This window comes from Niallia sp. (assembly GCF_031978665.1).
Classification (GTDB): Bacteria; Bacillota; Bacilli; order Bacillales; family Cytobacillaceae; genus Niallia.
The window spans coordinates 26,228-74,619 of the sequence record NZ_DALZDK010000014.1 but is presented as its reverse complement, the minus strand read 5'-3'; the positions used below and the strand labels follow the sequence as shown (position 1 = coordinate 74,619).

Here is a 48,392-nt window from a genome sequence, read left to right as displayed (position 1 = left end):
AAATCTAAAGGAAATGTCGTCAATCCAGATGAAATTGTAGCTAGCCATGGTGCAGATACGCTTCGTTTATATGAAATGTTCATGGGGCCATTAGATGCTGCGATTGCATGGTCAACAAATGGCCTTGACGGTTCAAGAAGATTCCTTGATCGTATTTGGAGATTGTTAGTAGATGATAATGGAGAGCTTTCTTCTAAAGTTCAAAATATAGAGGAAATGAAGAGCCTTGATAAAATTTATCATCAAACAGTTAAAAAAGTAACAGAGGATTTTGAAGCACTTCGCTTCAATACGGCTATTTCGCAAATGATGGTATTTATCAATGAATGCTATAAAGCGGATCGCATTCCAAAGAAATATGTAGAAGGATTTGTGAAATTACTTTCACCGATTTGTCCCCATATGACAGAAGAGCTATGGCAAATCATTACTGGTTCTAATAAATCTATTGCTTATGAAGCATGGCCAGCATATGATGAAGCAAAATTAGTCGATGATGAAGTAGAAATAGTTATCCAGATTAATGGAAAAGTAAAAACAAAACTAATGGTTCCAGCAGATGCAAATAAAGATGCATTGGAGCAAATTGCAATGGAAGACAGTCAAGTAAAAGAACAAATTGACGGGAAGCAAGTGCGTAAAGTAATTGCAGTTCCAGGTAAATTAGTTAATATAGTTGCGAATTAAAGAGAAGAGGCTGGTCTGTTTGACCAGCCTCCTTTTTACATCAATATGGGCAAACGAATTGCATATTCTAGCAAATTACTCTATATTACAATGAGATAATATTATACACACAGTAAAAAAGGTATTAATGGAGGGATTAGAATGGATTTAATAAAAACCATTTCGACGGAAGAATTAGAAGAAAAGCTTAATAAAAATGAAAACCTAGAATTAGTGGATGTACGTGAAGACGAAGAAGTTGCTGAAGGAATAATTCCTGGCGCTAAGCATATTCCGATGAATAGCATCCCTGAAAACCTAGATTATTTCTCAAAAGATAAAGAGTACATCGTTATTTGCCGTTCCGGCAGACGAAGCGAAAACGTATGTTACTACTTACAAGACCAAGGATTTAAAGTAGTAAATATGGAAGGCGGCATGCTAGATTGGCATGGTAAAACAGTTTAAAGAAGTATGAAATGGAAGCACGAGGATGAGGTGATTTACCCTTTCTTATGCTTCTTTTTTTGTAAGTTTAAGCTTTTTAAATGGAAAATCCTGAATTGTTTGGAGCAGAGGGCAATTGTCTGTAGTGGAAATCAATGGGATGAAATGCAAAACAACAGTCTTTCGGAAAGAACCTTACAAATATTAATAGAGGAATTTTCAAATAGAAGACATATATAAAAGTAGAAAAAAACTCAATTAATTGATTGAATAGTAAGAATTTTGTCTATCCTTTAAATATACCTACTAAATAATAGGGAGAGAAAGAATATGATAAAAGTAAAACTATTTGATCAAGAGCACGAGAAAGATCTTGAATTGCAAATGAATAAATTCTTACAGAAAATAGATGAGAAAAAATTGATAGATATAAAATATAATGTGGCAGCTATGCAAGAGGATGAAGAGGAGCAAATCTATTGCTTTTCCTCGATGATCATTTATAGAACATAAAAAGAAAACAAAAGCAGAAGTGACTTAAAACAAGCACATCTGCTTTTGTTTTCTTAAATGCTTTTTGCAACAAGAGCTGCATTCACGCCTGCTAGCCTACCAGTTACAAACGCAGAAGTAATATTATAGCCTCCAGTATATCCGTGAATATCTAATATTTCACCACAGAAGAACAAGCCTTCCATCATTTTCGATTCCATCGTTTTAGGTGCAATCTCCTTAATGGAAACACCGCCGCCTGTGACAAAAGCCTTTTCTAACGGTAATGTTCCATTTATATGAAAGGTAAAGGCTTTACACAAACTCACAAACTGTCTTATTTTATCTTGGGAAACAGTTGCACATGTAGCTGCTGGATCAATATTTGCTAATTCTAATAAAAAGAGTAAATATCGTTCGATCAACAGACCCTTTAACGTATTTTTAATTGCTTTTTTCGGTTCATTTTTAAGTAAAGACATTATATCTTGAAAAAGCTTTTCTTCCTTCGTATCAGGGAAAGAGTCAATGGAAACCTTCACTTCATCTAAATTCCACTTTTTCATCGCTTTTACAACAAATTGACTGCAACGTAACACAGCTGGTCCGCTAATTCCAAAGTGGGTAAAAATCATGTCCATTTGATGCGTAATAATTGGTTTTCCTTTTGGATTAAGAACACTTAATGCCACATCTCTTAATGAGACCCCTTGTAAGGTTTTATTCTGAATGAAAGCTTCCTTGGAGGTAATTGGTACTTCTGTTGGAAAAAGATCAGTAATCGTATGTCCAGCTTTTTTTGCCCATGCATAGCCATCACCGGTAGAACCAGTATGAGGAACAGACTTTCCGCCTACTGCGATAATAAGTGCTTTACAGGTTTTTGTTTCTCCATTTTGTAAAATAACTGTCTTTGTATGATTTACATGGTAATTTACCGTTTTAACAGGAGAATTTGTTTGAATGGTAACTCCTAATCTATTTAATTCACTTAATAGGGCATCAACGACCGATTGCGCCTTGTTAGACACCGGGAACATTCTTCCATGATCCTCTTCCTTTAAGGCGATTCCAAGCTTTTCGAAAAAAGAGATAATATCTTCATTGTTAAATTCGGAAAATCCACTATAAAGAAAACGTCCGTTTCCTGGAATATGCTTAATGATTTCCTCTATTGGCAAACGATTCGTAACGTTGCACCGTCCACCACCCGAAATGGCTAACTTTCGGCCGAGTTTATTTCCTTTATCAATCAGTAATACACTTGCGTTTTGTTCAGCTGCACCTATCGCAGCCATTAATCCTGATGGCCCTCCGCCAATCACGATTACATCATATTGCATATTTCATCCTACTTTCTAATATGAAGTTTCCTTTTTTCTTTCTATCCCAATTGGGTTCTCTTTTTCATAAATAAAGCTACTAGGTATTTACTCCCGGTTTTTTAAAAGTAGCGTTTCTTTTTAAGAAAGGGTAAACTACTAATAGTGTGTAAAAAATTGTTCATATTTACTTTTAATCGTATATATTTTATTGCCTATTTTCGTGGTAAAATACATATTTATGTAACGTTTTAAGAGAGCTTCGTTTAAGGAAGGGATTATATGTCATCAAAATTGCTTAAAGGCACATTTATTTTAACACTTGGGACGATTATATCCAAAGCGTTAGGGTTATTTTATGTAATACCATTTAATATGATTGTTGGAAAACAAGGAACCGTATTATATCAATATTCTTATGTAGCTTATACTATTGTAATCAGTATTGCAACAGCTGGTATACCTCTGGCTGTAAGCAAATTTATCTCGAAATATAATGCAATGGGAGAATATAAGGTAGGGAGAAGGCTGTTTAAGTCAGGCTTAATGATTATGCTAGCCAGTGGAATCCTCTCCTTTATAGCTTTATATGCAGTTGCGCCCTTTCTAGCGGGAATTATTATATCAGACGATGATTTAACTTCAACCGTAGGTCAAGTTACTACTGTTATTCGGGCAGTTAGCTTTGCATTGATTGTCGTTCCATTTATGAGCTTAATCAGAGGGTTTTTTCAGGGGCATGATGCAATGACTCCCTCTGCGGTCTCTCAAGTAATAGAGCAAATTGTTCGAATTGTGTTCTTGCTTGGAGGATCAGCAATTGTTCTATTTGTATTAAAAGGAAAGTTGATTACTGCTGTCAGTATTTCCGTTTTTGCGGCATTTGTTGGAGCAATTGGTGGATTAGCGGTGCTTTTATTGTATTGGAGAAGAAGTAAAGATGAGTACGACAACCTTTTATTATATGATAGAGGCACGCAAACAGATATTCGTTTACGTTCTATGTATAAAGAAATTCTTTTGTCTGCTGCTCCATTTGTTTTTGTAGGAGTTGCTAATCCTTTATTTCAATTAGTTGATACTGTAACCTTTAACCGTGCTATGAGTAGCATTGGACTGACCTCTATTTCTGAGACAGCTTTAAATATATTTAATTACCAAACACATAAAATTATCATTATCCCAGTCTCACTTGCAACAGGCTTTTCAATGGCTTTAATACCAATGATTACAAGAGCTTTTATAAAAGAAGACCGTTCAGATTTAACGACAAATCTAAATCAAACTTTCCAAGTATTATTATTTATTACGTTACCTGCATGTATTGGACTGTCTGTACTGGCTGAACCTGTTTATCGATTATTCTATGGGACAGAAGATCTTATAATGGGCGCAGAAGTATTGAAATTGTATGCACCAGTTGCTATTCTATTTTCCCTATATCCAGTAACAGCTTCCATCTTACAAGGGTTAAATGAGCAACGCTTTACCATTTTAAGTTTATTGGTTGGTATTCTAATTAAACTAAGTTTAAATACGCCCTTTATTGAAAGATGGGAAACAAACGGTGCAATACTTGCCACTACATTAGGATATACTGTATCTATCTTGATTAATTTAGGAGTAATAAAAGCATACGCGCAATATTCATTTAAGGTCGTTATTCGTAGAGGCATTCTCATTATTGGATTTTCGATTATCATGTATATCGTCGCAACGATTGTATATCAATTACTCCAATTATTCTTATCAACAGAATCCGTTATAGCTTCCCTTTTAATGGTAGTGATTGTAGCAGCTTTCGGAATTTTAATATACGTTTATCTAGCATTCCGATCCAAATTAATCTATCGCATATTCGGAAATCAAGCAGTTAGAATAAAACAAAAGCTAAAACTTCCTTTTTAATTTAGTGTAGGTTATGAAATGTACTAGAAACAATCCTATATAAAATAATAAGCAAAGCGCCTTTAAAAACAAGAAATTATAGATAGAGGTTGAGTTTACATGCGAATTGACAAAATGCTCGCTAATTTGGGCTACGGGAGCAGAAAAGAAGTGAAAATGCTCCTGAAAAATAAAGCAGTAAAAGTAAATGATGAGATAATAAAAGATGCAAAATATCAAGTGGATCCAGAAAAGGATGAAGTATCCTTATATGATGAAATAATCGAGTACAAGGAGTTTATCTATTTAATGATGAATAAACCGCCGGGGCTTATTTCAGCAACAGAGGATACGAGGGAAGAAACAGTAATTGATATTCTGCAAATAGAGGACTCTGTATATAATCCATTTCCGGTAGGAAGGTTGGATAAGGATACGGAAGGATTACTGATTCTAACAAATGATGGGAAATTGGCACATCGATTACTGTCACCGAAAAAGCATGTTCCTAAAACCTATTTTGCCGTTATAAAAGGAGAGGTAGGAGAAGCAGATGTGGCGGCATTTAAAAAAGGTGTTGTTCTAGATGATGGATATCTTACAAAGCCAGGACATCTCGTTGTTTTAAAATCTGGAGAAACCTCCGATATCGAGCTGACCATTTCCGAGGGGAAATTTCACCAAGTAAAAAGAATGTTTGAGAGTGTTGGTAAAAAGGTCATTTACCTAAAAAGGATTTCAATGGGACCATTAGAGCTTGACGAAACATTAGAGTTAGGGGAATATCGGGAGTTAACGGAAGAAGAAACAGAACGATTGCAAAATTATCAAGTAAATGATTAATAGATAATTTGTAAATAGCATGAAGCTTTCTTCTTGATTGGTCGCGCCTAGAGATTATATAAATACTTTAAATAGTGGATAGCTGTGTAAAAAAAAGATGCAGCAAAAACCTCACTTTGACTGTCAGGAATAGCGATAGCTTTTTCTGGCAGATCATCGTGAGGTTTGCTTTATTATCCAAATTAAAATCTTGGTTGTTTCATTCTTTTTTAGGATGTCATTTTCACTTTTTTTCTAGTTGTTGTCCATTTTCCACGACTTGGGCTTTGCACCAAGTCATTATAAGCTAACACATTCAAATCTCTTTGAATCGTTCGCGGAGTAATACCAAATTCCTCCACTAGCTCTTGTGTTGTGACAGTTCCACGCTTACTAATAAACATGTAGACGGATTTGATACGGTTTAACATCCGGTTAGTTGAAGGTTTCAATAAACCACTCCCTATCCTTTTTTCAAACCTTTGGCAAATTCCAGCGACCGACAGCTTATTTGAAGAACAGTTTCTTCAAGCGTATGTAATTTTCTTTTCCACAGACAACCCCTTTTCAAATGGCTAAATAGTGACAAATTCAATAGAATGAAATTCTATATAAATATTGTACCCCTATTTACTAATATATTCTACATTATTTGCGTTAATTTACAAAATATTTGCTTTTTTATGTCTGTATTTACCACCTCCTGTAGGGTTTCCTTACATTCATCATATGGGATTTACAATTATGATATGAATAAAAATGCAAAAAGTTTGTAATTAATTTTTATTTCCCGAATTCTTTGTTTGGTAAACATGATTTTTATAAAAAATGATTGTTCCCTTTTAACTCTCCTTTTACATTTTTTTAAAATCCTCAATCATCCTGCGATGGCTGCCGACCATGTTTTTTGGTAGTTCGTCTAATGGGAAAAAGCGAAGACTGAATGCTTCTTCTTGGTCATTCTCGAGCTTTCCTTCATATTTAGATGTATAATAAGCGGTTGTTACTGTGTAAAAAGGGTCTCCATTTGCAGCGATTGCAAAATATTCTTTTCCGGAATAAACGGAAAGCAATTGAAGGGTGCTTACTTGTAGTCCTGTTTCTTCGAATACTTCGCGCTTTGCTGTTTCTTCGGTGCTTTCTCCTAATTCCATTAGTCCACCTGGTAATCCCCACACATTTTTTGGATGTTTTCTTTCTTGTAAGAGAATGTTATGTTCCTTGTCTAAGAGAATTACTACTGCACCAACAAGAATGATAGGCATTTTGCCAACTAGCTTTCTTAAATCTTCTATATATCCCAAATAACTACATTCCTTCCATTTATTAATGAATAATATGATATAGCTTTGTTTTCTATAAAATTTATACTATACTTAATGATAATTTAGTGAAATATGGATTTAAAGGTTTTATTTTTCATATAAAGCGTTTTATGATATGTTTTTCCTATAATATATTTAAATGCTTTCAAGGAGGAAACCATGAGTTCAATTGATTGGTTAAATGAAGTACATAATCGTAAAGATAGCTTACTTGAGGATTTGCAAGGATTATTGCAAATTAAAAGTGTATTAGATGAAGAAAATGCAACAGACGATGCACCTTTTGGGCAAGGAGTTAAAGAGGCGTTAACTTATATGCTTTCCTTGGGAGAAAAAGATGGATTCGTTAGCAAGAATGTGCAAAATGTTGCTGGCCATTTACTTTATGGGGAAGGCGCAGAAAGTGTTGGTATTCTATGTCATGTGGATGTCGTTCCAGAGGGTGATGGATGGACAAGCAATCCTTACAAGGCAGAGATTCGTGATGGGAAAATATATGCAAGAGGGGCATTGGATGATAAAGGTCCTACAATGGCCGCCTATTATGCAATGAAAATTGTGAAAGAATTACATCTCCCTTTAACAAAGGAAATTCGAATGATTATTGGAACAGATGAAGAGAGTGATTGGAGATGTGTGGATACTTATTTTCAAGAAGAAAGTATGCCTACGATTGGATTTGCTCCAGACGCAGATTTTCCCATTATTTATGCAGAAAAAGGGATTTCTGATTTTGACATCGTTCAGAAATTTTCAAAAACAGTAAGTGATACGGGAGAAGTAAAAATTCTTAGCTTTGCATCAGGTAGAAGATATAACATGGTTCCAGATTTCGCGCGAGCCGTATTAGAAGTAAAAGAAGGCGAACAAACTGAGATCATTCAGCGTTATCAGAATTATTTAAAACTAGAGAATGTACCTGGCCGCTATTTAATAGATAATGGCGATTTAGTATTGGAATTAGAGGGAGTATCAGCACATGGATTGGAGCCAAATAATGGGGTAAATGCTGGTTTAAAACTTGCTAACTTTCTCGTTGAGTTAAAATTAGATGAAAAGGCTGCCCATTATTTTCAATTTGTGCGGAACTTTTTTGTGAATGATTCCAGAGGGAAAAAACTCGGTATTGATTATGAAGATGATATTACAGGGGAACTTACCTTAAATGCTGGTATTTTGGAATATCATTTTGACAGAGGCGGAAAAATTGGTCAAACGGTACGTTACCCTGTAACAAATGATATGGACAAAGCAAAAGAAAAGCTAACGAAATTATTAACAGAACACGGTTTTAGCTTAGAGAATTTCTCGGATTCTAAACCACATTATGTGGAAAAGGATTCTGGATTAATTCAAACGTTAAGCAAAGTCTATGAGGAGCAAACAGGAGAGAAAGCGAAACTCTTATCAATTGGTGGCGGAACATATGCCAGATCGCTAGAAAAGGGGGTAGCATTTGGACCTCTATTCCCAGGAAGAGAAGATATCGCTCATAAAAAAGACGAATATATGTATATCGAGGATTTAATAAAAGCAACTGCTATTTATGCACAAGCAATCTATGAATTAGCTAAATAAAGATATTTATTAAAGGAGAAGAGAAAATGAGTACGGTGTTAATGAATGGGGAGTTTATACCAAGAGAAGAAGCAAAAGTAGATATAGAAGACAGAGGGTATCAGTTTGGCGATGGAATTTACGAAGTAATCCGTGTGTACAATGGTAAAATGTTTATGGCAAAAGAACATCTTGAGCGATTATCTGCAAGTAGCGAGAAAATAGGCATAGCTATTTCTTATTCCATTTCAGAATTAACGAATTTATTAGAAGAGTTAATTGCAAAAAATTCATTAAGCACCGGAATCCTTTATATGCAATTCACAAGAGGAATGAGTCCGAGAAACCATGCTTTTCCAACAAATGCCGTTACACCAACTTTTGTGGCATATACAAAAATAATGCAGAGACCATTAGACAATCTAGAAAATGGTGTGTCAGCCATTACAGTGGAGGATATTAGATGGTCCAGATGTGATATTAAAAGTTTGAATTTGCTTGGAAATGTCATGGCAAAACAAAAGGCTGCAGAGGCTGGTTGTTATGAAAGCATTCAATATAGAGAATTATCCGTAACAGAAGGTAGTTCTTCTAATATTTGGATTGTAAATGGGGGAAAAGTACAAACTCATGAAGCGAATCAATTTATATTAAATGGAATTACTAGACAAAAAATTATTCAATTATGTAAAGAAAATGGGATAGAGGTAGAAGAAAAAGCATTTTCTATCGAAGATCTGATCGATGCAGATGAAGTCTTCTTATCCAGTACAACTTCTGAGGTAACGCCAATAACTTCTGTAAATAATGTTCCCGTAAAAGAAGGGGAAGTAGGAGAAATAACAAAGAAATTACAAGGTTTGTTTGAAGATGCAATTTTAGGAGAATGCGAACAAATTAGCTAATTAAGTATTGGGCATAGAAAAAATAAAAAAGGGGTTGTTTCAAGCTGGTTAATAGCTAGATTTGGGACAGCTCCTTTCCTTTTTCAAAGGGAAATAGGGTATAGTTATCATATAGATTTTCTAAAACATAAAACAGATACGGTTAAAATTAATTCGATAGGTTATATAATAGGAATACAGTTAAGATTAAACCAATCACCACTAGGGCAAAAATAAAGTTTAGAGGAAAAGAATATGAATAATAAACCCCATTATTTTATCGGCATTAAGCCAGATATTCATGTTATAAGCAAATTAGAAAATATCAGTAAAGAGTTACAGCAGAAATTTCCTTTTAAAAAATGGGTGCATCCTTTAGATTTTCATATCACTCTGGCGTTTTTAGGGAGTGCTTCAGATGAAAAAAGGAATAAGCTACAGACTCTTTTAGAAGAATCATTTTTAGCTAGTGAAGATTTTCAGTTACATATTGAACATATAGGCGTTTTTGGTCACCATGAGAGTCCAAGAATTTTTTGGGCAGGGGTAAAAGAGGAGAAAAAATTATTTGATCTTCGAAATCAAGTTTTTCATATTTGTAGGGAAGCTGATTTTCAGTTAGAAACTAGGCAGTTTCATCCCCATTTAACCTTAGCGAGAAAATGGGATGCAAATACAGTGTTTTCGGAGCAATTGCTAAACGAATACCTCCTTCCGAAAGATTTGCTATTTAATGTTAACCGTATTCACCTATTTCAGACCCATATGGAGAAGATACCTAAATATGAAATAATAAATAGTTATCATTTTAATGTTTGAGACAATAGAAACATTGTAATTTAGGGGGAAAAAGCTTGGCGCAGTTAATAAAATTGCAAGATTATGTTTCGCGGTATGAGCAAAACATTGTCCTGTATCCATCACGCTTTGTTCGTTTAAAGAAGCAAAAGTGGCAAGGATTAAAAAAAGCATTTGAAACAAAGGACAAAAATCTTTTTTATCCAGTGAATCCAATAGATGAGGACTGGATAATGGAAAAACCGTCTTTTCTTGACCGAGTTAAGAAAACGATATGGCATAGAAGACAATTAGAAGAAGTGGAATTAGAAAATGTAAGCGAAAAGAAAATAATTTTGGATGAAGATGAATTGAACTTCGATTATGATGCCAAAAAATACAGTCATCCGAAAAACTTAGAAGAGTTAAAACAACAATACCTTAATCAATTATTCGAATTTCAGTTGAAATGGGCCAGTTCTACGCTTACGGAAATGTCAAAAGTGAAAAAAACACTTTATTATGATGATTTATTAAAATATTACCTACAAAGATTTCCAGATACTTTCTTAGTTCTTTACCAACCGTTGTTTCAACTGAAAAATGCACCTGTTGAATTGGATACCATTATTATTACGCCTACAGATGTTTGGTGTATTCATATGTTAGAAGCAGAGAACTCAGCAGTATTTGTTGGCTCGAATGATAAATTTTGGCTTAAAAAAAAGGGAGATAAGGAGAAAAAGATACTTAGCCCAGTCATATCTATAAATAGAACAGAAAAAATTGTAAAGAGTATTTTAGAAAAATACGATATTACCATACCTGTTCAAAAAGTAATTCTTACGCGAAATGGATATGTTGATTTTCCAGCAGCGCCATATGATTTGAAAATTATCGAAAAAAGGAACTATGAAGAGTGGTTTCAAAAGATGCGCAGTCATCATTCACCAATTAAGGCTATTCAATTAAAAGCAGCAGAAAGCTTATTGCATTATGGTTTGACGAACTCGAAAAGAAGGTATGAATGGGATACAGAGGAATCATAAGCAAGAGTGGGGAAGATTAGAATAGATACATTTTTTCATATAAGGGAGTGAGGGATTTGATCTCGATAAGAAGAAGTTTCTTTGCATATTTAGATGAAATGTCATTAATAACTGTTCTACTTCCCTATTCATATTTTCAAGGGGAGTCTACTGCATTTATATTAAAGGGAGATAAGCATCCTATTAATCTTGTGATTGAGTCGAAAGAGAAAATGCAGCATTTCGTGAAATATAAATGTCGCTTAAATGAAAGGATCCAACTCGGCCAAAAATATGAGGTGGAAGATGGAAATAAGGGAGTGACAGATTTACAAATAGGTGCAGTCATCAGAACCCCTTTATTTGATGAGGAATTTTATTATGATGGCCCATTAGGCGTAATGTATTCATCCGATAAGAGTATATTTTATCTTTGGGCACCAACTGCGCAACAAGTGAAATTAGTCCTTCAATCCCCGGATCCATCTATCGAGGAGCGACGAATTGTAGAAATGGAAAGACAGGAAAAAGGAGTTTGGAAAACAACTTATTCAGAAGATATCGAAGGATATTTCTACAGCTATTTAGTGCTTATTAACTTAGAATGGAAAGAGGCAATTGATCCATACGCTGTTGCAGTTTCCGTAAATGGTGAAACAGGGGTTGTTGTTGATTTAAATAAAACGAAAAGGCATAAGCCGGTATTACCAGCGCTAGAGCATGCTGTTGATAGTGTGATATATGAAGTCCATATTAGGGATTTAACGATCCATCCTGAAAGTGGGATTCAGCAAAAGGGTAAGTATTTAGGCGTAACTGAATTAAATACAAAAACGCAAAAAAACGAACCATCTGGTCTTTCTTATATTAAAGATCTAGGTGTTACACATATAGAGTTTCTTCCTGTTCATGACTTTGAGGAAATTGATGAGTTAGAGGTGCTAAAAAAATATAATTGGGGATATAATCCTTCCCATTATAATGTGCCAGAGGGCAGTTATTCAACAGATCCAATTGATCCTTATGTAAGAATTAATGAATTAAAAGAGATGATTCAAGCTGTTCAGGAACAAGGAATCCGTGTCATTTTAGATGTTGTATATAACCATGTTTATAAAAAAGAGGATTCTTCTTTTGAGAAAATTGTTCCAGGCTATTTCTTCCGCTATGACAAATATGGGATGCCATCAAATGGAACAGGAGTTGGAAATGATATAGCATCTGAAAGATCGATGGTTAGGCGCTTCATTGTTGATTCTGTTCGTTTTTGGATAGAAGAATATCAAATTGATGGATTGCGCTTTGATCTAATGGGCATTCTTGATTGTCAAACAATGAAGGAAGTTCGTGCAGTATGTGACCATTTTGATGAGAGTATCTTGATTATTGGGGAAGGCTGGGATCTTGCAACTCCTTTAAATCATGAAGAAAAGGCGATTATTGCCAATCAACAGTTACTGCCACGGATTGGACAATTTAATGATCAATTTAGAGATAAATTAAAAGGCAGTACCTTTCAGTTATTTGATCGGGGCTATGCGCTTGGGAATAAGCAATATAAAGATGACATCCCTGAATTATTAGCAGGGAGTATTGGTGTCTATAAAGAAAAGGGAATATTTCTTGAACCTGGTCAATCTGTGAATTATGTGGAATCACATGATAATAATACGCTATGGGATAAGATTGAAATATGTTTTTCAAATGAATCAGAAGAGCGGAAGAAAAGTAAACATCGACTTGCGACAGCTCTCGTTCTTCTTAGCCAAGGAATTCCATTCTTACATTCAGGACAGGAATTTTTTCGAACCAAGTATGGTGTGGAAAATAGTTATCAATCTCCAGACGAAATTAATCAATTAGACTGGAATCGAAAGGACCTTTTTATTAGCAATGTTCAATATATAAAAGGACTAATTTCACTTAGAAGAAGGAACAAGGCTTTTCGTTTACAATCGGTAGAAGAAATCAAAAAGCACCTCACAATTAATCAGCAATCGAATGATGTAATTCAGTATATTTTACATGATCTAAAAGATTTTGGAGAATGGGATACAGTGATAGTATTTATCAATGTGAATGATTCGGAAGAAGAAGGCTATTGTATGGAAGATAACTGGAGTATATTAGTGGAAGACGAAACGGTTTATCATAATGACTATCCTTCCATTAAAGGAAATCGGCTAACCATTAAGCCAGTAAGTATAACAATAGTTGCCAAATAGCATGCATCTAAATAGTATTGAAAAGTTTTCTTGAATATTATAATTTTAGTAAGGAACAGCCCTAATGATGGAATCTGAAAAAAATTTAACAGGAAATCATTATTTTAACTAGAGATTCACTTGACTAAAAAAAGAAATAAGAGATAATATTTAAATGAGAAACTTTCTATAAAGAATATGAATTTAGGTGAAATTTAATATAAAATGGTTGGAAATCTTGGATACATAGTATAATTGTATGGATACTATGTCCTTTTCTTTTTTATATCATTAAATTTTAGGCACATACGTGCTAGTTGAAGAATGATTGCTGTACGATGAGTATAAGTTTACTATAATGGATGAATAGCTGATAACCATTTTTGTTTGTTCTTCCTACAACTTTAGGACAATAAAGACTCAAACAGGAAATTCTCATCTTTTTTTTGGAGCATAATATATAGTAGGTGAACAATTTTGGAACATTTATTAGGGCAAGATTGGGAAATAACCCCTGCAGGTGGAGAAACAGGCGAAGCCTTTTTTGCACAAAATAATGGACAGAAGCTTTTTTTAAAACGGAATTCTTCTCCTTTTTTAGCTGTGCTGTCTGCAGAAGGAATTGTCCCAAAACTTGTTTGGACAAAAAGATTTGAAAACGGAGATGTTTTTACTGCCCAGCAATGGCTGATTGGTAGGGAATTTGGTCATTCGGATATGACGGATGAACGAGTAACAATGTTGCTAAAAAAAATTCATACCTCTAAGCCTTTATTAGAGATGCTGAAAAGGCTAGGTAAAACATCTTTTCATCCTGATATGATATTGTCAGTCATAAAAGCGGAAATAGACGATGAATTAAAACAAAACGAGGATATTACAGGGTATATCCAGTTTTTAGAAGAGAATCTTCCGTTTATAAAGACAACAGAACATGTTGTATGCCACTGTGATGTTAATCATAACAACTGGCTGCTTTCTGAAGACAACCAGTTGTATCTTATTGACTGGGATGGAGCGATGATAGCAGACCCAGCAATCGATTTAGGAATGCTGCTTTATTGGTATATTCCAAAGAAAGATTGGAAAAATTGGTTACAAACCTATGGGTATGAACTCACAGATCATTTATCTTTAAGAATGAAATGGTATGTGATTGCTCAAACCATTAATTCCATACGCTGGTACAAGAAAAAAGGTCGTTTCAGTGAGATGGAAAAATGGATGCAGTTTTTGCATGATATTGATTAGTTACCATTTACAAATGACATTTGATTAATTAGGATAAATTGTTTATTCCATCTACCCACTGAGACAATTGGTCTTGATGTGAATGGATATGAGTGTCTAAATTTGAGGCATTGACACCTTGCTCGCTGTAACGGTGTATCTCCTCTAAAATGGGAAGGATATTTTGATCAATTTGATCATTTGTTCTTAAGGAAGTAATCAATCGCTCTATTTGCTCACATTCTGCTACAGAACCGCAGCAGTCCATTTGTTGATTACTGAGAATATCGGCTAATAAAGCGAGTTGATGCTCATGGTTTATAGGCATACGTAGAACACCCTTTCTATAGGTTCTAGTAGGAAAAGAGTCAAAATCATTCTTTTCAAATACCAGTTAAGGAATTCACTTATAGGTTGTGAATTCTTTTTTTCTTTATACAAATGTTCCTAATGTAAATTTATCCTTCTAAAAATTCATTTGCCAAGAAAAGAGTATTGCATCCATGTATAATGCATGATATTGTTTGAAACGATAGTTATTAATAAGGAGTGTCCACATGCGATTAAGACATAAACCATGGGCAAAAGATAAATTAAGTGCATATCCGCAATATGTTATCCAAAACCCAGAAGATTGGAAAGGGAAATGGGATCAGGCTTTTAGTCAAAAGGGGCCGATTCATATTGAAATTGGTACAGGAAAAGGTCGTTTTATTACAGAAATGGCCAAAGCAAATCCGTCGATTAATTACATCGGTGTAGAACTTCAGGAAAGTGTCATTGTTTCTGCATTAGATCGCTTAATTGAAGCAGAAGTTCCAAACTTGAAATTGATGAATATAAATGCAGAAAAATTAATGGATTACTTTGATAAAAGAGAAATTGCACGTGTATATTTAAATTTCTCCGATCCTTGGCCAAAAACAAGACATGAAAAACGTAGACTTACGTATAAGATTTTTTTAGCTTCTTATGAGTCTGTGCTTGGAAATCAAGGTGAAATCCATTTTAAAACAGATAATCAAGGTTTATTTGAGTATTCTCTAAGAAGTTTTTCTGAATACGGGATGCTGTTAAAATATGTGAGTCTTGATTTGCATAACAGTGATTATGAGGGTAATATCATGACAGAGTATGAGGAAAAATTTTCTAATAGAGGAAATAGAATTTATCGTTGTGAAGTACAATTTAGATAATGATTAAAGAGCTATCTCGAATCAAAGGAGATAGCTCTTTTTTTGCAGGTCTTCTTGTATAGACCATAGTTGGCTCAAGCTAATTGATTAACATCAAGAATATTCCCTGTTTCGCTATCTGAAACAAATTCAAATACTTCTTGTTTGTCTCCGTTCATTCGAGTAATACCACCTCTATAAACAGTGAAAGAAGATTCAAGAGTGAGAAGTGTTTCTTTCTCCATTTGAATCCAGGAACCGTTAATAGGACCTTTTTCTTTAAAGGCCGCTTTTGCTATTTGTAAAACCTCGTTGCTTGAAAGACCACTGTTTTTAATAATGGCTTCCTTTGCTATGTAGCTTGCAGCCACTCCTGCAATAACGCCACCTATTACATGTTTCCAATTCATAGCTTAACTCCTTACGATTTCTTATATTATTAAAAGCTTTGTTTACCAAAAGGTAAGCATCCTTAAAAAAACTAGCTAATGTTATTATAGCTAATTTACTTCTTGGAAGAAATGATTAGGTAAATTATCTTCCTGTAAACAGATTAAGTGAATGGAAATGGATAAATTGGTAACAGATAAAGGAAAGTAGTGGTATGCGTTTAAATATTTCGGTACAATAAATATATTATCAAAATACATAGTAATTAAAGGAGCATGGCTATAATGGAACAACAAACATTGGATTTGTTTCGAACTCTAACAGAACTTCCCGGTGTAGCTGGAAATGAACATCAAGTTCGAAATTTTATGAAAGAACAACTAAGTCTATATACAAATGAAATTGTGCAAGATAATCTTGGCAGTATTTTTGGTGTGAAAAGAGGGAAAGAAAACGGCCCAACAGTAATGGTTGCTGGGCATATGGATGAAGTTGGTTTTATGGTAACCTCCATTACAGACAACGGAATGATTCGTTTCCAGCCGATAGGAGGATGGTGGAGCCAAGTACTTTTAGCACAAAGAGTACAAATTATCACGAATAATGGCCCAATTACAGGAGTTATTGGTTCGATTCCGCCACATCTATTGGATGAAGCATTAAGAAGCAAACCAATGGATATGAAGAATATGTTGATTGATATTGGGGCAGATGATAAAGAAGATGCATTGAAAATTGGAATTAAGCCTGGCCAAATGATCGTTCCAATTTGTCCATTTACTCCTCTTGCAAATGAAAAGAAAATTATGGCAAAAGCTTGGGATAATCGTTACGGTTGTGGGTTAGCAATCGAACTGTTAAAAAATCTTCAAGGAGAAGAAACTCCGAATGTACTTTATTCTGGAGCTACCGTGCAAGAGGAAGTTGGCCTAAGAGGAGCTAGAACAGCGGCTAATATGATTAAACCAGATGTTTTCTATGCATTAGACGCAAGTCCGGCAAATGATGCATCTGGGGATAAAAATCAATTTGGTCAGCTTGGTAAAGGAGCATTACTGCGTATTTATGACCGCACGATGGTCATGCATAGAGGCATGAGAGAGTTTATTTTAGACACTGCCGAATCTAATAATATTGCTTATCAGTACTTTATTTCACCAGGTGGAACAGATGCTGGACAAGTTCATGTTTCTAATCAAGGGGTACCTAGTGCTGTTATTGGAATTTGTTCTCGGTATATTCATACAAGTGCTTCTATTATCCATATCGATGATTATGCAGCTGCAAAGGAACTGCTTATTAAATTAGTGAAAACGACAGATAGCACAACAATCGAGACACTGCGTGCTAATCAATAATATTAATTCTAGGGCTAAGTTTCTAATTTGGTGTAGCTATTAATAGCTACATACATGGTTACGCTAAAATATTTTTATAAAAGGTGTCTCAAATACAATTAGTATTTATGAGATACCTTTTTCTGTAGAATTTTTTTGCAAGAATAGGAGAGAGGTATGTGAAAGTTTGTATCGGCACAAATAATAAGGCTAAAGTAAAAGCTGTGAAAAACTGTCTGGAAAATGATAAAGATATAGAGTTTGCTACGTTCAATGTTAGCTCTGGTGTCAGCGAACAACCTTTTTCAGACGAGGAAACGATTACTGGTGCAATTAATCGGGCAAAAGCTGCTTTGCATGAGGGAGACGGAGACATAGGAATCGGTTTGGAAGGTGGCGTACATCGAACAAATGACATCCTCTTTTTAATTAATTGGGGCGCACTTGTGTTAAAGGATGGTACTACCTTTATAGCTAGCGGAGCAAGAATACCGTTGTCAAAAGAAATTGAAACGGAATTAGTTTCTGGGAGAGAATTAGGGCCTGTAATGGATGAATATGCCCAGAAAGAACATGTTCGCCACAACGAAGGTGCGATAGGGATATTTACATATGGCAGGATAAATAGAACAGCCATGTTTCAACATGTAGTCGAATTACTTATAGGACAAATGGAATTTCAGCAACATAATTCATAGTCCTTATGGTTTTTCAATAGCAACAAACTTTAACAGCCAAGAATTTAGAAAAAGACAGTTGGTACGTGATAAAAATGAAGCTGTGGGAAAGCATATTAGTAGTGAGGAACATGTAATTCTGATACTATTTATAACAAAAGGGCATGAATTATTTTAGGAGGCATTAAAATGAAAGATTTACAAACAGTAGAAGAATTTACAGAGCTTAAAAATAGTCCAGAAAAGCATATTTTTCTTTTTTCGGCAGAATGGTGTGGAGACTGTCGGTTTATCGAACCATTTATGCCAGAAGTAGAAGCAAAATATGATAATTATACATTTGTTCATGTGGATCGCGACAAATTTATTGATACATGTATTGAATTAGATGTATTTGGGATTCCAAGCTTTATTGCTTTTGAAGGTGGAAAAGAGCTAGGCAGATTTGTAAGCAAAGATCGAAAAACACAGGAAGAAATTGAAAAATTCATTGAGTCTCTGTAAAAGCAAGTATGCATAATAAATTTCTTCTTAGGTAAAAAGCCGTTTTAAGAAGAACTGTTTATGATAAAAGGTTGTCTCCTATAAAAATATAGCTTAGGAATGACATAGTTCCTACTATATTTTCTATTTGAGATAACCTTTTTCTGTCGCTTTGATAAAATCCATAGCAAAAAAGATGAATAAAAAATCGTTTAGAGTATAATAAGTAGGACGAAATCCAATAGGACGGAAGTGAAGCAAGGATGAAAATGACGAGTAAAAAAATGAAGGACATGCTTATACAACGAATAAATAACGATGATCGAACTTTTACTTTTGACAGTAAAAAAGATCAAGTGCGAATAGAGAGTAAACAAACAGGAAAAGGGGTAACAGTTTCCCTGCCTGAAATAATTGCAAAATGGGAAACAAAGAAAGAGAAAGCGGTCGATGAGATTGTTTATTATATCGAGCATGGATTAGGAGCAATTGAAAGAGACGGAGAAATAGAAGGAAAAGAGAAAAAAATATTTCCTGTCATACGTTCTACTTCTTTTCCTCAACAGTCCAACGAGGAAATTCCATTTATAACAGATGAGCATACAGCAGAAACAAGAATATACTACGCTTTAGATATGGGAAATACGTACCGCCTTATTGACGAGAAATTGATGGAAAAGGAAAAGTGGACACAGACGTCAATGAAAGAGATGGCCCTTTTTAACGTAAGGTCTCTATCCACTAATGTAAAGGCAGATAGTGTTGCAGGGAATGTTTTCTATTTTTTAAACAGTAATGATGGCTATGATGCAAGCAGGATATTGAACGATGCTTTTCTAAAAGAAATGAATGAAAAGATAGAAGGAGCAATGACTCTCGCTGTCCCGCATCAGGATGTCCTTATCATTGGTGACATTCGAAATGAAACGGGATACGATGTTCTTGCACAAATGACGATGAGCTTTTTTGCGAGCGGAAGAGTCCCAATTACGGCATTATCTTTTCTTTATGAAGATGGGGAATTAGAACCAATCTTTATATTAGGGAAAAATAAAAAGCGTGAAAAATAATAGGAAGAATGTAATCAAATCGATGCATAAATTACTTTTGAATGACATCTAACTGAAATGTTTTTATATTAAAATAACATTTATCCCACACTTAAAGGGCATAAGACTCCCACCTAAAGTTTTGGAAGATCGAGGAAGCTAGGGAGGATAACTGTTTGTAAAGGTCCGATAAGTGCAACTTAACCATCAATGGGGTTAGTTGACGTAGATATAATTTTAGTGGAGAGAAAACAGAATCCTTACAAAGTAGCCATTTTCTATACAAAAAGTTCCTGTTGTAACCTAATTAAAAAGAGAGACTTGATGAAAGAGCAATTAGGACTAAATATACTTTCAAAAAGTTTCTCTTTTTGTATTTGCTCCTTAATCGAAGCTTTGTTTATTCTCCTACCAAAGAGGGAAAGGGAGAGATGTTAAAAAATAGTGCTCGAAATTCTCAACATAACTGTTAAAATAGTAATGAGATTTGAAAGAAAGAGTGATTAAGTGTGAATTGGTTCAAGAAAGTATTTAAACAGTTTGTTAGTGAAGAAGATGAGCTGAACCAAATTGAAGAAACGGTAGAAACGATTGAGATAGACGATCAACCAAACAAGGAATCTACAGCATGGAAGAAAGAAATGGATTCTAAAGTTATTTATCAATATCCGAAAGGAAACTTTCGTTTTCCGTTAATTCCTGATGGGGATGAAGACGATAGAAAGGAAATAGAAAGAAAGAAAAGAAGAGAGACTAGGCAAACTGTTGTGGATGATAGGCGAGAAATCAACCAACCATTCGAACGTCCATTTGCAGAACAGCCGAAAAATAACGTGAAGGATGAACAATCAACGAATACATATAGTCCAAATCGTCCTTTCAAGCCGACAGAAATTGTTTCTCCAATATATGGATATAATCGTCCGGAGATAAAGGTGGAAAGAAAGGAACCTAGCACAGCGATTCCGCAGCCAGAAATAAATAGAGCATTTGATATTTCGGAAGAATTGACTTCTATACAGACAGAAGAAATGTTAACGGATGAATTGCTTGCATTGGATGAAGTGAGAGATAAAATAGCTGTATCGCAAGAACAAGCTACAACACCGAAGAATTTTGTGAAGCAAGAAACTGATCTAGATCCAATCCTTTCCCTATTTACAGAAGAATGGTTGGATGAGGAGCAAAGTTCCCATCATGATGATAGGGAGGATATTTCATTAGAAGTGGAGGAGATAGCTTCTCCTGCGAGTGAAATGGATCATCAAGCAATTGGGCAAATGGAGAGTTTAGTAGACGAGCAAGAGCATAACGAACAACAGATCCTATTGTCAGAAGAACTGGAAATTACGGAAGAAAAAGCGTACACACAAAATAGGGAAGAACAGGCTGAAGAGAAGAGGGAAGAGGAAATACCGAAAAGAGTGGAAGAGAAAACAGCTACTACTCGGAAAGGTCCTTTGCCATTTAATGTGTTGATGCTGAATAAAGATAGACAATCTCTGGCAAATAAAAGGGTAGAAAAAAAAGTAGATGATGAGCCAAATCTACAGCCAAAGTTAGAGGATATAGCTCCTCCAATATCGGAGAACGACTATGAGGACCATCATGATTTACCTTATTACGTTTTTCCTGAAGAAAAATTATTGCATCCTCCTATTTTACAAATAGAAAAGGATGGATGGATTGAAGAGCAGACAATGCTTTTAAATGATACCTTTACTAATTTTAATGTTCACGCAAAGGTAGTAAATGTAACACAAGGACCTTCTGTAACACGATACGAAGTACAGCCAGAACCAGGGGTTAAGGTGAGCAAAATTACAAACCTTTCTGATGACTTAAAATTAAGCCTTGCAGCGAAGGATATTAGAATCGAAGCTCCGATACCTGGAAAGCATACGGTTGGAATTGAAGTACCAAATCAAAAGAGTCGACCTGTGCTTATTAGAGAAATTTTAGAAAGTGATGAGTTTAAAAATTCTTCTTCTCCTTTAACAGTTGCGATGGGATTAGATATTTCAGGTAAACCAATCGTTACGGATTTACGGAAAATGCCCCATGGCTTAATTGCTGGAGCAACTGGATCTGGAAAAAGCGTATGTATAAATACAATGCTCGTTAGCTTACTATATAAGGCAAAGCCAGAAGAGTTAAAGTTATTGTTAGTGGATCCTAAAATGGTTGAATTGGCTCCATATAATTATGTTCCCCATTTAGCAAGTCCTGTTATTACGGATGTAAAGACTGCTACTGCTGCCTTAAAATGGGCGGTAGAAGAAATGGAAAGAAGATATGAGCTGTTGGCGCATGTTGGTGTTAGAGATATTACTAAATATAATCAACTAGCGGAAGAACATAAAAGATATAGTGATAAATTGCCTTATTTAGTTATTGTCATTGATGAATTAGCAGATTTAATGATGATGGCTCCAGCAGATGTGGAAGAAGCAATCAGCAGAATTGCCCAAAAAGCTAGAGCATGCGGGATACATCTCTTAATTGCAACACAAAGACCGTCGGTAGATGTTATTACCGGTTTGATTAAGGCTAATGTCCCAACAAGAATTGCCTTTTCTGTTTCCTCTCAAATCGATTCACGAACAGTGATTGATATTAGCGGAGCTGAGAAGTTATTAGGAAAAGGCGATATGCTATTTTTAGAAAATGGAACGTCTAAGCCAGTACGTTTACAAGGCACTTTTGTATCTGATGAAGAAATTGACCAAGTAGTGGCACATGTTAGAAGAGAAAGAAAACCAGAATATTTATTTGAACAAGAAGAGCTTTTAAAAAAGGTACAAATGTCTGAAGAAGAAGATGAGTTATTTTACGAAGCATGCGAGTTTATTATTGAACAAGGTGGGGCTTCTACATCGAGTCTTCAAAGAAACTTTAAAATAGGATATAATCGAGCAGCGAGATTGATTGATATGATGGAAAAACAAGGATTCATATCCGAAGCAAGAGGGACAAAGGCAAGAGATGTATTAATTACAGAAAGTGAATTGCTGCAATTGCAGGATAGTGAATAAGGATAAAGCAATGTTTTATAATAAATGTCATACATTGGAAATGCATTGTTGCATAGTTTTTCATTATAAAAGATGGTATAATGAATAAATGTGAAATGAAAAAAAGGAAAAAAAAGTTAATCGGTTTGGCGGGAATAGAATAAATCCGTTGAATGGGAACAATAAAATGAATTAAATTGCATACATAAATGCAATGAGCAAATTTAATGAGGATATCATATACTGTTAAAAGATATGCGTAGTTGGAGGTTCTTTATATGACTATTTACCACTTCGTAGGTATAAAAGGGTCGGGTATGAGTGCATTAGCACAAATTTTACATGATATGGGTTTTGAGGTTCAAGGATCAGATGTGGAAAAAACGTTTTTCACTCAGGTTGCATTAGAACAAGCAGGAATTAAAATTCTTCCTTTTCAACGAGAAAACATTAAACCAGGAATGAATGTTATCGTTGGGAATGCTTTTCCAGATACACATGAAGAAGTAGAGGAAGCAGTGAAGCTAGGACTTCCAGTTATTCGTTATCATCGTTTTCTTGGAGACTTTATGAAGCAATTTACAAGTATAGCGATAACTGGTGCGCATGGAAAGACATCGACCACTGGTTTGCTTTCCCATGTAATGAAGGGTGCTAAGCCTACTGCATATTTAATTGGTGACGGAACAGGTAAAGGGGTACTTGGAGCAGAATATTTTGCTTTTGAGGCATGTGAATACAGAAGACATTTTCTTTCCTATTTCCCTGATTATGCGTTAATGACCAATATTGATTTTGACCATCCAGATTATTTTGCCAATGTGGATGATGTTTTTTCTGCTTTTCAAGAAATGGCATGGCAAGTGAAAAAAGGGATTTTTGCTTGTGGAGATGATGAACATCTACAGAAAATTCAAGCGAAAGTACCAGTTGTATTTTATGGATTTGGGGATGAGAATGATTTCCAAGCAAGAAATGTGGAGAAAACAACAGAGGGTACAACATTTGAAGTCTATGTTCGTAATACGTATTACCATACATTCTCTATTCCGACGTTTGGTGACCATAATATCTTAAATGCTTTAGCCGTTATTACGCTTAGTCATTATGAGGAATTAGATGCAGAAATTGTTAAAGAACGTTTAATGACGTTTGAAGGTGTTAAACGAAGATTTACAGAAAAGACGATTGGTACACAGGTTATTATTGATGATTATGCCCACCATCCTACTGAAATTAAAGCAACGGTGGAGGCTGCACGTCAAAAGTATCCGGATCGTGAGATTGTTGCTGTATTCCAGCCACATACCTTCTCACGAACACAAGCGTTTCTTCAAGAATTTGCAGATAGTTTGAATTTAGCAGATTCTACTTATCTATGTGAAATATTTGGTTCTGCACGGGAAAATCATGGGAAGCTAAGCATTAATGACTTAGCTGAAAAAGTACCAGGAAGCAAAATTATCTCGGAAGAGACAATCACTTCCTTAAAAGAACATAATAATAGTGTTATCTTGTTTATGGGTGCTGGCGATATTCAAAAATATCAAAGTGCTTATGAGAAAACATTGGTATAATAAAAAGGACTCTTTAGCCTTAGCTAAAGAGTCCTTTTTTACATTTTAGAAAGTATAAGTTTTCTGAAGTCAATTTGTTGTCTAGCTCCGGGCACCTAGGGGCTGATGGGCTTCACAACCTTTCCCTACGATAAGTCAACATCGGTCCACTATTGTTCCCCGTGTTTCCTATATCTCAGGAAAGTCGCTCCAGCCCTTCGCTTTTCTATTTCAAATTCTCTGGGTTCAGTGCTTCTAATTCAGGGATGACAAACTTGCCATCTTTTCTAATGAGTACATCATCAAAGTAGATTTCTCCGCCACCATAATCAGGACGTTGAATATTTACCATATCCCAGTGGATATTGGAGTTGTTACCATTATAAGCATTGTCATAGGCTTGTCCTGGTGTAAAGTGGAAACTTCCATCGATTTTTTCATCGAATAAGATATCCTGCATTGGATGTAAAATATATGGGTTTACTCCAATAGCAAACTCGCCAATATAACGAGCGCCTTCATCTGTATCCAGAACTTTATTCAATCTTTCTGTATCATTGGACGTTGCTTCGACAATCTTTCCATTTTCGAATTTAAGGCTTACATTTTCAAAGGTAAAGCCTTGATAAGGAGATGGTGTATTATATGTTAGTACTCCATTAATCGAATCACGTACAGGAGCTGTATAAACCTCACCATCTGGGATATTCATTTGTCCAGAACACTTAATTGCTGGAATATCTTTAATGGAGAAGGTTAAGTCTGTGCCAGGACCAGTTAAGCGAACTTTGTCTGTGCGATTCATTAATTCTACAAGGCCATCCATTGCCTTATCCATCTTGCCATAATCTAGATTACACACATCAAAATAGAAATCTTCAAAAGCGTCTGTACTCATTCTCGCAAGCTGTGCCATAGATGGGCTAGGATAACGAAGGACAACCCATCTAGTTTTTGGTACGCGGATGTCTCTATGGACCTTTTTACCGATTGTTGATCCTTCAATTTTCATCTGTTCTGCAGGAACGTCTGCAAGCTCATTAATGTTATCACCAGCTCGAAGCCCAATGTATGCATCCATATTGCTCATTACATTTGCTTCGAATTGTGCCATCATTTCGTATTGCTCTGTTTGTGCGCCTAAAAGCAGGGAACGGTTAATATCATTATCTTTTAGGGAAACAAAAGGATAACCTCCAGCGGCGTATGCTTCGCGTACAAGTGCTTTTACAAGCTCCTTTTGAAGTCCAAAGTTTTCAATAAGGACTTTTTCGCCTTTTTGTAAACGAATAGAATAATTAATTAAATTTTTTGCTAGTTGATCAATACGTGGATCTTTCATATGTACCTCCAAAATTTTATAAATGTGATAACTTTCTTATTGTACCCGAAAAAAATTTATCCTTAAATATAAACAGTAATAAAAACCATAAAACTAGAAAAAATAAAATAGAAATCTGAGCGCCTTCTGTTGGTTTTCCCCACAATCTTGATTGATGCTAGATGAATGGGAAGGAATCATTTGTTTCTGTATGTTTTTCCAATTATAATAAAACTAAGGTTTTAGCAATAGTGAATTTGGGAAAAGACCAATAAAGTGGAGGTGCGATAAGGATGATAAATCTTTTATATGTAAGTGTAGCGTTAATAGCTATAGCGTTTACGATTTTAGTCATTTATGTTGCAAGAACATTGAAATCATTACATATTACGCTGGATAGTGTTTCGAAAACACTTGTCGGGCTAGAAAGGCAACTAGATGGTGTAACAAGAGAAACAACTATTTTATTACAAAAAACGAATGATTTAGCTACAGATATTCAACAAAAATCAGAAAGTTTAAATTCAGTTGTTGATGCAGTTAAAGATGTAGGAACAAGCGTACAAGGATTTAATCAGTCTGTACAAACGATTACGCAAAATGTAGAAAATTCGCTTACGAAAAATCAAGACAAAATAGCTCAAATTGTTCAATATAGCAAAGTGTTTATGAATATTAAAGATCAATGGCAAGCTAGGAAAGCAGAACAAAATCGAACACGTGTAAGAAACAATTAAAAGGAGGATGTTAATAATGAAGCGAGAACAAGAAATAATCCATGCAAACGAAAGTTCTAGTACTAAGGATTTTCTAGTCGGTGCCATTTTAGGTGGGGTGGTCGGGGCTGCTACTGCTTTATTTCTTGCCCCAAAGCCTGGGAAAGAATTGCTTCATGATTTGAACGGACAAGCAGGAGCATTAAAGGAAAAAGGAATTGAGTTAACGGATACAGTTAAAGAAAAAGGAACAGAGTTCATTTCCATTGCTAAAGATAAAACGGATCAAATTAGTAATGTGGTGACGAAAACTTCTGCTGATATTATGGATAAGGTAAAAAGTACAAAAGGGCAAGATAATATTGCAGACCGTTTCGATGAACTGAAAGAACAGGCGTCTGATTTAAGTGCTAGTTTAAAAAGTTCGGAATTCGATGAAATTCAACAAAAATTAGAAGAAACAAAAAGAGCATTTGACGAGACAGAAAGTAAATACAATCATTAATAATTAATATTTTCGTATAAATTGCTGTTAAAGCTTGCAGTCTATATACTTTGGTTTCTGCGTTCAAAGAGATCAGTCCATCTTTTGGTAGCCAAGCAGAAAGAAATAAGTTTATAGGCTGTTTTTTTACATGCTGTTATTTATTTTCATGAAATTACTTTATATAAAGGATGGGTGTAAATGGAAAAAATAGACACTGTCGAAAAATTTGAAGAGTTAGTTAAAAGTAAGAGCGTTTTTTGGCTGGCTAAGCATAGTTTAACATGTCCAATTAGCGCAAATGCTTTCGATGAATATAAAGAATATGCAGAAGGAAATACAGAGATTGATACTTACTATTTAGCTGTCCAAGATGCTAGGGCATTATCTAACTATATTGCTGAAAAATATCAAGTAAAGCACGAATCTCCGCAAGCTTTACTTTTTGCAAACAATAAAATAGTTTGGCATGCATCTCATGGAAAGATTACCGTTGCTTCTTTAGAAAATGCTGTGAAAGAAATATAAAGAAAAGTCTTCACTTTAATGCAAAAGCTAATCTATAATATGTAGTTTAAATTAAATGGGCAAGTTTTAAATGAATAGAAAAAGGAATTCAGAGGATGGCGTTCTGAATTCCTTTTTCTGTTTTCGGATCTGTATGTTTTTTAGTTGTTCATAAATGGATTTCCTGTTTTAACGGGCCAAACAATTGATAATTTATCGTTCTTTTTTATAGGAGTTAAAAAAGTTGCGCTATTGCCGTTTCGTAAGAGTTGAAAAGCCCCTCCGCCACTTTGTGGCATATTAATATTTACAGATGCAAATAAGTCTTGAAATAAGAAGCCTTCAAATGGTTTTTGTTCTATGCTAATTTCATCCCCACTGTACAAGAGATCGTGCATTTGAAGCTTTTGTCCTTTTCTTTGGATTTGTGCTAATTGTTTTGTAAGCGTGATTTTTTTGTCATTAAAATAGACAGGAAGTACTTGGTACATTAAAATTTGTTTTCTTTCTGCCAATTCCTGGACAGTTGGTGTTTTTCTTTTTTCCAATATAATCACATCATTATGGTCGAACAACTGATTTAAACGGCAAGGCAGCCCATTTTTCATAAGTTTTCCTGAGAAAGATGGAAGGATGGTTTCTTTTCCATTTATTAAGATTTGAAATGGCTGTAGCTCATCGATAAGCTTCGTTAAATGAAGTGATTCTAAAGCTTCTTGAATGGTAGAACCAGCCCTATATTCAATAAGATCTCTATCCTCAATCTGATGATCGATGGAAACGGCTACTCCATTGCAAGTGATTTTCGAATGAATGATATAGCTTTTATTATTAATGGTAATTTTTTTGTCTGGCTCGGTTTCGATTAAATCCTTTATTTGAACAATAGCTTGCTCTCCGTCTTTTCCACGGTAAACCGTTAATGATTCTCCATCTTCAACGGTATCTTCTAATGAGCATGGCATTCCTTTTCTTAAAATAGTTGGTCCTTCCCCGTGACTGCCAGGTATAGTTATTTTTTGATTGTTAATTGTCACAATCATTGCATTGCCTGGTTTTCCATATAACTGATTCATTTTAATGCCTGATGCAAGAATGCAATCTCCAACGGTTAATTTATTTACTTCAAACAGTCTGACAGGCTGTTCGTTTATATATACCGTTTTGTATTGGACTGGTGATTTTTCTGCAGTGATAGCGATGCCGATTGGTGTTACAAGCTCTGGTCCTAAGTGGAAGGACTTTTCAAAGGTTAGGTGGTTGATAGCATCGATTCCTCGAATCGCAACTCGATTAGAAGGCAAATTTAGCATTTCTGCAATCTTGAGCTGTAACGCTGGAGTTTGACTTCCTCCGCCAACAAGCATCACTGCCTTAGGTGATTTGTGATTGTTTAACGACAATATTTCCCGACAAATCGTATCGGCCAATTTATCTAATGCTGGCTCAATTTCCTTAATGACTTCCTCTTTATGTAATTCCGTTGTAAAGCCAAGGATATCTGAAATAGAAATATAATCGTTTTGGGATAATTCTCTCTTGGCTTTCTCTGCTAACGGAAAGTCTAGCAAATATGCGTCACTAAGCGCCTCGGTTATTTCGTCACCAGCAACTGGAACCATTCCGTATGCAATAACAGTACCTGAGTCAGTAATTGCAATATCTGAGGTTCCTGCTCCAATGTCTACTAAAGCAACATTTAACCTTCTCATGGAAGGCGGAATTAGAACATTAATGGCAGCAATCGGCTCAAGCGTCAATGCTTGCATTTCTAAATTTGCTCGATGTAAGGCAGCTATTAGTGATTCAACGACAACCCTAGGTAAAAAAGTTGCAATAATTTCTACTTTTGCTATTAATCCTTGTTGATCGATTAAGCTACCCATTTCTTGATCATCTAGAGAGTAGTGAAGAACCGAATAGCCAACACAGTAATAAAACTGACTTTTATCACGCTCATTTTTTTCTGCCACTGAGCTTTGTGCCTGTTGGACGGCAGTTAATTCCATATGTAAGATATCTTCTTTTGTAATAAGCGGCTTTCTTTCTATATTCATTTCATAAGACGCTCGTTCCGTCTTTAATGCTCTTCCGGCAGCTGCCACACTTACCTTTGCTAAAGGTCCATGTTTTATTTCTAATTGATCCTTGATTTCTTTAATAATTTTCGAAACGGCCAATACATCGTGAATTTGGCCATCTAACATGGCTCTTTCTGTATGTTCAATAGCTAAAAGGTCGGTAACATGATAGCTTTCCGCTTTTTTTTCTAAAATAATACCGACAACAGATCGAGTACCAATATCTAATGCAAATAGTTTTTCATTATTTTGCACAGAAAAACACCTTCTTTTTATTTAAATATAGACTCTTCGCTTAAGGTTGTATTCGCTAATTTTTTGCATTTAATGATTTATCAGATAAAATAGATTATAAAAAATATTGCTTATCTATTAAAAGTAAATAATGACACTTTAACGCTTAAAAGCGTTTAATTGTTAAAGAAAAATAGTGACAATGTGAGAAATATGATTTATAATTAATCCAATTAAGAGAAATGTAACATATTTTTGCATTTGTATAAAGAATATAGGCAAATTGTATAAATGAAATTATACAGTTCTGTGCTTTTTTATGAAGGGATGAGATGACTGTGAGTAATAAGGAACTAGAAGAACTACGTAATCGAGTGGATGAATTGAATTTAGAAATTTTAGAAAAAATCAATGAGCGAGCAAGCCTTGTTCAAAAAATTGCACAAACAAAAGTTACCCATGGTGCACATCGATATGATCCTGTTCGTGAAAGAAAAATGCTTGATCATATTTTAAATAAAAATGATGGACCTTTTGATAATGCAACTATTTCTCATTTATTTAAGCAAATTTTTAAAATGGGCTTACAATTACAACAAGAAGATGATAGCAAAGCATTATTAGTATCCCGTAAGAAAAAGGCAGAGGATACGATTGTTGATATAAAAGGAACTAAAATTGGTGATGGCACACCTAAATTTGTGTTTGGTCCTTGTTCGGTTGAATCATATGAGCAAGTAGCGCAAGTTGCTGCTTCCGTGCAAGCAAAAGGACTTAAGCTTCTACGTGGTGGTGCGTTTAAGCCGAGAACATCTCCTTATGATTTCCAAGGACTTGGTGTAGAAGGCTTAAAAATATTAAAAAGAGTAGCTGATGAATATGATCTAGCAGTAATCAGTGAAATTGTGAGTACGGAGCATATTGAAACAGCACTAGATTATATTGATGTCATTCAAATTGGTGCACGTAATATGCAAAACTTTGAATTATTAAAAGCAGCTGGTAGTGTGAAAAAGCCAATTCTATTAAAACGTGGATTAGCGGCAACGATAGAAGAATTTATAAATGCTGCAGAATATATTATGTCACAAGGGAATGATCAAATTATTCTTTGTGAGCGTGGAATTCGTACGTATGAGCGTGCAACAAGAAATACATTAGACATTTCAGCTGTACCAATCTTAAAACAAGAAACTCATCTTCCAGTCTTTGTGGATGTAACGCACTCGACAGGAAGAAAAGATTTATTGTTACCTTGTGCAAAGGCAGCATTAGCAATTGGAGCAGATGGAGTAATGGCAGAGGTACATCCAGATCCTGCTGTGGCATTATCCGATTCTGCACAGCAAATGGATATTAATCAATTCGATGAATTTTACCGAGCTATCCAGGCTACACCATATGTAAATGCATAATATTTTATAATATCTCTATTTAGAAATGCCCCATAAATGTTAGAAACTATTACTAACATTTATGGGGTTTTTATATATTTGAAATAACAAACTATTGAGTAAATGGTATCTTATACGCTAATATGACAAATTCATTTATATTTTTCTTATTTTTATGGTAAACTGAATGAAAGAATGTTTAAATAAAAGGTTATTTTTAGCTAAATGATGAAAAAAAGTCGTTTTTTTTGAAAAAAAATGAAAGCTTGTCATTGCGGCTTTTGCGACGATATCGTATCATTAGTACATAATTAGACAAGATTAGCTAAACTGAAAATCGTTTATGATTAGGAAGTAGCTTCTTGCCGTAAAATAATAGAAAGAAATTAGGTCGACTAGAAGGAGTGCAAAATAACAATGAATATAACAATATATGACGTTGCAAGAGAAGCTAGTGTTTCCATGGCAACAGTTTCCCGTGTTGTTAATGGAAATCCAAACGTAAAGCCAACAACAAGAAAAAAGGTATTGGAAGTAATTGACCGATTAGGTTATCGTCCCAATGCAGTAGCAAGAGGGCTTGCAAGCAAGAAAACAACAACAGTTGGAGTAATCATTCCAGATATATCAAGTACTTTCTTTGCAGAATTAGCTAGAGGGATTGAAGATATTGCAACAATGTATAAATATAATATTATTTTAAGTAACTCTGATCAAAATAAAGATAAAGAGCTACACTTATTAAACACAATGTTAGGAAAACAAGTGGATGGTATTGTATTTATGGGTGGTAATATAACAGAGGAACATGTAACGGAGTTTGAGAAGTCGCCAGTACCGATTGTTCTTGCTGCTAGTATAGAGGAGAGCAAAAAGATTTCTTCTGTTAACATTGATTATGCACAGGCTGCATATGATGTAGTAACTAGTTTTGTTGAGAAGGGCCATAAGTCTATTGCAATTGTCCTTGGGTCATTAGAAGAGCCAATCAATAAAAATGAGAAATTAGGCGGCTATAAGAAGGCGTTGGAGGCTGCTGGGATAGCTTTTAACGAAGATTTAGTAGTTGAAGGTGATTATACCTATGAATCTGGTATGGAAGCTTTTGATAAATTAATGGAAATTGATAATAAACCAACCGCTATCTTTGTTGGTTCAGATGAAATGGCGTTAGGTGTCATTCATGGGGCAGAAGATAAGGGATATAAAGTACCGGAAGATTTCGAGATTGTCACATCAGATAATACAAAACTAACATTAATGGTTCGTCCACAACTAACAACTGTTGTCCAGCCATTATATGATATTGGCGCGGTAGCAATGAGATTGCTGACAAAATATATGAATAAAGAAACTGTAGAAGATCATATTGTGACACTTCCACATCGTATTGAATCTCGAAATTCAACAAAATAAGCTTAGAGCGTTTAAAAACCAAAGCAGGATATTATTCCAGCTTTGGTTTTTTGCGGTTATGCGAGGAAGAAAGCCCTAAGAACAGGTTAATAGCAACAAACTTTACGAAGAGAGTCTTAAAAGAAAAGAGGTTGTGACAAAACTAAATACCCAATCTGTAAAGACGAATAATCTCTCATTTAGCTCATAAAAAAGGCTGCTTTTTCATACTAGTTATTTATGATTTTAAATATAATCAAGTGTAAAAAAACAATTCATTCCATTTCATTTTTAGATGCTATTTCCTAAAAGCTTTTTATTTTGCCAATAAAAAATAAATTAGGAAGAAAAACGGAGCAGCCTGAATATACGTAGACTCCTATGGGAGGGCTCGGCGCTCGCCCCATGGAAAGCGAAGTGTATTCAGGCTGCGGATGCTAACACTAACTTTACTGAAACAGCTCTTTATAACACTAATAAAAACCCGAACAACCATATGGGATTCCCTTTTGGTTGTTCGGGTTTGTCTATGGCTGGAATACTTTTTCCCAGCCCCTAAAGCATGCTTTAATTATTCTTTTCCATTTTCATCAGCTTTATCGGTTTGCTCTGTCTTGCTTTGTTGGTTTGTTGTAGCTGGTTTATTATCGTTTTTCTCTTGGTTATTATTACTTTTCTCTTGATTTACCTTAGTATTCTTTTTTGTCTGTTTTTCTTGTGTTTTTCCTATTACAATTTTATTTGATTCCTTCGATTCTTTCCCAGCTATATCAACAGCCTTAACGATAAAGGTCCCGTTTCCAGCTTTAAAACTTAACGTATTTTCTGCTTTTATGCTTTTCACCTTTTTCCCATCTTTATATACACGATAACCAATAACATCTTTTTCGTTATGCTTATTCCATCTAATCGTGTCGCCTTTAAGACTGATTTTGAGTGCGCCAGGCACCTTTCCATTATCCTCGATTTTATTATTTGGAATGATAAGATTCTTCAGCTTTGGGTTATTCTCGCTAAGCATACTAGGATCACTAATGCGGATTCCAAATAGTTTCTCGATGTAATCAGGATTTAGCATTAATCCTGATTCGGAAAATTCACTTGGGGTTGAATCTAATGCCATGTATTTTTTATTGCCAATTTGAACATATTTTCCTGCTACTAAGCTATCATCTCTTTTGGATGGAACAGTACCAGATTTAAATAAATCGGTTGTAACTAACCCAGCCTTTGAGCAACCCTCAGAAGGTAATAGTCCAGAAATAGAACATACGGATTGTCTTACGATTCCCCCTGGCATTTTAAAGGTTTCTGGGGGATCTACAAGCTCAGGTGCTACGTCGTAAGCAGCATTCAGTAAATCTGCCCATAAATAGTTATTACGTTTACTGTATGATAAACCAGATGTTTCTAATGATTTTGGTGTATCATAACCTGTCCACACACCGAACGTAACATTCGGATTTGTAGCAATTAACCAAGAGTCATTTAGATCTTGGGTTGTTCCGGTTTTTCCAGCCCAATCTGAATGGAATTTTAAGCGGCCATTTACAGCAGCGGCAGTTCCTTGATTGATAACATCTCTCATCATGTCTAATGTTAAATAGGCTGTTTGTGGACTAAATACATCCACTGGCTCTACTTCATGCTGATAGATAACATTACCATTTTTATCTTCTATTTTCTCTATCATATATGCGTCAATATGTTTACCATTATTAGCAAATGTAGAAAATGCATTTGTATTTTCCTCAACTGTTACACCATATGAGAGTCCTCCTATGGCAGCAGATCTTGTAGAATAGTCTTTTTCATCTAAAGTAGTAATACCCATTTTCTCCAAGTATTTCATTGGATTTTGCGGCATGATATCAATATATGCCTTTACTGCAGGTACATTATAAGATTGTTGCAGTGCATACCTTGCAGTCACCAAGCCGTGGAATCGGAAATCATAGTTGTTTGGCCATACTTTACCTGGTGAACTAGGATTTAACCGTAATGGTACGTCGGGAAGAACACTACCTGGCGATAAGGTGCCTAATTCAATAGCGGGAGCATAAACTAATAATGGCTTCATTGTTGATCCATTTGGTCGCACACTGCTAGTAGCATGGTTTGTAGCTTCACGATTATAATCGCGTCCCCCAACAAAGCTTATGATAGCTCCCGTTTTGTTTTCTATTAGAACTGCTCCGGTTTCTACTGGTTCCATGATGGTAACTTTTTCTTTTGTTTCTGGATCAATCACTTGTTGTGGCTTATCTGGTCCAAAAAGAGTGGAGTTTTTAACCGTTTTTTGTTGAATATCATACACTTTCTTGTTAATGGTACTATGAATTTTATACCCATTTTGATGGACTTGACGGTCAGCGATGGTCATATATTGTTCTGCTAAAACGTCGTCTGCTTCTAAGTCTTCTGTTGTATATCCATCTTCTTTTGCTAACATCTCAGCAATGATTTGTTTACTTCGTTTTTCAATTTCAATAGTTAACGCAGGATAGTCTTCAATTGGGCTTTTTTTAGGGCCGATAAAATCCTTCGTTATGTCATACTTTATTGCTGCTTCATATTCTTTTTTAGAAATCTTCTCTTGATCATACATTCTGTTTAAAACGATTTTCATTCGATTTAATCCAGGTTCTAAGTTCTTTTTCAGCTTTCCTTCCTGGGTAAACGGTGTATAACCAAAGGGACTTTGTGGAAGGCCAGCAATAAATGCAGCCTGCGGCAGAGTTAAGTCTTTCGCATTAACACCAAAGATTCCATTTGCTGCTGATTGCACACCAGCAATATTTCTTCCAGAAGAGTTTCTTCCAAAGGTTGAAACATTTAAGTATGCTTCTAATATTTCGTCTTTCTCAAAAAATTTCTCTAGCCTCAGTGCAAGCAATATTTCCTTCGCTTTTCGTTCAAAGGATACCTCATTTGTTAAAATTTGGTTTTTGATTAATTGTTGTGTTAATGTACTCCCCCCGGATTGAGTGGAAGTATTGGCAACTTCTTGAAATAATGCGCGGAAGATTGCTTTTGGAACTACGCCGTTATGTGTATAGAAATTTTCATCCTCAGTAGCAATAACAGCATCTTTTAAATAGGCTGAAACATCCTTAATTTTTACTTCTTCTCGTTCAAGTTCAGTAGGTACCTTCCCTAGATACTCATTGTTAGCAAAGTATAATTCTGATGTTTCTTCATAATTATAAATATCTTTTTGCATTGCTGCATAAGGACGGATTGGTTCATCTTTAACTAGTGACGCAAAGTATCCTGCACCAATTCCGATCCCAAAAGCACCACCAATTACTATAATCAGGATAAATAGTAAAGTCACATTCCATGTTACCTCATAGGTTACACGGGCTCCTTTTAGTGTTCGTTTATTGGTGAAGAAGTTTTTAAAATGGTTTAAAACATTTTTCCACTTCGGCCTTTCATTCATGGTATCATTCCCCCTAAAATCACATACATTATAGCATAAGTCAGAGGGGAATATAGGCAGAGTTCGATATTTTTCCTGTTTTTTCGAATAATCGTTTGACAAAAACTGCATGCTTATGATAAAAATAAGCTAACTATATATTGATTCGTTATTGCTTTGAAGGGAAAAAGTAGTTCTTTTATCACTATAAACAGAGAGCCATTGGTCGGTGTAAAATGGTATATATAAAAGGATGAATTACCTCCTGGAGCTTTCACTGGGAAAGTTAGACTAATTAGTAGCAGTGAACGGCATGAACCGTTATTCTAAATGAAGTGGAGAATCTATATTTCTCAAGCTCTGGGTGGTACCGCGCTAATTTGGCGTCCCTGCATTTTACATGCAGGGACTTTTTTGCGTTTATTAGAGCAATAACGAAAAAATATGACAAGTGCAACTATCATTACATGGAGGAATATAAATGAATTTATTAGAAGATCTTCAATGGAGAGGAATTATTTATCAGCAAACAGATGAAGATGGGCTGAAAGAACAATTAGCAAAAGGAATGACAAGTTTATACTGTGGGGTAGACCCAACCGCTGATAGTATGCATATTGGACATTTACTGCCATTTCTAACGTTAAGACGTTTTCAAAATGCAGGGCATCGTCCGATTGTATTGGTTGGCGGTGCTACTGGTTTAATCGGGGATCCGAGTGGTAAAAGTGAAGAAAGAAAGCTGCAAACGTTAGATGTTATTGGTCATAATGTGGAATGCCTGCAAGCGCAATTAGAAAGAATTTTTGATTTTGATGGAACTAATGGTGCAGTGATGGTGAATAACTATGATTGGGCAGGGAAAATGGATATTGTAACATTCCTACGTGATTACGGAAAACATATTGGGATAAACTACATGTTAGCAAAAGATACAATTGCTAATCGCTTAGAAACTGGAATTTCCTTTACAGAATTTACGTATACCATTTTACAAGCATTAGACTTTTTACACCTATATGAAAACCATGATTGTAAATTGCAAATTGGCGGTAGTGACCAATGGGGAAATATTACAACTGGGTTAGAGTTAATTAGAAAGAATATGCCAGAAGGTGCCAAGGCGTATGGATTAACGATTCCTCTTGTAACAAAGGCTGACGGTACAAAGTTCGGTAAAACAGAAAGTGGGGCTATTTGGTTAGATCCTGAAAAAACAACTCCGTATGAGTTCTATCAATTTTGGATTAACACAGCTGATGCAGATGTGATAAAATATTTAAAATTCTTCACATTTCTTTCAAAAGAAGAAATTGAAGCATTAGAAAAATCTGTACAAGAAGAAGCTCATTTACGTAAAGCTCAAAAAACATTAGCGGAAGAAATGACAAAATTAATCCATGGTGAAGCAGCACTTGAGCAGGCGCAAAAAATAACTGCGGCATTATTTAGTGGAGACATTAAAAACTTAACAGCAGAAGAAATCAAACAAGGCTTTAAAGATGTACCAACATATGAACATATAGAAGAAGAAGCTCTTCTTGTAGATTTACTAGTTGCAGCAGGAATTGTATCCTCGAAAAGACAAGCGCGTGAAGATATAACCAATGGTGCTGTCTATATCAATGGGGAACGCAATCAGGAATTAGATTATGCTCTTACAGCTGAAGACCGTATAGAAGGACAGTTTACTGTAATTCGACGCGGGAAGAAAAAATATTATTTAATTAAGTTTTAAAGCAAAACGCCCTGAAAGGATACCTTTTGGGGCGTTTTTAATGGAAAGGCTTTGTTGCTGAATGAAGAAACTTTTTAGACTCCTTCTTTTCTAATGGCAACTTTTTGTTACAATATATTGTCTAAAATGTGAAAGAGTAATCTTTTCTTCCAATTGCAATCTGTTTATTCTATAAAATGATTTATACTTATAGATATAAACAATTAATTGAAGGAGGGAGAAACGGGAAGATGTAAACTAGACTTACTTTTCCTGTAAAATCAATGAAACTAAACAGTGAAGTCTTAAATGTACCGTCTCCTTTTTTAGAGTATATTGTAATGCGGATGTTTATGATGAAGTATTATGAAAAGGATCATTACTCCATCGCTTTCCAATACCCTTTAAATCATTTTGAAAGCAGTTATGTAATCCCTGAATTTCAAATGCTTTTCGATAAAGTAAGATGGAAAAATAATGTTGTTACGCTAACTAATTTGCGCCAAAATATATACGATCAAATTCTCACGCAGGTAAGCTGTTGTGATATGCAATCTTCCTATTTTGCGATAATTCACTATTTAAATCAACAGACAAAAGTGGAGGATCGAATGGATACATTTCCAACAATCCTAACTGGTGATCTCGTTTCGCCAGAGTGGAGTGTGGATGTCCAAAAAGACGGTATTATAGAGTTGTTCAAGAATCAAAGGGCGTTAGGGGATAGGCAAGACTATTCTTATGGAGAGTCAAAGGGGAAGAACAACTTGGGGATACAAAAGATAATATGTCAGGTAGTCCATGAATACTGGCTTATATACGAACAAAAACGGGAAAAAACGGTCATTCAAATTAGTCTACCAAACATTAAATATACTAGAGACCTTGAGTGTAAAGTAAAAGCATTATTCTTTCCTTTTTTTCACCAAGTACAAATAGCAACTTTTTTTTATGAGGAAGGACTATATATAAACAATATCCTCTTGAAAAGACCGAGAAAAAAAGAAAAGGTTGATTGGGGTGAGTTGCTTTTTCCGTTGGGAGAAGAAAGTGGCTTTTGATTAGAAGAAGTTGGATGGAAAAACAATAAAGGGAATTCTTTTTATGGGTACCAATAACATTAACAAAAAACCCCTGATTCCAAAAGGAATTCAGGGGTTTTCTAGCATTGGCAAATCTATTAACGAGAGTAGAACTCAACGATAAGAGCTTCGTTAATTTCAGCTGGTAATTCAGAACGCTCTGGTAAACGAGTGAAAGTACCTTCTAATTTATCTGCATCAAAAGTTAAGAAATCAGGTACGAAGTTATTTACTTCTACTGCTTCTTTAACAACTTCAAGGTTGCGAGATTTTTCACGTAAAGTGATCGTTTGACCAGCTTTAACGCGGTATGATGGAATATCAACACGTTTGCCATCAATTAAAATATGACCGTGGTTAACTAATTGACGCGCTTGACGGCGAGTACGAGCTAAACCTAAACGGTAAACAACGTTATCTAGGCGAGTTTCTAATAAGATCATGAAGTTTTCACCATGCTTACCAGTCATTTTGCCTGCGATATCAAAAAGATTACGGAATTGACGTTCGTTTACACCATACATGTGACGAAGTTTTTGTTTTTCTTGTAATTGTAATCCGTATTCTGATAATTTTTTACGTTGGTTTGGACCATGTTGTCCTGGAGCGTAAGGGCGTTTATCTAACTCCTTACCTGTACCACTTAAAGAAATACCAAGACGACGAGAAAGTTTCCAGCTTGGACCTGTATAACGAGCCATAATTGACTCCTCCTTCATGTTTTTATTTGGTAAAATAAAAACAGATGTAACATGTCTTCTTATTTATTTTGTCTTCCTGTACCTTCGCCCTAGCAGCCAAGGGTTACACAATACACCATCAAAAATAATCCTGAGGGACAAAATAGAACAAAAAGTGTTTACATATGCTGCGCTATTTTACACAAAGAATATTATATGATTTTTATAGGGGAAAAGTCAAGTGGTGCTTTTCTATTATTTTCACCCCCCTAAACGGATGCCTTCCGCTTTTCTAATGAATGGGTAGAAACGCAATGACATATGCTATAGAATATAGGATATGTTAAGGGGACGAAAATATATTTTTTGTCTACCTATTTATGGTTAATATGATATAATTAGTATAATTTAACTATATTATTGGGTGGGGTTTTCCAAAAATCACTTAACTCTTTTTTACATACATTGTAAGATTAAGCCTATTGTATGGTAACATTTAGTTACTTGCCAGTAAGATTCCTTCTGTTTGCATTGGTGAACAGATAAGTAATTAGAACTGTTTTTTTAGGCTTGGTAATGTAGCATCATTTGTTTTTCATCCTCATAGAAAATTATTTCCCGTTAATCTATTTAATTTGCTTTTTTTGAAAGGGTGTTTTTTCGGATCCATTCTAATAGGAGCATCTATTTATGAATAAGCAAAAAAGTATTATAATTACGGCTATAAAATAGCAAATTTAATAGTAAAGAAAAAAGATTTGTTACTGGGTAAGAGTTTGTCGATTTATTTTTAATCTTTTTTAAATTTATTAAATCAAAGAATGAATAGTTAGGTGAATTAGGTGATAAAAACATGGACTTCCTTGGCCACCAAAAAATATTAATTTTAAAAAGCCGTTTTTTTGAATTGTATGATACCAAATGGATAGATGGAAATTATGACATAATTATCCATGAGGCGCTTCAAGCAATCCAAGAAGTATTTGGAGCAGTTGCAGTCACTTTATATACAAGTGAAGAGTGGGATGTCAATTGGACAATTGTATCCTCCACTGAAAAGATGGATTGTCTAGGAAAAACGACCTGTATAAAGGAAAAATTTTCTTTTGCATGTGAACATAAATTTTATCGAACACCTATAGAGGAAGATTCGTTACATGATTATATGATATTAGCTTTAAAGAGTAAGGAAAAAGTGGACCATATTTTGGCGATTAAGATTCAAAAAGAATTATTGGATGATTCAAATGGGGAAATTTCTTTATTTGATATGGCAGGAAAAGAAGTCGGAATATTTTTTAAAAATATGCAAAATATGGCGAATATTTATAAAGATAAAAAGAAATATAAACAACTATTTAAAGTGACAGAGAAATTTCATTCATCCATGATGATGGAAGATGTACTAAGAGAGGTTATTTTCACGTTAAAAGAAGTATATCCTTCGTATCATTATTATCTTTTGCTCTCACATGATAATAATAGTCCGATGGATTTGCCGGTGAAAGACTTGGAGTATGACAGTGAAAACATGGCTGCGATGGAAGCATATGTTACTGCTGAAATACAATTTGAAAATTTGAAAGAAGAAATAAGTTCTGTTATATATGCGCCGTTAAAAGGAAAACAAGGAGTCTATGGAGTTTTACAAATTATTGTTCCAGATGTTATCTCTTTTCCCCAAAACGAAGTGGAATTTATTTCCCTATTAGCTAATACAGCAGGAGGAGCTTTGGAAAATGCTCAGCTTTATCAACAGTCAAAAAAGTTGGTTGCCGATTTGCAATTAATTAATGAGGCTTCTGATCAATTAAATTCCAATTTGCGTTTAAATGAAATGATGACCTATATTTGTGAAAGAATATCTGCTAGTTTTGATGCGAAAGAAGTAGGGTTTATCCTGTTTTCCCTTGAAAATGATTCAACAAAAGTGCTATTAGGAAGTTCTTCCTTCTTTTTCGAGCCGGAATCTATAGAATACATTAATTATTTTAAGGAGAAAATTCAAGTAGAGAAAGATTCCTTATTTTTAGGGGATTTCAGTATGCAGCTTGAGGATGTTAAGTATAAGTCCATCATGGCTGTACCAATGATGCAAACAGGGGTATTAAAGGGATTCGCTATTGTAATGCATCCAGAGCCATACCATTTTTCATTTGATACATTTAAATTATTGCAATCATTAATTCATCATTCTACCCTTGCCTTAACCAATTCTTTGTTAAGAGAGGAATTGGAAAAGATGGTTGTAACAGATCATTTAACGAAACTTTATTCAAGAAGCTATTTGGATGAAAAAATTCAGAGGTCCTTACTAGAAGATAAGGAAGGGACGTTTATTTTAATCGATATTGATGATTTTAAATTAATAAATGACACATATGGACATCAAATTGGCGATGATATTATTATTCAAGTGGCAAATATTATCAAAGAAAATATTCGAAGTTCAGATGTTGGTTCCAGATGGGGTGGGGAGGAGTTAGCTATTTACCTGCCTAAAGTACCTCTTTCTTTAGGTGTTACAATTGCTGAAAGATTAGTTAAAAAGGTAAGGGACCATTCTAAACCATCTGTCACCATATCATGTGGGGTTTCCTATTGGAATAAACAAACGAATGATACGTATAATACGCTTTTTAAGCGCGCAGATAAAGCATTATATATAGCAAAAGAAACAGGAAAAGACAAGGTTGTTATTCAAAATACTTTTCTTGTTAGCGAATAAAAAGGTGTTCTGCCTCTCTTTTTGAAGAAAGGTAGAACACCTTTTTATATTAGTCTAATATGGATTATTCCATCAAATTATTATAAAAACTTAACTAATGTGGAAGCAAACAATTCTAAATAAGTTTGATCCAATTCATCAAATCTATTTTTGTCTGGTGAATCAATATCAAGGACTCCAATTAAAGTTCCGTCTGCCTTTAATAATGGAATAACAATTTCTGATTGAGAGGCTGCGTCACAGGCAATATGACCAGGGAATTGATGGACGTCCTCCACTCTTACTGTTTCTTTTTTAAGAGCGGCGGTACCGCATACTCCTTTTCCAAATGGAATGCGGACGCAAGCAGGTAATCCTTGGAATGGCCCAAGAACAAGTTCATTGTCTTCTACAAGATAGAAGCCCACCCAGTTTACATTTTGTAAAAATTGATTTAATAGAGCGGATGCATTAGAAAGATTTGCTATTGCATTATGTTCTCCTTCTAATAAAGCACGTAATTGTTTTTCAACTAATTGGTACTGCTCTTCGCGCTTTCCTTTATATGCTTCGACGCTAAACATGTATATCACCAATCTTTCTCATTTTTTATGTTGTTTTTTGACGATTAATATAGGAAAATCCACTACTTTGTCGGAAAACTTTTAAAGGAATCTCCTTATTTATAAAGAAGTGTATTCAATAGAACAACGATAGCTTTTATAGGCTGTTTTATAAAATAATATTAGTTATTGAAATGCTACACTATCTTCTTGAAAAAAACAGTCTTTCTAATGAATAGAAGTTTTTAATAATTCAACCATACTTTTTAAGGATTCGCAATAGAAAAGAGGTAAGGCTAGATGAAAGAACTTTCAACAAGGGATGCCATTGTAGAAGCAGCCATTACATTATTTAATCGGAAAGGTTATCATGGTACTTCTATCCGAGATATAGCTGGATTAGCTAATGTAAATACAGCGAATATTTCCTATTATTTTAATGGAAAACAAGGGTTGTTAGAGTATTGTTATATGAACTTTTTTGAGACATATTTAGAACAGCTAGAACAAGTGTTTATACAATCTGACAATCCGACAGAAAAATTAAAAAAAATGGTGGACTGCATTATCACATACCAATGTAAAAATCCTCAACTAACGCGCTTTATTTTACGAGAAGTTTCGATTGATTCACAAGTTGTTAGAGAAATAATGTCCACTTATTATGTGAAAGAAAGATATATCTTTACACAAGTTTTTGAAAAAGGCATAGAGAGAAAAGAATTTAGGAAACAATCTATTTCCTATAGTATCATTCAATTAAAAGGACTACTCTCCATGCCTTTTATTCACGCTTTCTATGTAACCGAGGTTCTCCATGTTTTCTTGAATGAAGAATATTTCAAGAGAAAATATTTAGAAGAGATCCATCGATGGATTCACGATGTTGTTTGTTTGAATGAAAAAGAATTATCGATCATTCCATAACATGATGTTGCAGCCCTGGCCTAAATCTTTTGCCTGATGTGCATCTGACCCATAAACTAAGGGAATATCGCGTTTCATTGCTTCCTCAACAATCCATTTCGGAGGATATGGTTCTTTGCAATAGGGCTTATTTACACCTGCTCCATTATAATCTAGTTCATATCCATTTTTTTTCACTTCGTCTAATATGTTAAGAATGACAGCTTGGAAGTCTCGATCAACAGGGAAAAGGTGCTGGAACTTATGGATAAGTGTCATATGACCTATTCGCTTTGGTTTGGCTGGACCTAAGTCTGCATGAATTGATTTCAAAAGTGTTTGATAGTAGCAGTCATATACTTTTGAAATCTCCCCATACTGTTCGACCATTTTCCCAAAAAGTTCAGGACTATAATCAACACAATCATAGTGATTGGACAAGGGATTTTTCAAAAAATGCACACTTAAAATACTGTCGTCTAAAAAATGCCCCCACTCATCTAGGAATTCTTTTATTTCTGGCTCAAATCCCTCAATATAATCAATTTCCAGTCCTACATTTATTTTGATTATCTTTTCGTATTCTTTTTTGATACTATGTACTTGTTTTAAATAGAAGGGCAAATTTTCCATTGCAATGCTACTGTCTTGGGTTGGTGTTGTATCGATAAACCCTTTTGGTAATGGGGCATGCTCTGTAAATGTCATTTCATGGTAACCAAGAGCGATTGCTTGTTCAACGTATTGCTTTAGGGAATCTTTAGTCCCATGTGGACAATATGGGGTATGGATATGTCCATCTTTCTTCACCACGATAATCACCCTTTCTATTTGTTTTATTATCGATATATACCTAATATAGCAGGAAGACCAATAAAGAAGTAGTTATACGTGTTATTTTTGAAAAATACTTATATAATAAAGTTATCTATCGAACTTTGAAAAAAGTAAACGAAATTATGAAAAAAACATAAAATAATAGTCAAAAATTGTCGTTTACATGTTATCATAAATACAAAGAAATTTACCTACATAAAGGGAGACGTCCATTATCGTTTGTTGGACACAATCAGTTTTTGTGGCAGTTAGTCCTTCGCTTTTTAATTTTTGGGATTACTGCTCCTTAATATTGGATAAACAATTAGTTAAAATAGATACGGAATTATGGCCGGTGTATGAACAGGGGGCTTCAAATGAATTACATAATTGGAGGAATAGGTATTGTTATCTGCCTATTCGTAGCGGGATATTTTATTAAAAGAAAATACTATAACGGTGTCGATGAATTAGAAAATTGGAAAATAAACATGATGAATCGTCCAGTGCTGGAAGAACTTGCTAAGGTTAAGCAATTGAATATGATTGGACAAACCGAAGAGCTGTTTGAAAGATGGAGAAAAGAGTGGGACGACATTGTTACTACTGAATTACCTAATATCGAGGAATTGCTTTTTGATACAGAAAGTTATATTGATAAATATAATTTTCCAAAAGCGAAGAAGACACAAGAAACTATTCGCATGAAAATGGAAAGTGTAGATAAAAGGATTGATACCATATTAGAAGAGCTTAATAATCTTGTTGGTAGTGAAGAGAAGAACAGAACGGAAATTGAAGAGCTTAAAGAATCCTATCGTGTCAGCAAAAAAAATCTTTTAGCACATCGCCATACTTTCGGAGATACGGAAAAAATGATTGAAGCGATGCTGCATGAAATCGCGGAATTATTTGTAAGCTATGATGAAAAAACAAATAATGGGGATTATTTGGAAGCTAGAGAAATTGTCTATAAAATTCAAGATCGTTTAACAACGATTACTTATCTTATTGAGAAGATTCCACCATTACTTATTGAATGTCAGACGAAGTTGCCAGAACAACTTGATGAGTTAAAAGATGGCTATGTAGATATGTTGGAGCAAGGGTATATATTAGAACATTTGCAAATGGAAGAAGAGATAGAAAACTTAACGAATGAGCTTGCTTCAACTGAAAATGATTTGAAGGAAGGCAATGTGGAGGAAGTAGAAAAGGTTATTTCTGAAATACAGGATAAACTAGATCTACTATATGATTTATTAGAAAAAGAAGTGCTTGCAAAAAATTATTGTAGTACTAATTTGAACACAACAAAGGATATTTTAACAGATGTCCAGCAAGGAAATGCACAGTTGCAAGTCGAATTTGGATTATTGCAAAATAACTATAATCTAGATAATGAAGATATTGAGCTGCAATTTAAGCTTGAGAAGAAATTAAACTTTCTTTATAAACAATTTGAACTATTAGAACATAAGCTTCTGACGGAATCAGCAGCACATACTCTGTTGGGAGAAGAATTAAAGGAATTGAAAGAGCAATTAGAAGCTGCTTCATTAGAACAACAGGCTTTATTTGAAAAGCTACGTGCTCTTCGTAAAGATGAAGTTTCAGCCCATAATCGTATGAAAGAATTAAGTAAACAAGTGGGAGATGCTGTTAGAAGAGTTACAAATAGTAATTTACCAGGTGTTACAGAGGAATATAATGAGCTAGTGAAAGAAGCGAAAGAAAGTATCGATGAAGTAAAAAAAATGTTAGAGCGAACACCATTAAATATGGTTGAAGTGAAGAAGATAATAGATGTGACAGAAGAAAGAGTGACGTTGCTGGTTAACGCAACGATTGAATTAGTTGAAACGGTGTATTTAGCAGAGAAAATTATTCAATATGGAAACCGATATCGCCGCCAATATCAAAAAATCCATCAAGGATTACTAGAAGCAGAAGCACATTTTAGAAACTATCGCTATAAAGAAGCGTTACAGTATGCTGCAGCAACAATAGAAGAAATAGAGCCAGGAAGTACGAATAAAATCGATGCTTGGTCACAGGAATGGAAAGAAAATGAAAAGTAATAAGATGCACATAATTTCATAATTAGGAGAAAAAGTCTGAGGGAACTCAGACTTTTTGCTTTGGAAAGGGATAGCATTCTTTAAGAGTGGTGTCCTATTATCTGTAAGAAATAGACAGTTTATATGTTAAAATAATGCGATTTTGAAGCTTATTCTTATATTTGCAAAAGTTTTAACATATGGTAGCATAATAAAGTGAAACTTCAACAGGGACTTATTGCCCGTTAATTTGGGATAACTAATTGTTTGTAGATAGACGCAACATGGTAACATAGCTGTGTGTAACGTTTCTTATACAGACAAATAATGAAAAAATAAAGCGGTATAGGAAGATATTAAGAAAAAAACGAATTTTTTATAATGGAAAGGAACTTCCGATGTAATGATTTATTTAGATAATAGTGCGACAACCAAGCCTTTTTCAGAGGTTATTGAATCATATACGACTGTATCTCAAAAATATTTTGGAAATCCATCCTCTATCCATCGAATCGGGATGGAATCTGAGAAACTGTTAATACAGGCAAGAGAACAAATTGCGGGGCTCTTAGAGGTAAAAAGCAATGAAATTTATTTTACCTCTGGTGGAACGGAAGGGAATAATACTGTATTAAAAGGAATTGCCCGTACTTATAAAGGAAGAGGAAATCATATTATAACGACAACTGTTGAACATGATTCCATTCATAAAGTAATGGAGCAATTAGAAGAAGACGGTTTTTCGATTTCTTATGTTCCAGTTAATGAATTTGGACAAGTTTCAATCGAGGAAATAATCAAACATATCCGTAAAGAAACCATCCTAGTTTCTGTTATGCATGTAAATAATGAAATAGGTTCTATTCAGTCGATTGAAGAAATCGGTAGGCTATTATCCAATTATCCAAATATATTTTTTCATGTAGATGGTGTACAAGGAATTGGAAAACAAGTAATTTCATTAAATAAGGCAAAGGTAGATGCTTATACCATTTCTGCCCATAAGTTTCATGGATTAAAGGGAAATGGTGTTTTATATATAAAAGAAGGAAAAAGAATGGAGCCATTATTAGCAGGTGGAGGGCAAGAGAATACTTTTCGAAGTGGAACTGAGAATGTAGCTGGTGCGGTAGCTACTGCCAAGGCTTTACGGATACAGCTGCAAAATCAAAAGGAGAAACTGTCTATCCTAAAGCAGATGAATGCTTATTTGCGTGAGCAATTAGCTAGGATAGAAGGTATCTCTATCCATTCGCCTGATCTAGGAAAAAGTATTCCGCATATTCTAAATTTCTCGATCGAAGGAATAAAAGCAGAAGTATTTGTTCATGCATTAGAGGAACGGGATATTTATATTTCCACTACCAGTGCATGTTCATCTAAAACAAATAAAATTAGTAAAACATTATTAGGTATGGGTGTACCAGAACAAATTGCGGAAAGCTCCTTCCGAATTAGTTTATCCTATGAAAATACAATGGAAGAAATGGAAAAAGTAGTTGATGCTATAAAAGATATTCAGAAATGGTTGAGAGGGGTAATGAAGTGAAATACGATCGTATTTTAATACGTTATGGAGAGCTATCTACGAAGGGGAGAAACAGAAAACAATTCGTAGATAAATTAAAACGGACAATAGCAAAGTCTCTTGAGGGCTTTCCATCTGTTTCAATTGAAGCAAAAAGAGAAAGAATGTATATTATGTTAAACGGTGAAAAGGTAGAGGAAATTTCTAAAGTACTTAAAAATATCTTTGGTATCCAATCCTTTAGCCCGGCAGTAAAGATCGATAGAGATATAGAGAAAGTAAAAGCGGCTGCTTTTGATATTGTTTCTTCTTTATATAAGGACGGATGTACTTTTAAAATAAGTGCAAGACGTGCTGATAAAGAGTTTGAACTTGATACAAATGAAATTAATCAGGCGATTGGTGGTCATTTACTAAAAAATATCCCTGGTTTAAAAGTAGATGTCAAAAATCCT

Annotated in this window: 41 protein-coding genes and 1 other annotated feature; of the genes, 30 read left to right on the top strand and 11 right to left on the bottom strand. The window is 34.7% G+C overall.

Annotation, left to right across the window (positions count from 1 at the left end):
• From RTL21_RS09695 to RTL21_RS09685, 3 genes are all read left to right on the top strand, one after another.
• A partial coding sequence (locus tag RTL21_RS09695; RefSeq protein ID WP_312095675.1) for a class I tRNA ligase family protein occupies nucleotides 1-687 on the top strand: 687 nt, incomplete at its 5' end.
• Between the two features lie 141 nt (nucleotides 688-828).
• Nucleotides 829-1,134, top strand: a complete 306-nt coding sequence (locus RTL21_RS09690; RefSeq protein WP_312095674.1) for a rhodanese-like domain-containing protein — start codon at nucleotides 829-831, stop codon at nucleotides 1,132-1,134.
• A gap of 309 nt (nucleotides 1,135-1,443) precedes the next feature.
• Nucleotides 1,444-1,626, top strand: a complete 183-nt coding sequence (locus tag RTL21_RS09685) for a sporulation protein Cse60 (RefSeq protein ID WP_016202853.1) — start codon at nucleotides 1,444-1,446, stop codon at nucleotides 1,624-1,626.
• A 53-nt stretch (nucleotides 1,627-1,679) separates the two neighbouring features.
• On the opposite strand, the gene RTL21_RS09680 is transcribed toward RTL21_RS09685, so the two are convergent.
• Nucleotides 1,680-2,948: a BaiN/RdsA family NAD(P)/FAD-dependent oxidoreductase gene (locus RTL21_RS09680; protein ID WP_312095673.1), complete on the bottom strand. Its 1,269-nt coding sequence runs from the start codon at nucleotides 2,946-2,948 to the stop codon at nucleotides 1,680-1,682.
• A gap of 261 nt (nucleotides 2,949-3,209) precedes the next feature.
• Here RTL21_RS09680 and RTL21_RS09675 point away from each other — a divergent pair, with 261 nt between their 5' ends.
• Entirely contained in the window at nucleotides 3,210-4,835 is a 1,626-nt protein-coding gene (locus RTL21_RS09675) for a putative polysaccharide biosynthesis protein (protein ID WP_312095672.1), read from the top strand.
• A 99-nt stretch (nucleotides 4,836-4,934) separates the two neighbouring features.
• Nucleotides 4,935-5,657, top strand: a complete 723-nt coding sequence (locus RTL21_RS09670; protein WP_312095671.1) for a pseudouridine synthase — start codon at nucleotides 4,935-4,937, stop codon at nucleotides 5,655-5,657.
• Between the two features lie 209 nt (nucleotides 5,658-5,866).
• On the opposite strand, the gene RTL21_RS09665 is transcribed toward RTL21_RS09670, so the two are convergent.
• Nucleotides 5,867-6,088, bottom strand: a complete 222-nt coding sequence (locus RTL21_RS09665) for a DeoR family transcriptional regulator (RefSeq protein WP_016202849.1) — start codon at nucleotides 6,086-6,088, stop codon at nucleotides 5,867-5,869.
• 402 nt (nucleotides 6,089-6,490) lie between these two features.
• On the bottom strand, nucleotides 6,491-6,940 hold the full coding sequence (locus tag RTL21_RS09660) for an NUDIX hydrolase (protein ID WP_312095670.1): 450 nt from the start codon (nucleotides 6,938-6,940) through the stop codon (nucleotides 6,491-6,493).
• A gap of 180 nt (nucleotides 6,941-7,120) precedes the next feature.
• On the opposite strand from RTL21_RS09660, the gene pepV reads away from it, so the two are divergent.
• From pepV to RTL21_RS09630, 6 genes are all read left to right on the top strand, one after another.
• A complete protein-coding gene (gene pepV / locus RTL21_RS09655) occupies nucleotides 7,121-8,539 on the top strand; it encodes a dipeptidase PepV (RefSeq protein WP_312095669.1) in 1,419 nt (472 codons plus the stop codon).
• Between the two features lie 26 nt (nucleotides 8,540-8,565).
• Complete coding sequence (gene dat / locus RTL21_RS09650) at nucleotides 8,566-9,423, top strand: D-amino-acid transaminase (RefSeq protein WP_312095668.1); 858 nt, start codon at nucleotides 8,566-8,568, stop codon at nucleotides 9,421-9,423.
• 234 nt (nucleotides 9,424-9,657) lie between these two features.
• Entirely contained in the window at nucleotides 9,658-10,221 is a 564-nt protein-coding gene (thpR, locus tag RTL21_RS09645; RefSeq protein WP_312095667.1) for an RNA 2',3'-cyclic phosphodiesterase, read from the top strand.
• 35 nt (nucleotides 10,222-10,256) lie between these two features.
• Nucleotides 10,257-11,228, top strand: coding sequence for a nuclease-related domain-containing protein (locus RTL21_RS09640; protein ID WP_312095666.1), 972 nt, complete (start codon nucleotides 10,257-10,259; stop codon nucleotides 11,226-11,228).
• Between the two features lie 47 nt (nucleotides 11,229-11,275).
• Nucleotides 11,276-13,432: a type I pullulanase gene (gene pulA / locus RTL21_RS09635; protein WP_312095665.1), complete on the top strand. Its 2,157-nt coding sequence runs from the start codon at nucleotides 11,276-11,278 to the stop codon at nucleotides 13,430-13,432.
• A 456-nt stretch (nucleotides 13,433-13,888) separates the two neighbouring features.
• Complete coding sequence (locus RTL21_RS09630) at nucleotides 13,889-14,662, top strand: phosphotransferase (protein ID WP_312095664.1); 774 nt, start codon at nucleotides 13,889-13,891, stop codon at nucleotides 14,660-14,662.
• Between the two features lie 28 nt (nucleotides 14,663-14,690).
• Here the strand turns inward: RTL21_RS09630 and RTL21_RS09625 are convergent, their stop codons facing one another.
• Nucleotides 14,691-14,969, bottom strand: a complete 279-nt coding sequence (locus RTL21_RS09625) for a YtzH-like family protein (protein WP_312095663.1) — start codon at nucleotides 14,967-14,969, stop codon at nucleotides 14,691-14,693.
• Between the two features lie 229 nt (nucleotides 14,970-15,198).
• On the opposite strand from RTL21_RS09625, the gene trmB reads away from it, so the two are divergent.
• Nucleotides 15,199-15,837, top strand: coding sequence for a tRNA (guanosine(46)-N7)-methyltransferase TrmB (trmB, locus tag RTL21_RS09620; RefSeq protein ID WP_312095662.1), 639 nt, complete (start codon nucleotides 15,199-15,201; stop codon nucleotides 15,835-15,837).
• A gap of 74 nt (nucleotides 15,838-15,911) precedes the next feature.
• On the opposite strand, the gene RTL21_RS09615 is transcribed toward trmB, so the two are convergent.
• Complete coding sequence (locus tag RTL21_RS09615) at nucleotides 15,912-16,226, bottom strand: PepSY domain-containing protein (RefSeq protein ID WP_312095661.1); 315 nt, start codon at nucleotides 16,224-16,226, stop codon at nucleotides 15,912-15,914.
• A gap of 264 nt (nucleotides 16,227-16,490) precedes the next feature.
• On the opposite strand from RTL21_RS09615, the gene RTL21_RS09610 reads away from it, so the two are divergent.
• The 6 genes from RTL21_RS09610 to murC all read left to right on the top strand — a co-directional run bounded on the left by RTL21_RS09610 (nucleotide 16,491) and on the right by murC (nucleotide 24,343).
• Entirely contained in the window at nucleotides 16,491-17,564 is a 1,074-nt protein-coding gene (locus RTL21_RS09610) for a M42 family metallopeptidase (RefSeq protein ID WP_312095660.1), read from the top strand.
• 158 nt (nucleotides 17,565-17,722) lie between these two features.
• Entirely contained in the window at nucleotides 17,723-18,241 is a 519-nt protein-coding gene (locus tag RTL21_RS09605; protein WP_312095659.1) for a DUF84 family protein, read from the top strand.
• A 168-nt stretch (nucleotides 18,242-18,409) separates the two neighbouring features.
• Entirely contained in the window at nucleotides 18,410-18,724 is a 315-nt protein-coding gene (locus RTL21_RS09600) for a thioredoxin family protein (RefSeq protein WP_312095658.1), read from the top strand.
• Between the two features lie 248 nt (nucleotides 18,725-18,972).
• Complete coding sequence (locus RTL21_RS09595; RefSeq protein WP_312095657.1) at nucleotides 18,973-19,773, top strand: DUF1444 domain-containing protein; 801 nt, start codon at nucleotides 18,973-18,975, stop codon at nucleotides 19,771-19,773.
• 488 nt (nucleotides 19,774-20,261) lie between these two features.
• Nucleotides 20,262-22,787, top strand: coding sequence for a DNA translocase FtsK (locus tag RTL21_RS09590; protein WP_312095656.1), 2,526 nt, complete (start codon nucleotides 20,262-20,264; stop codon nucleotides 22,785-22,787).
• 257 nt (nucleotides 22,788-23,044) lie between these two features.
• Entirely contained in the window at nucleotides 23,045-24,343 is a 1,299-nt protein-coding gene (gene murC, locus RTL21_RS09585) for a UDP-N-acetylmuramate--L-alanine ligase (protein WP_312095655.1), read from the top strand.
• 205 nt (nucleotides 24,344-24,548) lie between these two features.
• On the opposite strand, the gene RTL21_RS09580 is transcribed toward murC, so the two are convergent.
• Entirely contained in the window at nucleotides 24,549-25,664 is a 1,116-nt protein-coding gene (locus tag RTL21_RS09580; RefSeq protein WP_312095654.1) for an aminopeptidase, read from the bottom strand.
• 272 nt (nucleotides 25,665-25,936) lie between these two features.
• On the opposite strand from RTL21_RS09580, the gene RTL21_RS09575 reads away from it, so the two are divergent.
• From RTL21_RS09575 to ytxJ, 3 genes are all read left to right on the top strand, one after another.
• Entirely contained in the window at nucleotides 25,937-26,380 is a 444-nt protein-coding gene (locus RTL21_RS09575; RefSeq protein WP_312095653.1) for a DUF948 domain-containing protein, read from the top strand.
• Between the two features lie 16 nt (nucleotides 26,381-26,396).
• Nucleotides 26,397-26,864 (top strand): YtxH domain-containing protein, encoded by a 468-nt coding sequence (locus tag RTL21_RS09570; protein ID WP_312095652.1) that lies wholly within the window; start codon nucleotides 26,397-26,399, stop codon nucleotides 26,862-26,864.
• 180 nt (nucleotides 26,865-27,044) lie between these two features.
• The gene (gene ytxJ, locus RTL21_RS09565; RefSeq protein WP_312095651.1) at nucleotides 27,045-27,371 is read left to right on the top strand and encodes a bacillithiol system redox-active protein YtxJ; all 327 of its coding nucleotides are present in this window, start codon (nucleotides 27,045-27,047) and stop codon (nucleotides 27,369-27,371) included.
• Nucleotides 27,372-27,511: 140 nt separating this feature from the next.
• On the opposite strand, the gene pilM is transcribed toward ytxJ, so the two are convergent.
• Nucleotides 27,512-29,686 (bottom strand): pilus assembly protein PilM, encoded by a 2,175-nt coding sequence (gene pilM / locus RTL21_RS09560; protein WP_312095650.1) that lies wholly within the window; start codon nucleotides 29,684-29,686, stop codon nucleotides 27,512-27,514.
• A gap of 317 nt (nucleotides 29,687-30,003) precedes the next feature.
• Between pilM and RTL21_RS09555 the strand changes: the two genes are divergently transcribed.
• Together RTL21_RS09555 and ccpA are read left to right on the top strand one after the other, a co-directional pair.
• On the top strand, nucleotides 30,004-31,080 hold the full coding sequence (locus RTL21_RS09555; RefSeq protein WP_312095712.1) for a bifunctional 3-deoxy-7-phosphoheptulonate synthase/chorismate mutase: 1,077 nt from the start codon (nucleotides 30,004-30,006) through the stop codon (nucleotides 31,078-31,080).
• Between the two features lie 396 nt (nucleotides 31,081-31,476).
• A complete protein-coding gene (ccpA, locus tag RTL21_RS09550; protein WP_312095649.1) occupies nucleotides 31,477-32,475 on the top strand; it encodes a catabolite control protein A in 999 nt (332 codons plus the stop codon).
• A gap of 550 nt (nucleotides 32,476-33,025) precedes the next feature.
• Here ccpA and RTL21_RS09545 read toward each other — a convergent pair.
• Nucleotides 33,026-35,899, bottom strand: coding sequence for a transglycosylase domain-containing protein (locus RTL21_RS09545; RefSeq protein WP_312095648.1), 2,874 nt, complete (start codon nucleotides 35,897-35,899; stop codon nucleotides 33,026-33,028).
• Between the two features lie 147 nt (nucleotides 35,900-36,046).
• Nucleotides 36,047-36,272, top strand: a binding site (T-box leader).
• Between the two features lie 87 nt (nucleotides 36,273-36,359).
• Here RTL21_RS09545 and tyrS point away from each other — a divergent pair.
• Both tyrS and RTL21_RS09535 read left to right on the top strand, forming a co-directional pair.
• On the top strand, nucleotides 36,360-37,616 hold the full coding sequence (gene tyrS / locus RTL21_RS09540; protein ID WP_312095647.1) for a tyrosine--tRNA ligase: 1,257 nt from the start codon (nucleotides 36,360-36,362) through the stop codon (nucleotides 37,614-37,616).
• Between the two features lie 263 nt (nucleotides 37,617-37,879).
• The gene (locus RTL21_RS09535; RefSeq protein WP_312095646.1) at nucleotides 37,880-38,656 is read left to right on the top strand and encodes a hypothetical protein; all 777 of its coding nucleotides are present in this window, start codon (nucleotides 37,880-37,882) and stop codon (nucleotides 38,654-38,656) included.
• 119 nt (nucleotides 38,657-38,775) lie between these two features.
• Here RTL21_RS09535 and rpsD read toward each other — a convergent pair whose 3' ends face one another.
• Nucleotides 38,776-39,378 (bottom strand): 30S ribosomal protein S4, encoded by a 603-nt coding sequence (gene rpsD, locus RTL21_RS09530; RefSeq protein ID WP_312095645.1) that lies wholly within the window; start codon nucleotides 39,376-39,378, stop codon nucleotides 38,776-38,778.
• Nucleotides 39,379-40,210: 832 nt separating this feature from the next.
• On the opposite strand from rpsD, the gene RTL21_RS09525 reads away from it, so the two are divergent.
• Complete coding sequence (locus RTL21_RS09525; RefSeq protein WP_312095644.1) at nucleotides 40,211-42,085, top strand: sensor domain-containing diguanylate cyclase; 1,875 nt, start codon at nucleotides 40,211-40,213, stop codon at nucleotides 42,083-42,085.
• Nucleotides 42,086-42,165: 80 nt separating this feature from the next.
• Here RTL21_RS09525 and RTL21_RS09520 read toward each other — a convergent pair whose 3' ends face one another.
• Entirely contained in the window at nucleotides 42,166-42,648 is a 483-nt protein-coding gene (locus RTL21_RS09520) for a GAF domain-containing protein (protein WP_312095643.1), read from the bottom strand.
• A 279-nt stretch (nucleotides 42,649-42,927) separates the two neighbouring features.
• Between RTL21_RS09520 and refZ the strand changes: the two genes are divergently transcribed.
• Nucleotides 42,928-43,554, top strand: coding sequence for a forespore capture DNA-binding protein RefZ (gene refZ / locus RTL21_RS09515; RefSeq protein WP_312095642.1), 627 nt, complete (start codon nucleotides 42,928-42,930; stop codon nucleotides 43,552-43,554).
• Here refZ and hisJ read toward each other — a convergent pair.
• On the bottom strand, nucleotides 43,537-44,343 hold the full coding sequence (gene hisJ, locus RTL21_RS09510; protein WP_312095641.1) for a histidinol-phosphatase HisJ: 807 nt from the start codon (nucleotides 44,341-44,343) through the stop codon (nucleotides 43,537-43,539). The two genes, refZ and hisJ, sit on opposite strands and share 18 nt — an antisense overlap.
• A gap of 383 nt (nucleotides 44,344-44,726) precedes the next feature.
• Between hisJ and ezrA the strand changes: the two genes are divergently transcribed.
• The 3 genes from ezrA to RTL21_RS09495 all read left to right on the top strand — a co-directional run.
• Complete coding sequence (gene ezrA / locus RTL21_RS09505; RefSeq protein ID WP_312095640.1) at nucleotides 44,727-46,430, top strand: septation ring formation regulator EzrA; 1,704 nt, start codon at nucleotides 44,727-44,729, stop codon at nucleotides 46,428-46,430.
• Nucleotides 46,431-46,812: 382 nt separating this feature from the next.
• The gene (locus RTL21_RS09500; RefSeq protein WP_312095639.1) at nucleotides 46,813-47,958 is read left to right on the top strand and encodes a cysteine desulfurase family protein; all 1,146 of its coding nucleotides are present in this window, start codon (nucleotides 46,813-46,815) and stop codon (nucleotides 47,956-47,958) included.
• The coding region (locus RTL21_RS09495; protein ID WP_312095638.1) for a THUMP domain-containing protein at nucleotides 47,955-48,392 on the top strand (438 nt) is incomplete at its 3' end. The genes RTL21_RS09500 and RTL21_RS09495, both read left to right, overlap by 4 nt.

Excerpts from the sequence above, each read along its gene's own strand:
- thpR (WP_312095667.1), top strand. The coding sequence starts at position 9,658 with ATGAATAATAAACCCCATTATTTTATCGGCATTAAGCCAGATATTCAT.
- RTL21_RS09520 (WP_312095643.1), bottom strand. The coding sequence starts at position 42,648 with ATGTTTAGCGTCGAAGCATATAAAGGAAAGCGCGAAGAGCAGTACCAA.
- RTL21_RS09535 (WP_312095646.1), top strand. The coding sequence starts at position 37,880 with ATGAAACTAAACAGTGAAGTCTTAAATGTACCGTCTCCTTTTTTAGAG.
- RTL21_RS09595 (WP_312095657.1), top strand. The coding sequence starts at position 18,973 with ATGACGAGTAAAAAAATGAAGGACATGCTTATACAACGAATAAATAAC.
- RTL21_RS09670 (WP_312095671.1), top strand. The coding sequence starts at position 4,935 with ATGCGAATTGACAAAATGCTCGCTAATTTGGGCTACGGGAGCAGAAAA.
- RTL21_RS09575 (WP_312095653.1), top strand. The coding sequence starts at position 25,937 with ATGATAAATCTTTTATATGTAAGTGTAGCGTTAATAGCTATAGCGTTT.
- RTL21_RS09615 (WP_312095661.1), bottom strand. The coding sequence starts at position 16,226 with ATGAATTGGAAACATGTAATAGGTGGCGTTATTGCAGGAGTGGCTGCA.
- RTL21_RS09675 (WP_312095672.1), top strand. The coding sequence starts at position 3,210 with ATGTCATCAAAATTGCTTAAAGGCACATTTATTTTAACACTTGGGACG.
- RTL21_RS09600 (WP_312095658.1), top strand. The coding sequence starts at position 18,410 with ATGAAAGATTTACAAACAGTAGAAGAATTTACAGAGCTTAAAAATAGT.
- RTL21_RS09625 (WP_312095663.1), bottom strand. The coding sequence starts at position 14,969 with ATGCCTATAAACCATGAGCATCAACTCGCTTTATTAGCCGATATTCTC.
- RTL21_RS09685 (WP_016202853.1), top strand. The coding sequence starts at position 1,444 with ATGATAAAAGTAAAACTATTTGATCAAGAGCACGAGAAAGATCTTGAA.
- ezrA (WP_312095640.1), top strand. The coding sequence starts at position 44,727 with ATGAATTACATAATTGGAGGAATAGGTATTGTTATCTGCCTATTCGTA.
- RTL21_RS09580 (WP_312095654.1), bottom strand. The coding sequence starts at position 25,664 with ATGAAAGATCCACGTATTGATCAACTAGCAAAAAATTTAATTAATTAT.
- RTL21_RS09570 (WP_312095652.1), top strand. The coding sequence starts at position 26,397 with ATGAAGCGAGAACAAGAAATAATCCATGCAAACGAAAGTTCTAGTACT.
- trmB (WP_312095662.1), top strand. The coding sequence starts at position 15,199 with ATGCGATTAAGACATAAACCATGGGCAAAAGATAAATTAAGTGCATAT.
- RTL21_RS09680 (WP_312095673.1), bottom strand. The coding sequence starts at position 2,948 with ATGCAATATGATGTAATCGTGATTGGCGGAGGGCCATCAGGATTAATG.
- pepV (WP_312095669.1), top strand. The coding sequence starts at position 7,121 with ATGAGTTCAATTGATTGGTTAAATGAAGTACATAATCGTAAAGATAGC.
- refZ (WP_312095642.1), top strand. The coding sequence starts at position 42,928 with ATGAAAGAACTTTCAACAAGGGATGCCATTGTAGAAGCAGCCATTACA.
- RTL21_RS09545 (WP_312095648.1), bottom strand. The coding sequence starts at position 35,899 with ATGAATGAAAGGCCGAAGTGGAAAAATGTTTTAAACCATTTTAAAAAC.
- rpsD (WP_312095645.1), bottom strand. The coding sequence starts at position 39,378 with ATGGCTCGTTATACAGGTCCAAGCTGGAAACTTTCTCGTCGTCTTGGT.
- RTL21_RS09500 (WP_312095639.1), top strand. The coding sequence starts at position 46,813 with ATGATTTATTTAGATAATAGTGCGACAACCAAGCCTTTTTCAGAGGTT.
- RTL21_RS09690 (WP_312095674.1), top strand. The coding sequence starts at position 829 with ATGGATTTAATAAAAACCATTTCGACGGAAGAATTAGAAGAAAAGCTT.
- RTL21_RS09610 (WP_312095660.1), top strand. The coding sequence starts at position 16,491 with ATGGAACAACAAACATTGGATTTGTTTCGAACTCTAACAGAACTTCCC.
- dat (WP_312095668.1), top strand. The coding sequence starts at position 8,566 with ATGAGTACGGTGTTAATGAATGGGGAGTTTATACCAAGAGAAGAAGCA.
- ytxJ (WP_312095651.1), top strand. The coding sequence starts at position 27,045 with ATGGAAAAAATAGACACTGTCGAAAAATTTGAAGAGTTAGTTAAAAGT.
- murC (WP_312095655.1), top strand. The coding sequence starts at position 23,045 with ATGACTATTTACCACTTCGTAGGTATAAAAGGGTCGGGTATGAGTGCA.
- tyrS (WP_312095647.1), top strand. The coding sequence starts at position 36,360 with ATGAATTTATTAGAAGATCTTCAATGGAGAGGAATTATTTATCAGCAA.
- RTL21_RS09525 (WP_312095644.1), top strand. The coding sequence starts at position 40,211 with ATGGACTTCCTTGGCCACCAAAAAATATTAATTTTAAAAAGCCGTTTT.
- ccpA (WP_312095649.1), top strand. The coding sequence starts at position 31,477 with ATGAATATAACAATATATGACGTTGCAAGAGAAGCTAGTGTTTCCATG.